The organism is Guyparkeria halopsychrophila (genome assembly GCF_044582135.1).
Classification (GTDB): Bacteria; Pseudomonadota; Gammaproteobacteria; order Halothiobacillales; family Halothiobacillaceae; genus Guyparkeria.
The window spans coordinates 55,858-111,321 of the sequence record NZ_JBDODP010000001.1 but is presented as its reverse complement, the minus strand read 5'-3'; the positions used below and the strand labels follow the sequence as shown (position 1 = coordinate 111,321).

Here is a 55,464-nt window from a genome sequence, read left to right as displayed (position 1 = left end):
GCAGGATGCCCTCGACCAGATGGTCGAGATTGCCCACGCCGCCCGAGGCGATCACCGGGATCGGCACCGCGTCGCTGATCGTGCGGGTCAGTTCCAGGTCGAAGCCCTGCTGCATGCCGTCGCGGTCCATGCTGGTGACCAGCAGTTCGCCGGCACCCAGTTCGGCCATGTATCGCGCCCATTTGACGGCATCGAGGCCGGTGGGGTTGCGCCCGCCGTGGGTGAAGATTTCCCAGCGGGGCGGCTCGTCCTCGCCGGAGACGCGCCGGGCGTCGATGGCGACCACGATGCATTGCGAGCCGACCGCATCACTCATCTCCTTGATGCGCTCGGGGTGATGGACCGCCGCGGTGTTGATCGAGACCTTGTCGGCGCCGGCGTGCAGCAGCCGACGCACATCGGCAAGCGTGCGGATGCCGCCGCCGACCGTCAGCGGGATGAACACCTCGGCTGCCACCGCCTCGACCACGTGCTGCATGGTCTCGCGCCCCTCGTGGGAGGCGGAGATGTCGAGGAAGGTCAGTTCGTCGGCACCGGCCTGGTTGTAGCGCCGCGCCGCCTCGACCGGGTCGCCGGCATCCCGCAGTCCCTCGAACTGCACGCCCTTGACTACGCGACCCTCGGCCACGTCCAGGCAGGGGATGATGCGTTTCGCCAGTCCCACGGCCTACTCGGTGAACGGCGGGATGCCCGCACGGTCGTCGATGCGTTTCTGGGCTTCGCGCAGGTCGATGCTGCCCTCGTAGAGCGCCCGGCCGATGATCGCGCCGGACACGCCGTCATCGGCGGCGTCGATCAAAAGATCGATGTCGCTCATGTCGGTCACGCCGCCCGAGGCGATGATGGGGATGCGCACCGATTTGGCCAGGTCGCGCGTGGCCTCGATGTTTGCCCCCTGCATCATGCCGTCGCGGGAAATGTCGGTGAACACGATCGCGGCGACGCCGTCGGACTCGAAGCGCTGCGCCATGTCGTGGATGTCGTGGTGCGACAGCTTCGACCAGCCATCGATGGCCACCTTGCCGTCCCGGGCGTCCAGACCGATGATGATGTGCCCGGGGAAGGCCAGGCAGACGTCCTCGACGAAATGTGGCTCGGAGACGGCCTTGGTGCCGATGATCACGTAGTCCACACCCAGTTCGAGATACTGCTCGATGGTGGCCTCGTCGCGGATGCCGCCGCCGACCTGGATCGGGAGGTCCGGGTAGGCCTCGCAGATGGCCTGGATGACCTCGCGGTTCTTGGGACTGCCGGCGAAGGCGCCGTCGAGGTCGACCAGGTGCAGGCGGCGGGCGCCGGCCTCGACCCAGCGTCCGGCCACGGCAACTGGGTCGTCGGAGAAGACGGTGTCATCGTCCATGCGGCCCTGGCGCAGGCGCACGCATTTGCCTTCCTTTAGATCGATGGCGGGGATCAGGAGCATGATTGAGGCGTCCTCGATACGCGTGAAGTCGTGTGGCGATGCGGTCAGGACTACGGTCCGGACCAGCGGGTGAAATTGGCAAGGAGCTTGAGGCCGTCGTCGGCACTCTTCTCCGGGTGCGCCTGGATGGCGAAGATGTAGTCATCGGCCAGTGCGGCGCAATAGGTCAGGCCGTAATCGGCCGTCGCGACCGAGTGGGCCGGGTTCGTCGGCTCGCAATAATAGCTGTGCACGAAATAGAAGCGCGCGTCCTGGCGAATACCATCAAACAACGGGTGTTCCTGCGTCCGGTGCAACTGGTTCCAGCCCATCTGCGGCACCTTGAGCCGCTCATCTCCTGGCTGGAAGCGCTTGACCTGGCCCGGGAACCAGCCGAGCAGATCGACGCCGTCGTTCTCCTCGGAGCGATCGAGCAGCACCTGCATGCCCATGCAGATGCCCAGAAACGGCCGGGTCTGCGCCGCCTCGCGCAGGGCGGCCGGCAGATTGCGCTCGCGCAAGGCGGTCATGCACTGGGCCGCCGCCCCTTGCCCGGGGAAGACCACCCGCTCGGATTCGAGAATCACCTCGGGGGCGTCGGTGAGCACCACATGGGCGCCATCCGGGGCGACGTGCTCGATGGCCTTGACCACCGAGCGCAGGTTGCCCATGCCGTAGTCGACGACGGCGATCTGCATTACAAGGCACCTCGTAAAACCGGCTGAGCCACTCCATTGCTGCGTCGCGTGCTCACTCGCTCCTCGCCTATCCTAAAGATATGTCTCGTCGCTCGCTCCGTGGTTCCTTGCACTCGGGCGGTTCGTGACGGTTTTTCGAGGTGCCTCATAGCGAGCCCTTGGTCGACGGGATCGCGTCCGATTGGCGTGCATCACTGCTCAATGCCATCCGCAGCGCCCGGCCGAAGGCCTTGAACATGGTCTCGGCCTGGTGGTGCGCATTGCGCCCACGCAGATTGTCGACGTGCAGTGTGGCACCGGCGTGATTGACAAAACCGCGGAAGAATTCCTCAACCAGTTCGGTCTCGAAGCGGCCGATCAACGAGCGGGTGAAGTCGCAGTGGAACTCGAGCCCCGGACGCCCGGACAGGTCGATGACTACCCGCGAGAGCGCCTCGTCGAGCGGCACGTAGGCGTGGCCGTAGCGCAAGATGCCACGCTTGTCGCCGACCGCCTGCGCCACCGCCTGACCCAGCACGATGCCACAGTCCTCGACCGTGTGGTGATCGTCGATCTCGGTATCGCCATCGCAGGTCAGCGTGATGTCGATCAGCCCGTGGCGGGCGATCTGGTCGAGCATGTGTTCGAAGAACGGCACGCCGGTTTCCAGACGGGCCTTGCCCTCGCCGTCGAGATTGATGTCGAGGGAGATACGGGTCTCGTTGGTCTCGCGGCGGATCTGCGCGGTGCGTGCGGCCATGGTCGGTTCGCGTCTCGGGCGGTTGAGATATGGATGAGCGGGAAACCTTCCCGAGTTGGGAGCATACAATGCCGGCCGCGGCGCGTCAGCCTCTCGGCGGAAAACGATCTGGATGGCTGGTTCCCAGTCCGCCCTTGATCCTGCTTGGGCGGGGTTGACCGCACGTCGATTTTGCCGTTAAATGCGCAGCCTCGTCACCCGTCGACGGCGTCTGATGCGCGCCGCCGGCCGGTAGCGATAGACGGACATGGCCAGATAGCTCAGTTGGTAGAGCAGGGGATTGAAAATCCCCGTGTCGGGGGTTCGATTCCCTCTCTGGCCACCATGATTCCTGAAAAACCCTCGATCCCCGGATCGGGGGTTTTTTCGTTTCCGATGCCGGCCGCCGGACGCGCGGCTTTCTTTCGTGGCGGGGGTGGCTGGTCGCATACTGGCTAGAGTTGTAGGCGGACGCAGGGCACATCGATGCCGAGAGATCTCTATCAGGCCTGTTTCGAGCAGTCGCGGGACGTGCTTTTTTGCATTGCCCGGCGGGCGGATGGTGCGTTTGTCTACCGCGAAGTCAATGCCGCCCTGTTGCGCGACACGGGGCTCTCCCGCGAGCAGATTGTCGACAAGACGCCCGGCGAACTGTTGCCCCCCGAGCAGGCTCGCCAGCTCGAGGTGGTTTACGCCGAGTGTTTTGCCAGCGGCAAGCCGGCGTTGATCGAATCGATTATCGACGTGCCCAGCGGCAGTCGCAGTTGGCAGATCCAGTTGAGCCCCCTGCGCGATGACGAGGGCGCGGTGACCGGGCTGCTGGGTGCGGCGCGGGATGTCACCTGGAGTCGGGATTTCGCCCAGCAGTTGCAGACGGTCTCGCGGCAATTGCCCGGCTTTTTCTACCAGTTGCAGTGGTCGGAGGGGCTGGGCTGGCGATTTCTTTTCGTCGGCCAACGGGTCGAGGAAATGTTCGGCGTGAGCCAGGCCGAGGCGCTGGCCGATGCCGATACCCTGCTGGGGCGCATTCACCCGGAGGATCGCGATCGCGTGCTGGCTGACAGCATCGAGCACGGGGAGCAGTTGAAGCCCTGGCAGGCGGAGTTCCGCATGTGCCATCGCGATGGCCGCGTGCTCTGGGTCGAGGCGAACGACCTGCCGCAGCGGCTCGAGGGCGGCACGATCATCTGGACCGGCTATGTCAACGACATCTCGCGGCGCAAGGCGCTAGAGGCCGAGGTGCGCGTCAGTGAAACCCGTTATCGCCAGTTGGTCGAGAACGCCAACGACATCATCTTTACGGTCACGCCCGACGGGGTGTTCAGCTACGTCTCGCCCAATTGGACCGCAACATTGGGCCACCCGGTCGAGAGGGTGGTCGGTTCGCACATCGGTGATTACCTGCACCCGGACGATCTGCCCCGCTGCCAGGGCTTCCTCGAGGAGGTGCTGACATCCGGGCAGCCGCAGAGTGGGATCGAGTACCGGGTGCGTCATCAAGACGGCGACTGGCGTTGGCACATCACCAATGCCGCGGCGTTGCGCGGTGATAACGGTGAGGTGGTGGCGTTTCTCGGTATTGCCCGCGATATTACTGAGCGACGTGCCATGGAGCAGCGCATCCGGCACCTCGCGCAGCACGATGCCTTGACCGGACTGGCCAATCGGGCGCTGTTGTTCGAGCATCTCGAGCAGGCGCTGCGGCTCGCCGCCCGGCACGGCGAAAAGCTGGCCCTGCTGTTTATCGATCTCGACGAGTTCAAGCCGATCAACGACCGCCTCGGCCACGCCGCAGGCGACGAGGTGCTGTGGACCACCGCCAAGCGGCTGGTGGGTGGCTTGCGCGAGTCCGACCTGGTGGGGCGGCTGGGCGGAGACGAGTTCATTGCCCTCCTCGACGCCCCCGCCGGTGGCGAGGAGGCGCTGGCAGTCGCTCGTACGCTTTGTCGGTCGTTGGCCGAGCCGTTACAAGTCGGGGGGCAAACCGTGTCCGTGTCCGCGAGTATTGGCGTGGCCATTTACTCGGACCATGCGGCCAGTAGTGATGACCTGGTGCGGGCGGCCGATCGGGCGATGTATCGCGCCAAGGCGGCGGGCCGCAACCGGGCCAGGTTGGCCGAGTGAGGCCCGAGGCGGGCATGCGCAAGATCATTCACGTCGACATGGACGCCTTCTACGCCTCGGTCGAGCAGCGTGATCGGCCCGAACTGCGTGGTCGGCCGGTGGTGGTCGGTGGCGACCCGGCTGGGCGAGGCGTGGTCGCCGCGGCGAGCTACGAGGCCCGGCGGTTCGGCATTCATTCGGCGATGCCGGCGGCCCGTGCGGCCCGTGCCTGTCCCGATCTCGTTTTTCTGCGCCCCCGCTTCGATGTCTACCGCGCGGTGTCCCGCCAGATCCATGCGGTATTTCGCCGTTACACCGACTGGATCGAACCCCTGTCCCTGGACGAGGCGTATCTCGATGTCACCGACGGCTCTGCCTGTCGTGGTTCGGCCACCCTGATGGCGCGCGAGATCAAGGCGGCAATCCACGAGACGACCGGGCTGGTCGCCTCGGCCGGGGTTTCCTACAACAAGTTTCTCGCCAAGCTCGCCTCGGATGTGGACAAGCCCGATGGCCTCTACCTGATCGATCCCGAGGCCGCGCCGGCGTTCATCGAGACGCTGCCGGTGGGCGATTTTCACGGTGTGGGGCCGGCCACCGAGCGACGCATGAAGGCGCATGGCATTCACACTGGCGGCGACTTGCGCACTCACGAACTGCATGAACTGGTCGAGTGGTTCGGCAAGGCGGGGCGGCACTACTACCAGATTGCCCGCGGCGTCGACGACCGTCCCGTGCAGAGCCGACGTGAGCGCAAGTCGTTGGGGCATGAAACCACCTACGCAAGCGATCTGACCTCCCGCGACGAGGTCGAGGCGGCCCTGCCGCCGCTGGTCGAGCGGGTCGCACGTGATCTGGCAGCTCGCGAGCTTGCCGCGCGTACGGTCACGCTGAAGCTGAAATACGCGGATTTCGTCCAGATCACACGGCGGCGCACCTTCACGCGGCCGCTGTCGTCGGCCGAGGAATTGCTCGGCGCCTTACCAGGCCTGTTCGATGACACCGAGGCCGGTCGCCGGCCGATCCGGTTGCTGGGCGTGACGTGTTCGGGGCTCCAGGCCCGTCACGGGGTGCCTTTGGGCGAGCTTGACCTCGGCTGGCCGTCGGTGGGCTGAGGCGCCGCATGGTTTTCCTGCTGGTGACGGTCTAGGATCACTATGCATTCGGATATCAGGATATGTTTATGGCTCTCGAAGTCAGCCTGCTGACCGTCTTTATAGCGGCGCTGATCACGGCGCTGACCACCGGGCTGGGTGCCATCCCGCTGGCGTTCGCCCGGCGGGTGGACGACCGCTGGCTTGCCGTGGGTGCCGCCCTGGCGGCGGGTTTGATGCTGGCTGCCAGTCACAGCCTGATCGCTGAGGGTGGCGCAATTGGCGGATGGCGCGTGCTGCTGGGGATCGCCTCCGGGTTGCTGCTGGTCGTGCTCGCCGACCGGTGGATGGATCGGCACAACACCCCTGGTGTCAGCGATTTGCAGGGAGCGGATGCGAAAAAGGCCCTGATGATCGTCGGGGTGATGACCATTCATTCCTTCGCCGAAGGGGTGGGGGTCGGCGTGTCTTTCGGCGGGGGCGAGGAGCTGGGCGTGTTCATCACGGCGGCGATTGCCGTGCACAACATACCGGAGGGGCTGGCCATTGCCCTGGTGCTGGTGCCGCGCGGTGTGCCCGTCTGGCAGGCGGCCGGCTGGGCGATCTTCTCCAGCCTGCCGCAACCGCTGATGGCCATCCCGGCCTACCTGTTCGTGAGCGCCTTCGAGCCTTTTCTGCCGATCGGGCTGGGACTGGCTGCCGGGGCGATGATCTGGATGGTGTTCGCGGAATTGCTGCCGGACGCCAACCAGCGCCTTTCGCCCGGCAACATTGGCCTGGTGGTCGTGTTGTCCTTCATGGCGATGCTCGCCTTCCAGCTGGTCATTGGGCGCTGAAACCGCGTGGCGGGGTAAGCATCACGATGTGCTGATGCTCGGATATGCATTCGGCGTGATGTTTTCCTTCCAAATCAGCCACTCGGGGTGACATCTTGTGATTGTATTTCCTTCGATTCGGGGTCATGCTTGTAAGGAAGGGTCTGCTCCGATTTGTGCAGACCTTTCGTATCCGAATCGGAGCAGAACGAGGGCAGGGATCATGGAACGCAGTAATACATTTGGCGCCGGCCGGTTGGCGCGTGCGCTGGCATTCTCGCTGGCGGCCGGCGGGTTGGCTCTACCGCTGGCGGTCCAGGCGGCCGACGTGCCGGCGGCCGTCGCGCAGGATCTCTACGAGGACGGCGGCGTCGAGCATTGGCTGCCCAAGGCCGAGAAGGGCGATATCTTTGCCCAGTACGTTCTGGGCCATATGTATTCCAACGGCAAGATGGTCGAGAAGGACTACGAGCAAGGCCTGCGCTGGTACCGCGCGGCGGCCGAAGCCGGTTTCGCCCCGAGTCAGCTGGCAGTCGGCACCATGTACTTCGAGGGTCAGGGTGTCGAACGTGATCGTGCCGAGGCGATCGACTGGTTCACGCGGGCCGCCGAGGAGGGTTATGCGCGCGCCCAGAGCAATCTGGCCGCCCTCTACCTGGGTGAAAAGGGTATCGAGCCGAGCTACGAGAAGGCCCTGCACTGGTATGGCGAAGCCGCCGCTCAGGGGCATACCGTGGCCCGCTACAACCTCGGCATGATGTACGCCCACGGTTTGGGTCTGAACAAGCCGGACTACGTCGCGGCCTATGGCCTGCTCAGCCCGCTGGTGGAAAGCGGTCACCGGGCGGCCGACGAGCTGATGAGATCGTTCCTCGGTGAGATGAACGAGAAGGATCTGCTTGCCGCGCGTGAGCTGGCAAAGGAGTTGCGGGCGCAGGACCGAATGCTGGTCGCCCTTGATCAACGGGCGACCGGCCGCTGAGAAACCCGTCAACGGACTGGATTGAACGGCGCCTTCGGGCGCCGTTTTCGTGGGGCGCCTAGAGCAGCGGCGAGGTCAGGCGGGCAAGGTTCTGGGCGAGCATGCGGCCGCGGCCACGTTCGTCCCACTGCTCGCGGGTCAGTAGCGGACAGACGCGTCGATAGGTTTCGATTTGGTCGGCCAGCCGGGCCGCGGTTTCGCTGGAGTAGAACAGCAGGCCGAATTCGGCATTGATCAATGAGGAGCGCACATCCAGGTTGGCGCTGCCGACCAGCGAGAGCCGGCCATCACAGAGCGTGATCTTGCTGTGCAGCAGCCGGGTCGGATGGCGCCGGATGATCACCCCGGCCTCCAGCAGTTCGTCGAAGTAGGATTCCTGCGCCAGTTGCACCAGCGGGTGGTCGAGCGATTCGGGCAGGATCAGTTCGCAATGTACGCCCCGATGAGCGGCGGCCTTGAGCGCGTCCAGCGTCGATTCATCGGGGACGAAATACGGCGTGACGATCTCGACACGTTCGGTGGCGGCATGCAGGAGGCCCAGCAACAGGCGCTGGAGCAGTGGCTCGGGGTATTCGGGACCACTGGGCAGGCCGACGCAGGACTCGTGCCCCGCGGTGATCGGTGCCGGGAAATATTGCTCCGTCTCCAGCAGCAGGCCAGTTTCCAGGTACCAGTCGCCGGCAAAGATAGCCTGCAACTCCAGCACCACCGGCCCCTCGATGCGCAACATCAGGTCCTCGTAGCACTGCCCGCGGCCGAATTCCGGGTGCACCAGATTCATCGAGCCGGCGTAACCGACCTGCCCGTCGATCACCACCAGCTTGCGGTGGTTACGCAGATCGAAACGTGCCGATTTGCGTGGCAGCTTGGAGCGTGGGAAGGCCCGACCGACCGCGATGCCTCGTCGCCCGAGTCGCCGCAGGCCGCGCATGTCTTCCTTGGAGCCGAAGTCGTCGACGATCAGCCGGACGGTCACGCCTCGTGCCGCCGCCCGTTCCATGGCATCGAATATCGGCCGGGTGGCTCGGTCGATTGCGGCAATGTAGAAGGTCAGATGCACATGGTCCCGGGCTGCGTCGATCTCGCGCACCAGTTCGGCGGCGAAGGCGTCCATCGAATCAATCAGGCCGATGCGGTTGCCGTCGAACAGCGGAAACTGGCGCCAGCGACGCACCATCTGGTCGACCGCGGCGAAGCGCGCCGGCAGGTTGCCGCTGCCCTGGGGTTCCGCTTGTGCCAGCCGGTCGGTGATCGGGCGCAGGGTTTGCGTCAAATGAGCGATCTTCTCGGCGCGATCACGGGAAATGCGCGGCCGGCCTACCAGCAGGTACATCACCAGCCCGACGATCGGCAGGAAGAACAGCAACAGCAGCCAGGCGGTGGCGGCGGCCGGTGGTCGGCGCAGCGGCACGATGAACAGCGCGGCCAGGCGGATCGTCCACTCGATCAGGACGTAGAGCTGGGCGATCGGCGAGTCGAGGGCGCTCATCAGCGCTTGCCGCCACCCGAGGCGCGCATCAGCACCCGGTCCATGGCCCGCGTGGTCAGCAGGCGCTTGAGCACGGCGAACAGGTAGGTCGGCACCGTCACCGGGTAGCGCGCCTTCGGCCGGCGCGATTCGATCGCGTGGATCACGCGGCGGACCACGGCCTCCGGCGGTAGGGTGAACGGCGCGGCGGGACCGGCTGTTTTCAGCCGTGCGAGCTGACGTTCGTAGGCCTCGTGGTGGACCGAGTGTTGCCAGTCGATATTGGCCTCGAAGGCCCGTTGCGCGTTGGCGCGAAAACCGGATGTGATCGGGCCGGGCTCGATCAGGGAGACGTCGATGCCGCTGCCGGTCAGTTCCAGGCGCAGGGTGTCGCTGATGCCCTCGAGCGCGAACTTCGAGGCGACGTACGCGCCGCGAAACGCCAGGGCGCTGACCCCCAGCACGGAGCTGTTCTGCACGATCCGACCGAACCCGGCCGCCCGCATCGACGGGATAACCAGGTTGGTCAATTCCACCGTGCCGAGCAGGTTGGTCTCGAGTTGCGCGCGCAGGGTGTCGCGTGTCAGATCCTCGACGGCGCCCGGCTGACCGTAGGCGCCGTTGTTGAACAGCGCCTCGATCGGCCCGCCGGCCGCCTCGACCGCCGCTGTCAGCCCCGCGTGGATTGAGGCCGAGTCATTCAGGTCCAGGGCAACGGCCGGGATATGGGCGTGCGGCCACTCGGCCACGTCGTCGGGATTGCGCAGGCTGGCGACCACGAGATGGCCTCGCTCGGCGAGCATTTCGGCGGCGCGTCGGCCGATACCGGACGAGCAGCCGGTGATCAGGACGCGACGGGGTGGGGTGGCGAGGTCGGACACGAGGGTGCTCCTTGGATTCAGGTCGGTCGGACGATTGCGCCTGAGTTCACAGCGCTTATACTCCGGGGTCAACTCCGAATCACATGAATACCAGAGACGAGGTGAGGTTGCATGGCATTCGAGAATCGGGCCACCGTTCAGACGGGGGTCTCCCAACTCGAGACCTACAAGGTCATTCGCAACACCTACATGATGTTGTCGCTGACGCTGTTGTTCTCGGCGCTGATGGCGACGGTGTCCCTGTTGGCCGGCGTGCCCGGCTGGACATCGCTGCTCACCCTGGGTGGCGCGTTGGCACTGATCTGGTTCGTGCTGCCGCGCACTGCAAACTCCGGCATGGGTCTGGCGGTGGTCTTCGCCATCACCGGCCTGTTGGGTTTCGGGTTGGGCCCGATGCTGAGCCACTACCTGGCCTTGCCCAACGGCGGGCAGATCGTCATGACCGCGCTGGGCGGCACCGGCGCGATCTTCCTTGGCCTGTCGGGCTATGCCTTGGTTTCGCGCCGTGACTTCTCCTTCATGGGGGGGTTCCTGGTCGTCGGCCTGGTGGTGGTAATCGCCGCCATGCTGGGCAACATCTTCCTCGAGATCCCGGCGCTATCCATGGCGATCTCGGCGGCGGTCGTGCTCCTGATGAGCGGGTTTATCCTCTACGACACCGGCCGGATGGTGAACGGTGGCGAGGACAACTACCTGCTTCTGACCGTCAGCCTGTACCTGAATATCTTCAACCTGTTCGTGCACCTGCTCAGTCTCCTGGGGATGAACCAGAACGACTGATGCGAGGGGCGCGGCTGCCCGACCTGCTCGTCAGGCCGGGTGGCGGGCGTCAGCACACCGGACCCCTTGCCTCGTGCAAGGGGTCTTCTTGTATGTGATCACCTGAATGTGGGCCCACTTGTTTGGGCCAAAAGGAGTGACGTGATGGACCTCTGGATGAAGATCGGTATGGCCGTGCTGCTGGGCGCGGTCCTGCTCTTCCTGCTGCCGCGGATCAAGCCGATGATGGCGGCCAGCCGCAAGGGCTCGCGCGAGGAATGGCTGGGAGTGGCATTGATCCTGCTTGCCGTGGCCGGGTTCGTGGCGTTCCTGATGAGCGCGGTCGGCAGCTGACGGGATGTTGGCGCTGGCCAACGCAGCGGGGGCGCGAAAAAGACGTGTGAGGCATCAAGTTTTTGTCGCGCGGGTCGATAACAATGCTTACCCACAATAATCGCGCGGGAATCAGCCCGTCCTGATATAGGAATGAGGGCAGGAGGAGCAGATGCTAGGTTGGTTGAATCGTTTTAGTTTGTCGCAGAAGAACCTGCTCGGGTTCGCGCTGATACTGGCGCTGATGGTCGCGATTGCCGTGCTCACCATGGTGAACATGAGCAAGGTGGCCCACGAAGTCGAGGAAGTGGTCGAGCGCGGTCAGCCCGCGGCCTTTGCCGCCGACACGATCCGCATCCAGGTCGAGCGGGGGGTCGGTGCGCTGGGTTTTTACCTGCAGAGCCAGCGTGACGAGGACCTGGCCCGTTTCCGCGATGCGCTGGAAAAGGTCGAGGCGGCGCGGACCGAGCTGGCACGCTACCGCGACAACGCCGGCGGCAAGCTCGACGAGCAGCTTGACCGATTCACCGCGACTGCCGAAAAGATCATCGCCATTTCCGGCGACGAGGCGGCCAACAACCCGGGCATGCAGTACGCCAACGTGCATGCCAACCCGTTGCAGCGCGAGATCTCGGGCCTGCTCGGCCAACTGCTCAACGCCGAGGAGAACGCCGATGCCAGTCGCTACTCCCGTCGCCGGCTGGTGATGGATCTGGCGCGTCTGCAAAGTGACTGGGGCAATGTGGTAGCCGGCCTGCGCGGCTTTATCTCCTTCCGCTCCCCGGCCCTGCGCGAGAACTTCAACCTCTACGCCAACCAGGCCCTCGAGCGCTCGCAGAAGATCGCCGACGAGTACGACTATCTGCTCACCTTCGAGCAGCTCGACGGCGTCGAGCAGCTCAACGAGAAATTGCCGCAGTTCATCGAGGCGGCCAACCGCGCCTTCGACATCCATGCCTCCGAGAAATGGCGCATGGATGCCTACCTGGTCCGGACCGAATTGACGCCGGTGTTCAAGGAGATCGAGGGAAGCGTCGAGTCGATCGTCGAGCGCGAGCGGGGCGAGATCGCCGAGCGCTCCAAGAGCCTGATGGCGGCGCTGGAGTCGACCAGCAACTGGCAGATCGGCTCGGTGGTCGCGGGGATGCTCGTGGTCGGCCTGCTGGCCTGGTTGTCGGTGCTGACCATTTCCCGGCCGTTGCAGCACATCGCCGGCCGCATGCGCGACATCGCCGAAGGGGATGGTGACCTGACCCAGCGGCTGCCGGCCGAGGGCAACGACGAGATCGCCCAGGTGGGTGCGGCCTTCAATACCTTCGCCGACACCGCGCAGAACCTGGTGCGCGAGGTGGCTCGCTCGTCGTCGGCCATGTCGGATGCCTCCGAAAGCCTCGAGCGTGCCTCGCGGCGCGGTCGGGAAGGGGCCAAGCGCGAAGAGGCGGCCATCGACTCCCTGATGACCGGCATGGGCCAGACCCTGGAGGCGGCCGAAGAGGTGGCCCGCGGTGCCGAGGAGGCCAGTTCGGCCGTCCAGCAGGCCAATCGCCAGCTGCATGACGGTCTGGGGCAGGTCAACGGCAGCGCGCGCAACGCCGAGGAACTCGACGAGGTGCTCACCCGCGCCGAGGGCATCGTCGCCAATCTCTCCGAGCAGTCGCAGTCGATCGGCAAGGTGCTGGATGTCATCGGCTCGATCGCCGAGCAGACCAACCTGCTGGCATTGAACGCGGCCATCGAGGCGGCGCGTGCCGGTGAGCAGGGTCGCGGCTTTGCGGTGGTTGCCGAGGAAGTGCGCTCGCTGGCCAACCGCACCCAGGATTCGACCCGCGAGATCACCGACATCATTGCCCGACTGCGCGAGGGGGCCGGCGAGGCGGTCGAGGCGATGACCAGCGGCCGCGAGGTGAGCAACAAGAGCCTCGAGGCGGTCACCCAGGCCGATCGCATGCTCAACGAGATCGCCTCGGCCTTCGAGCGACTCGAGGACATGAGCACGCGCATCGCGGCGGCGGCCGAAGAGCAGACCGCGGTGTCCGGCGAGATGAAGACCAGCATCGAGCACATGAGCGAGACGACCAGCGACAACGCCCAGGCCGCTCAGGAAACCGCCGATGCGGGCGAATCGGTGGCGCGCTATGCCCATGAACTCTCGCGGCAGGTGAGCAAGTTCAACACCGGCTGATGCCGATCACGCCTGATCGCCAACCATCGCCCGGGTCTTCCCGGGCGATGTCGTTTCTGGACGACTGTCCGGTCTGGATGATTGCTACGGCGAGGCCTTGGCCTAGAATGACATCAGGTTCATCGCGCCGCCCGGCGTAAGCACGGCCCTGGGGGCCAAGGAGATCGGAATGCGTACCACCGCCTACCTGCTCGCGTTTGCTCTGCTGCTGCCGTTCTGGGGGCTCGCGGTGCTGGCGTGGCTGGGCAGCCCCGGCTGGTCGGCCCATGCGCTCGATGCCCTGTCCGCCTACGCGGCGGTCATGCTCGGCTTTCTGGGCGCGATTCACTGGGGCGTGGTCCTGGCGACCACGCCGGCCGAGCGCGCCCTGCTGGTCGGCGACGCGCGTCATCGCTTGGCCTGGGGGGCGCTGCTGGTGCTGGCGGCCTGGGTGGCGGCGATGTTGCCCTGGGCGGTGTTGTCGCTCTCGTTGCTGTTCTTGCTGCTGGTGGTTTCCTGGCAGATCGATCGCCACTGGCTGGATAATCTGCCAGTGGGTTGGTCGTATCAGCGGCTGCGCCAGCTGTTCACATTGCTGGCCGCCCTGGCATTGCTGGCGGCCATCGCCTCGTGGCTGCGACCGTTGCTCCCCGCGGGGGGGGCATGAGCGAGCAACCGCCCATGCCGGAGGACGACAAGCCGGGCAAGGTCAGGCGCTTTGCCACCCTGCGCCGCTGGTTGATCGCCGGCATTCTGGTCTGGGCGCCGCTGGCGGTCACCTTCTGGGTGGTCAACGCCCTGATCTCCTTCATGGACAAGAGCATCGTGCTGCTGCCCCCGGCGTACCGCCCGGAAGCCCTGATCGGCTTCGAGCTTCCGGGGATGGGAGCGTTCTTCGCCGTGGTGATTGTGCTGCTCACCGGGGCGCTGGTGGCCAACATACTGGGGCGCAGCCTGATCCACGCCTGGGAGCGACTGCTCAACCGTATTCCGTTGGTGCGCAACATCTACTCGGCGGTCAAGCAGGTGGTCGAGACCTTCGTCTCGCAGGACTCACGCTCGTTTCGCGAGGTAGTGCTGGTCGAATACCCGCGCCGTAATGCCTGGTCGATCGCATTCGTCTCCGGTGAGCCGATCGGCGAGGTGCAGGATCGTATCGAGGCTCACCTAGTGACGTTGTTCGTGCCTACCGCGCCCAACCCCACCTCCGGGTTCGTGGTCATGGTGCCCCGCTCGGAGTTGGTCGAGCTGAACATGACCGTCGAGGAGGGCTTTCGCATGGTGGTGTCGTTGGGCGTGGTTCTGCCGCCGCGTCGCGATGCCAAGGGGCGTGTGCTCGATACCGCGCCACCTGAACCGTACCTTGGCCGGACGGATTCGCGCGACGAGGGTTGAGCCGGCCGCGAGCGCTCGAAAAATCAACGCGCTCGGGCTACCATAGCGGGCTTTCACCAAGACGGATTTGATGACGATGCCGATGCGGACACATACCTGCGGACAAGTCGACCAGGCGCTACTCGACCAGGAAATCGAGCTGGTCGGCTGGGTCAACCGGCGCCGTGACCACGGCGGCGTGATCTTCGTCGACCTTCGCGACCGGGATGGTCTGGTGCAGGTGGTCTTCGATCCGGACGACCCGGACATGTTCGGCCTCGCCGAGATGTTGCGCAACGAGTTCGTCATCCAGGTGCGCGGCCGGGTACGCAACCGCCCCGAGGGCACCGAAAACGCCAATATCCGCTCGGGCCAGATCGAGGTGCTTGGTCTCACCCTGACCGTGCTCAACCGCGCCGAGCCGCTGCCGTTCCAGCTCGACGACGAGCGGGTTTCCGAGGACGTGCGGCTGCGCTACCGCTACCTCGACCTGCGTCGCCCGGAAATGCTCGATCGCCTGCGCCTGCGTCACCGCGTGACCAGCGCCATGCGCCGTTACCTCGACGAGGCCGGCTTCATTGACGTGGAGACCCCGGTGCTCACCAAGGCTACCCCGGAAGGCGCGCGCGACTACCTGGTGCCCTCGCGTACCCATCCGGGCGAATTCTTCGCCCTGCCGCAGTCGCCGCAGCTGTTCAAGCAGCTACTGATGGTCTCGGGTGTTGAACGCTACTACCAGATCGTCAAATGCTTCCGCGACGAGGATCTGCGTGCCGATCGTCAGCCGGAGTTCACCCAGCTCGACCTGGAGATGAGCTTCGCCGACGAGGATACCGTCATGGACCTGATCGAGGATATGATGCGTCACCTGTTCATCGAGGCGGTTGAGGTGGCCCTGCCGGACCCGCTGCCGCGGCTGACCTGGCACGAGGCCATGCGTCGTTTCGGCTCGGACAAGCCGGACCTGCGCATCCCGCTGGAACTGGTCGACGTGGCCGATCTGGTCAAGGACGTCGACTTCAAGGTCTTCTCCGGCCCGGCCAAAGACCCGCGCGGCCGTGTCGCCGCACTGCACGTGCCTGCTGGCGGCAAGATGCCGCGCAGCCAGATCGACGACTACACCAAGTATGTCTCGATCTTTGGCGCCAAGGGCCTGGCCTACATCAAGGTCAACGACGCGGCCGCCGGGCGCGAGGGTCTGCAGTCTCCGATCCTGAAGTTCCTCACCGACGAGGCGATCGCCGGCATCATGGAGCGCACCGGCGCGGCCGACGGCGACCTGATCTTCTTCGGCGCCGACAAGACCAAGATCGTCAACGAGGCACTGGGCGCGCTGCGGGTGCGCCTCGGCCACGACCTCGAGATGGTCGAGCACGGCTACAAGGCGCTTTGGGTGGTCGACTTCCCGATGTTCGAGTTCGACGAGAAGGACGGCCGCAACTACGCCTTGCACCACCCATTCACCGCACCGCACCCGGACGATATCGACAAGCTCGAGTCCGACCCGGAGAACGTCCGCTCGCGGGCCTACGATTTCGTGCTCAACGGCTACGAGCTGGGCGGCGGCTCGGTGCGTATCCACGACCCGGCGCTGCAGCAGCGGGTGTTCGCGCAGCTCGGCATCGACGAGGCCGAGGCGCAGGACAAGTTCGGCTTCCTGCTCGATGCCCTCAAGTACGGCGCGCCGCCGATGGCCGGCGTGGCCTTCGGTCTCGACCGCATCGTCATGCTGATGAGCGGGGCGACCTCCATCCGCGACGTGATCGCCTTCCCCAAGACCCAGTCGGCGGCCTGCCTGCTGACCGACGCCCCGGGCGAGATCGACCCGGCCGCCCTGCGCGACCTGTCGATTCGCGTGCGTCTGCCGCCCAAGGAAAACAAGGAAGACAAGGGCTGATCCCATCGCGCTTGCAATCGGCGGTGTCGTCCATACTCATGGGCGACACCGCCTTTTTCTTTGGCCGCCGGGTCTCCCCGGTGTGCCGTCCTTCCCGGGAGGCCGTATGACCGCGAATGCCCAATCCGATCGCGCCGCGCGCGAGATACCCGTCGCCCTCGAGCCCGAGATCGCCCGCATCGCGCTAGCCTCCAAGCCGGCAGCAGCAGTGACCGCCGAGGAACGCGAGACCCTGCGTGCCGAGATCAAGGAACTGCTGGCCGAGCAGAACGCCGTGCTGGTGGTCCACTACTACGTCGACGAGGACCTGCAGATCCTGGCCGACGAGACCGGTGGCCGGGTGTCCGACTCGCTCGACATGGCCGCGTTCGGCGCAGAGCACGAGGCGCAGACGCTGGTGGTTTGCGGGGTGCGCTTCATGGGCGAGACGGCCAAGATCCTGAGTCCCGAAAAGCGCGTGCTGATGCCCGAGCTGCACGCCGAGTGCTCGCTGGATCTGGGCTGCCCCCCCGAGGAGTTCACCGCGTTCTGTGATGCGCATCCCGACCGCACGGTGGTGGTCTACGCCAACACCTCGGCCGAGGTGAAGGCGCGTGCCGACTGGGTAGTGACCAGCTCGAACGCCCTGGAGATCGTCACGCACCTGAAAGAGCGTGGCGAGAAGATCCTGTGGGCGCCGGACAAACACCTGGGGCGCTACATCCGCGACAAGACCGGCGCGGACATGCTGTTGTGGGAAGGCTCCTGCGTGGTCCACGACGAATTCCGTGCCGACGCGCTGGCCGAGCTCAAGGAAAAGCACCCGGAGGCCGCCATCCTGGTCCACCCGGAATCGCCCGAGGCGGTGGTCGACATGGCCGATCGGGTCGGTTCGACCTCGCAACTGATCAAGGCGGCGACCGAACTGCCCAACGAGACCCTGATCGTGGCCACCGACCGCGGCATCTTCCACAAGATGGCCGAGGCCGCGCCGGGCAAGACGCTGATCGAGGCGCCCACCGGCGGACGCTCGGCGACCTGCGTCTCCTGCGCGCACTGCCCGTGGATGGCCATGAACGGCCTGGTGAGCGTGCGTGATGCGCTCAAGCACCCGCAGGACCACGAGATCACGGTCGACCCCGCGATTCGGGCCAAGGCGGTCGAATCGATCCAGCGCATGCTGGACTTCTCGCGCAGCCGGGGCATCGTCACTCAGGGCAACAACGACGCCTGAGCCGGCATTCTTCTCCTGTCTCTAAAGGCCCGTCCCGCGACGGGCCTTTTCCTTTCCGGGGCGGGCAGTTTGGATGTGGTGGTCCGTATCTGTCTGTTTTCTTAAGAAACGAGTTGCGAATATTCGCAACTGCTTTGATTCATGGATGTGCTCACGGAATAAAAATATTCGACTTCCGTACTCGGGCATTGCGGGCATACGCTGATCGCGTTGTTTCAAACCCGTTGAGGAGAAAGACTTATGAAGAAACTGTTCGCGATGCTGGCACTGGTCCTCGCCGCCCCGCTGATGCTGCAATCCAATGTGGCCCTGGCGGCCGATACCGAGAAGACCAAGCAAGTGGTCTATCACTTCAACAAGTCCGACATGAACACCATCAAGGCGGGGCTGCGCAACGCGACCAACCACGTCAATTCGCCCTCTGGTCCGGAGACCGCGATCGAGATCGTGGTACATGGTGGCGGCATCAAGATGATGACCGAGGCACGCCAGGATCCGCAGCTCGCCGCGGCCATCGACAACCTCAAGGCCAACGGTGTTGATTTCAAGGTCTGTGCGAACACCCTGCGCGGCAAGGGCCTCGAGGTGAGCGATCTCTACTACACCGACGAATCGGACATCGTGCCGTCAGGCGTTGCCTACCTCGCCGATCAGCAGATGGAAGGTTGGGCCTACATTCATCCGTAAGCCAGCCGCGTCGACCGGGCGTCCCGACCGGGGCGCCACGGATCGATGTCATTGTGATCAACCCGGGGCCGCCCCGGGTTTTTTTGTGCCGGTGCCGGGCGCGCCTACGGGCGGTTGCGAGGATGGCTGGCGGGAAAGGGGGATGTCGGACCGGCGCTCGCGATCACCGACGCCGGATTCGCCGGCGCGGGCGATAACCGTCTATCATGCCCGCTGATCCCCAACGAGCCTCTTGATGCACGACACGATTCTTCTTTCCCTGACCGCCATCGTGGTGCTGGGTATCGCCGCTCAGTGGCTCGCCTGGCGAGTGAAGGTGCCGGCGATCCTGTTCCTGTTGCTGATCGGCATCACGCTCGGACCGGCCTTTGGCCTGCTCAACCCCGACGAGCTGTTCGGTGACCTGCTCTTCCCGATCGTGTCGCTCGCCGTCGGCGTGATCCTGTTCGAAGGCAGCCTGACCCTGCGCTTTCGGGAGATACAGGGGGTCTCGTCGACCATCGTCCGCATGGTCTCGCTGGGGGCGGTAATTTCCTGGGGGGTGGCGGCTACCGCGGCGCACTGGTTTGTCGGACTGGACTGGCCGATCGCCTTCCTGTTCGGGGCGCTGGTGGTCGTGACGGGCCCGACGGTGATCGCGCCCCTGCTGCGCATCGTCCGCCCCACCCCGCGGGTCAGCAAGATCCTGCGCTGGGAGGCGATCATCATCGATCCGATCGGTGCCCTGCTGGCCGTGCTTGTCTACGAGTTCATCGTCACCCAGTCGCAGACTGGGGCGGCGGGGCTCGAGGGCGTGGTGCTGCCGTTCCTCGAGCTGGTCGGGCTGGGTATCGTGCTGGGGGTCGCCGGCGGCTGGTTGCTCGGCCAGGTGCTGGTGCGCCATGCCCTGCCGGACTACCTGATCAACGTGACGGTGCTGGCCGCAGTGCTGGCCGTTTTCACCGCCTCCAACGTACTCGCTGAGGAATCCGGCTTGCTGGCGGTGACCGTGATGGGTATCTGGCTGGCCAACATGCGCGGTGTGCCGCTCGACGACATCCTGCACTTCAAGGAAACCCTGAGCATCCTGTTCATCTCCGGGTTGTTCATCCTGCTCGCGGCCCGTATCGATCCGGCCACCCTGAGCCAGGTGGGCTTCGGGGCGCTGCTGGTGCTCGCGGCGATTGTGTTTGTCGCCCAGCCCTTGAAGGTCTGGTTGTCGGCGATCGGCAGCGGGCTGAACTGGCGCGAGAAAACCATGATTGCCTGGATCGGGCCGCGGGGTATCGTCGCCGCGGCCGTGTCGGGTCTGTTCGCGCTCAAGCTGGTCGAGCAGGGGCTCGAGGGCGCCGAGGTGATCGTGCCACTGACCTTCATCATCATCGTCGGCACCGTGGTGCTGGCCTCGTTGACCGCCCGTCCGCTGGCCAGGGCCCTGGATATCGCGCTACCCGAGGATCATGGCGTGCTGATCGTTGGTGCGAATCGTGTCACTCGCGAGATCGCCAAGGTGCTGAAAAAACATGGGTTTCGGGTGGTGATGGCCGATGGCAACTACAGCGAGATCCGCCAGGCACGCATGGACGGGCTGGAAACCTATTACGGCAACCCCGTCTCCGAGGCGGCCGACCGCAAGCTGGACCTGGTCGGCATCGGTCAGATGTTCGCCATGTCCGCGCAATCGGAGGTCAACAACCTCGCGGCGGTGCGCTATCGCCACGAGTTCGGCCAGTCGAACGTGTTCGTGCTGCAGACCCCGCAGGAGGTGGCCGGTTCGGACAACCAGCGGATCACCACTCAGTTCAACGCCCGTGGCCTGTTCCGCGAGGACGTGTCGCTGGGGCATCTGTTCCGCCTGGTGGAGGCCGGCGCCGAGCTGTTCAGCACCCGCCTGACCGAGAGCTTTGGCTACAGCGAATACCTCGCCCATTACGAGGGGCGCGGCGAGCTGCTGTTCGGCATCACCCCCAACGGCGCCCTGCGTCCGTTGAGTGATGAGCTGAGCCAGCGGCCGGGGCCGGGCTGGATCCTGATCGGCTTGTATGAGCCGTCCGCCGATGCCGATCGGCCCACGGGCCGGGAAGGGGCGGGTACGCCATCCAGCGGTGGGGAGCGCCTGCCGGGTTGATGCAAACCGGTTTCGCCACAAGCACGATGCCGTCGGGGGCGACTTTGTCGACTGATATCAACGAGATGGCTGGTCCGGCGAGTGAGCCGCTGAATTTTTTTCGTCATCCGCGTCCCCAAGGGGTTGCGTCACGAATCCGGGTTTGTATAATGCGCGCTCTAGCAAACGCGGTCGAGCGATCGGTCGCGAGAGATGCGCGGGAATAGCTCAGCTGGTAGAGCACAACCTTGCCAAGGTTGGGGTCGCCGGTTCGAATCCGGTTTCCCGCTCCATCGGGTGGTTAGCTCAGTTGGTAGAGCGGAGCCCTTACAAGGCTTAGGTCGGGAGTTCGAGCCTCTCACCACCCACCATCATCTCTATAAGCAGCGGTAGTTCAGTTGGTTAGAATACCGGCCTGTCACGCCGGGGGTCGCGGGTTCGAGTCCCGTCCGCTGCGCCACATCCCGAAAGGCCCGCCTTCCATGGCGGGCCTTTCTTCGTCTGATCCCCGAGCAAGTGTTGGCCGGGTCATTCCTCTCGTTGCGTTCATGGCAGGCCGCCAGCGGTCGGCTACCGGCGCTGACCGCGGAGCGGTTGCAGCCATTGCCATGCCTGCCCCTGGGCGCGTCGCAGTGGCGGGCTTTCCCGGGTGAGTCGCCGCAAGCCGTTCTCCAGGTCCTCGGGGCACCAGGCATCCCGCCGATAGGTCATCACGGTGTTGAGGCGGTCGGGCACGTGGGCGACCAGCGCATCCGGGTGGAAATGCGCCGAGAGTTGCCGGTGGGCCTCGACCACCGCCGGCATGTGGTTGCGCCACAGGTTGAGGCAGATCATGCCACCGGGGGCCACTGCCTCGGCGAGCCGCGCGACAGTTTCATTCGGCAGGTGGATCATGCCGTCCCGGTCGAACAGGTCGATCAGGACCAGGTCCAGTGCCGCCGGTGGCTCCCAGTCAGGCGCGCTGAGATCGGCGAACTGCAGTTTTAACCGAGGGTGATCGAGGTCGAGTCCGAAATGGCGCGCCGCAACGGGCCCGAGGGCGGGGCGCAGATCGACGGCGTGGATGCTAGACTCGGTATGTTCGAGAAGAAACTTCGCCAGAACGCCGCCGCCAAACCCCAATAGCCCGATTCGGGCGGGGCGCGGGTGCAGTGCGACGGGTAGCATCATGGCCCGGTAATAGGCGAAGCAGAGCTGCTCCGGCTGCTCCGGTCGCCAGGCCGACTGCGCGGTCTGGTTGCCGAAATGCAGTTCGACCTCGCCGCCCTGTTCGGTCACCTCGATGGGGCCATGCTCGTCGATCAGTCGTTCGAGTATCTTGGCCTTCATGCAATGACCCCGGGGTTCGATGCGGGATGAGCTCGGCAAGATGCCGCTGATCTCTCGGTGACCCGGGGCGGCCCTACGCGCTTGGAAAACAGGTATTTCGAGGTAACGATAATGTGGATCTCCCTTTCAGCGGGGCGGACGACTGGTCTGAGCGTGCCCGCCATTATCGGTGGGTGGGTTCGTGAACGAATCACCCAACCGGTCACCCGACACATGGCCCGAGTGGCCCGAGTGGCCCGAGTGGCCCGTGTGGCTGCTGTCACCGTCGGCACGACGCTGTTGCTGTCCGCCAATCTGGTTTCCGCCGCGGGCTTCGAGGTGGGCGAGAAGGTGTTCGTGCCCATGTTCGAACCCAACCCCGAACTCGACGGCTACGCCGAGGGCTTCGTCGAACAGGTGCATGATGACGGCACCCTGACCCTGCGAATCAACAAGGTCCAGACCGGCAAGGGCAAGACGCTGAGCGGTACCTGCCACCCGTCGGGCGGCACGGCCCTGTCCGGCGCCAAAATTGTCTCCGACGACCCGGAGGACCTGGTGGTCGAGCAGCGCCTGCCGGTCGATGAGGTGATGACCTACCGGCGCGGCAGTCAGCTATACCTCAAGCGCGAGAATTTGAGTATCGCCTACCTCAAGTATCTCGGCAGCGGCATGGGCATGACGCCGGATCGTTTCGACGTGGCCATCCGTCGTGCCGAGGAGGTTGGGCTGCCGGGCATGGTGGCCGCCATGGGGATCGGCAAGATGCAGATGGAGTCGACGCAGGGTCGCGGGTTCCCGGTGCCGGCCTCTCGCGCCCTGCAGAAGGCCGCCCCGATGCTCGATGCGGTCGCCGCAAAGCTCGAGGCGCATCCCGAGTCGGTCGAGGCGGCCGCGCGCATGCTGGGCGGCACCACGCCCGAGCACCGGGACGATCCGCTGGCGGCGGTTGTCGTGCGGCTGCACGAGCTCCTCGACGAGCAGCTGGGCGAGCTTGCCCAGCAGAGCAGCGATCCACGCGAGGTCTCCGGGTACAGTGCCGATGAGCTGTTGGCCATCTACACCGGCTGGTTCCGCGTGATCACGGCCAATGACACCCGATCGTTCCAGAACGCCGATGTCGGCTACTACCGCGAGCGCGCGGCCAAGGCGCTGGACAATGGCGAGTGGCCGGCCCTGAAGTAAGCGCGCCGCACGTCGAGTCACCAAAAACGCCCGGACCGTGCTTGGTCCGGGCGTTCTCATTGGGCCCAACCTATTTCTGGTAGCGGGCCTTCCAGTCCTCGTAGGGCATGCCGTAGACGTGTTCGCGCGCCTCGGCCTCCGCCAGGTCGATACCCTGCTTCTCGGCCTCCTCGCGCAGCCAGCGAGACAGGCAGTTGCGGCAAAAGCCGGCGAGATTCATCAGGTCGATGTTCTGCACGTCAGTGCGGTCCTGCAGGTGCGCCACCAGTCGGCGGAAGGCGGCGGCCTCGAGCTGATCGCGGTTGCTGGAATCGATGGCCATGTGAGGTTCCCTCGCGTAATGAATTTATTCACTTGGGGCTGACTCACTTGGGGGAGTCAGTCGGGGCCGGATCAGCTGTCCGGGGTTCGCGTGTCGTAGGTGACGGCATGCAATTCGCCCGACTCAAGTGACGGCTTGAGGATGCGATTGAGGAGTTGGTGCTGCTGCAGCAGGGATTTGCCGACAAAGGCGCTGCTGGTCACGGCGATGCGGAAATTGCAGCCTTCGCCGTCCGGGCGTACGCGGGCGTCGGGTAGTTCGGCCTGGATCAGCTTGATGATCTCGTTATCGGTCATCTGCGGAAGGTCCTCCGGGTCGTGGTTCAGTCGGGTGCCTGCAGGATGGGGGCGAGCAGCGCGTCGCGCCAGCCCTGCGTGAGCCTTGATGGCCGATCCGGATTGGCCAGCTGTTGTCTGAGTTCGGCGCTGGTGGCCAGCCGCGAGGGGCTGATGGCGTGCTCCTCGGCGAGGGCGGCCAGCTGCGCCTGGCGGGATTTTACCAGTTCGCGCTGGGCTGGTGGCAGCGCCGGCGGGCGTGGCAGGTGCGGCCATTGGTTGGGGGCGCCGGCCAGTGCGGTGGCGATCGCCTGGCCGAGTGCATCCTGGGCGGCGGTATCGCGACCCAGCGGGGAACGGGTCCGAGCGATCTGGTCGCTGATGGTTTTCGCATCCGGCGGGGCGTCGGCCTTGGCTGCCTGTCGGGCGATGGCGTGGGCCAGGTCCAGCATCGCCTGATCGCCCCATACCCAGCGGCGAGGTCGGTCCTGTTCGCGTGCCAGTCGTTCGCGCCAGCCCGCAAGGACCTGCAGTACCGCCAATCCGGCGCGGTTGAGGGCCTGGACGCCCCGGATCTTTTGCCAGCGCTGGTCGTCGGGCGGGGTGAAGCGGGTCGGATCACACTGCCGGGTCGTCTCCTCGGCCATCCAGTCGAGGCGCCCGGCCTCGCGCAGGCGTTGTTCGAGTATCGGGAAGAGGGCGTGGAGCTGGGCGACATCCTGCACGGCGTAGTTCAGCTGCGTGTCGCTCAACGGGCGGGCGAGCCAGTCACTGCGCGTCTCGCCCTTGTCCAGGCGGATGCCGAGCAGCGCTTCGGTAAGTGCCGCGTAACTCAGCTGGCCGCCGATGCCGAGCAGTTCGGCGGCGATCTGGGTATCGAATACTTGGGGAGGCAGTCGCCCGGCGGCCGTGAGGATGAGGTCGAGGTCCTGGTCGCCGGCATGCAGAACCACCGGCGTGTCACTCGAGACGAGCGCCTGCCAGAACGGGGTGAGATCTAGCCCGGCGATCGGGTCGACCAGCCAGACGGTGTCCGTGGTCGCGATCTGCAGCAGGGCAAGCTGGGGGAAGTAGGTGCGTTCGCGGACGAACTCGGTGTCCAACGGCAGGTAACTGGCCGCGCCCATGGCCTCGATCAGCGCGGCGAGCTCTTCGGGGCGGGTGACGAAACGAACCTGGGGGCGCTCGTGATTCATGCGCCCGTCGACGTGCTCTGGCGGCGGGATCGAGGGAGCCTTGGCACGCCGATTATTCGGCCGGCTCGACGATGTCCGCCGATTCGATCCGCACGGTCTCGCGGGGCACGTCCTGACGGAACGGGCCGGCCGCACCCGTCGGGATGGCCGCGATCGCCTCGACGTTGTCCAGCCCCTCGATCACCCGGCCGAACACGGCGTAGCCGGGCTTGCCGGCTTGACGATCGAGAAAGTCGTTGTCGGCGAGATTGATGAAGAACTGCGAGGTGGCCGAATGCGGGTCGTTGGTGCGCGCCATCGACAGCGTGCCACGGCGGTTCTTCAGGCCGTTGCCGGCCTCGTTCTCGATCGGGTCGCGTACGGCCTTGCGCTCGAACTCGGCGGTGAAGCCACCAACCTGAACGACGAAACCCGGGATCACCCGATGGAAGATCGTGCCTTCGTAGAAGCCGTCACGGACATAGGTGAGGAAGTTGTCGACCGTGGCGGGGGCCTTCTCGTCGAACAGCTCGACCAGGATGGGGCCGTGACTGGTATTCAGCCGCACCTGGGTGTCGGCGGCCACCGGCGAGGCCGCAAAGGCGAGCATGGCGGCCAAGGCAACCGCCGCGAATCGGCGGCCCGCATCAATCATCGCGCTGGACGCGTTCAAGGCGCTCGTGGCGTTCCTGGGCCTCGATCGTCAGGGTGGCGATCGGACGGGCCTCCAGGCGCTTGAGGCCGATCTCGTCACCGGTCTCCTCGCAAAAGCCGTAATCGCCGTCGTTGATGCGCTTGAGCGCCTTGTCGATCTTGTTGATCAGCTTGCGGTAGCGGTCGCGGGTGCGCAGCTCCAGCGCGGCGTCGGATTCCAGCGTGGCGCGGTCGTTGATATCCGGCTCCTGCCAGTTCTCCTCACGCAAGTGGTTGATGGTCGAGTCCGAATCGGTCATCAGCTGGTCGCGCCAGGTCATGAGCTTCTGCCGGAAGTATTCCAGCTGCATCGGGTTCATGTATTCCTCGTCTTCCGAGGGTTTGTAACCTTTCGGGAGTTCAACTGCCATGTTTATCCACCACCTCTGCCCGAGCAGACGCCAAAATTGAATGTGAAAGCGCCGAATGACGACTCGCGGAACGGGCCCGATTGGGGCCGCCCGGGATGTTGTGCGATCACGCGGATCGCGCCCGGGCCGCTGCCTGCCTCGTCCTCCGGTCCATGGCCGAGAACGGGCGACGGGCAAGTATAGGTGTGGTTTCCGGTGAGCGCAACGCCCGCAGAAAGGGGTTGTCGGTGGCCAATCAAGGGCTTGTTGCTTCGTCGCGCAGGCGCCGGTCACTGGTGAACACCCAGGTGCGCGTGATTACCAGTCGGTCGTACCCGGCGGCCAGATCCTCGGGGAACGCCGGGTAGGGGGCGGCGGCCTGCAGGAGGTTGCGCGCAGCGCTGTCGAGGATCGGGTGGCCCGAGGACTGGCGAATGGCGAGGTTGAGCACATGGCCCCGCTTGCCGATGGTTACCTCGAGTATCACCTGGCCCGAGAGGTTCTGCTGAACCAGGGCATCGGGGTAATGCCGGTTGCCGTAGGCCTCCACCTGGCGCTTCCAGCGAGCGAGATAGCGCCCGGCCGGCCCGCCCTGGGTGCGGCTGGTGGCGTACCCGGTGCGCAGGGCGGCGTTGACCTGTTCGTAGAGTTGGTCGATCTGGTCCTGGGTGGACACGTGTCGCGGCGTGTCGCTTGCCGCCTGGGCGCCTTCCTGCTGCGGGCCCTGACCGTCCTCCTTGAGGGTGTCGGTGGGACTGTCCGGCCCGCGCTGGCCGGCGAGCATCGGGTCGGCCGGTAATTCCCGCTCGAGCGCATCGGCTTCTCGACCGGCATCCAGGGTGCGTTCGGCCTGGGGGGCATCCAGGGTGATTTCGATGACGGGGCGCTTTTCTACTTCCGGGCGGGTGACTTCGAGCAGCAGCAGGCCGACGTGGGCGAGCACCGCCAGCCCGATGGCGATCGGCAACACCCGCGAGGAGCCCCGTGCGGGGCTCGCTGCCGCGTTGTCGGGGCGGTGCTGGTCTCGTGTCGTTCCCTTGGTCGGCATCCCTGCGTTTCCCGGGTCGTTTGGATTAGAACGAGTGCCAGTCGATCGAGCGCCCGGCGGGCGTCGTCGACATGGCCGACTGCATGCCGGCATCGCGCCATGGTCTGCCATTCTCGGTTACCAGCAGGATGCCGTCGAGTCCCACCTGTCCGGCAAAGCGCTTGGCCTCGCTGGGGGAGAGCAGCATCAGTGCGGTGGCGGCCCCGTCGGCGATGACGGGGTCGCGGCCCAGCACCGTGGTGCCGGTGTTGTGGCGCGCCGGGCGGGCGGTCAGCGGATCGATGATGTGACCGAAGCTCTTGCCCCGATAGCGCAGGCGACGCTCGTAGTCGCCCGAACTGCACAGGGCGCGCCGTCCGGACACGCGCACGCCGCCAAGCGCGTCGCGGCCTTGCGGGTCGCGGATGCCCAGTCGCCAGTCCCGCCCACCGGCATGGCCCAGGGTGTAGAGATCGCCGCCGGAGTCGAGCAAGCAGTTGGTGATCCCGACCGCCTCGATGGCGTCGAGCACCTGTTCGGCGGCGAATCCCTCGGCCAGGGCGTTGAAGTCGAATTGGACCCTCGGGTGGGAGGCGATCACACGGTCGCCTTCGATCCGCACGTCGTCGAGCGAGGGCGCATCGGCCAGCCAGGCGTCCAGCGCGGATTCGGCGGGTGGCGTGATCGGTGTATCGCCGGCGTCCCGGTGAAAGCCCCACAGGCCAATCAGTCCGCCGATGCTGGGGTCGAACCGTCCGTCGCTGGCCTCGAACAGGGGGCGGGCAGCCCGGATCAGGGCACGAATATCGGGGCTGGAAACGGCCTCGCCGCGTTCGGCCAGCTGGCGGTTGAGGCGGGTCAGTTCGCTGTCGCGCCAGGGGTGCAGGCGACGATAGAGCGGCTCGACAATGTGCTCCGCGGCACGCACGGCGGCATTGATTTGCTCGGCGGGCGTGTCGGCGAAGCGCAGGGTCCAGATCTGGCCAAACACGCTGAAACCGGCCTCGCGGAAGGTCGGCTCACTCCCGCAGCCGGCCAGGGTGGTCAGGGTGGTCAGGGTGGTCAGGGTGGTCAGCGGCAGGCCGGCGAGCCCGCCCAGTAGCGCGCGCCGGCGCCGGTCGATCATCGCGTGAGGCGTTGGGCGAGGCGGTCGAGCATCCGCCCGGTGACGTCCTGCCCGGTGGCCGCGCTGATCTCGCGGGCGCAAGTGGGGCTGGTGACGTTGATCTCGGTCAGCCGGTCGCCGATCACGTCCAGGCCGACGAACCAGTATCCCCGTTCGGCCAACCACGGGCCGACGATCGCGGCGATTTCCCGGTCGCGCTCGCGCAACGGCACCACCTCGCCGCGACCGCCGGCGGCGAGGTTGGCGCGGAAGCTCTTCTCGGCCGGCACGCGCAACAGGGCGTGGTCGACCGGCTCGCCGTCGATCAGCAGCACGCGGCGGTCACCGGTGTGAATCTCGGGCAGGTAGCGCTGCGCCATCACCAACTCGGTCTGGTCGTGTGTCATCACCTCGAGGATCACCTGCGTGTTCACCTCGTCCTGGTGGATCTTGAATATCGAACTGCCGCCCATGGCATCCAGCGGCTTGACGACGATCTCGCCCTGTTCGGCGATAAAGGCCTTGAGCTGCTCGATCGATCGGCTCACCAGTGTCGGTGGGCACAGGGCGGGGAAATGCTGGGCGAGGAGTTTCTCGTTGGCTGCCCGCACGGCGTCGGGTCGATTGCCGACCACGACACCGGCCTGCTCGGCCAACGACAACAGCCCGGTGATGTAGTGGTAGTTCAGGTCGATCGGCGGGTCCTGGCGCTGCAGGATGATGTCGAAGTCCGCCAGTGCATGTGTCGAACGCTCGCCCAGCGTGTGGAAGTCCGTGTCGCGATCGACCACCGTGATCGGGGCGGCCTGCGCCTGCGGACGGCCGTCGGCGAAGAACAGCCAGTCCGGCTCGATGTACCAGCAGTCCCAGTCGCGGGCCTGGGCGCTCAGGAGGAAGGCGAACGAGGTGTCCTTCCAGGGCTTGATCCGTTCGATCGGATCCATGACGACGGCGATGCGCATGAGGCGGCTCCGCTTGCGGTTCGGATCAGTCGGCGGTCGGGGCGACGGTTGGGCCGCCGATCAGGTCACGCTGCTCGCGCGCGGCGGCGAGCAGGGCCAGTCGGGCGACCACGCCATAGCAGTACAGCCGGTTCTGGTCGCTGTCGGGCGAGGCGTCCGGGGCCGGCGTGACGCAGGACTGGGTGAAGGGCAGCGGCACGAATTCCGCGCCGGGCGAATTGAGGTTCTCGCTCTGGCCCTTCTTGGTGTGTACGCGGTAGAAGCCGCCGACCACGTGGCGATCGATCATGTAGAGCACCGGCTCGGCGACGTGCCCACTCGAGCCCAGTCGCTCGAAGCTGTAAATGCCTTCCTGTATCAGGACCCGGTTGATGCTGCGCCCATCCTTGGAGGCCGCCATGCGCGTGCGCTGCTTGCGGTTCAGCCCGACCACCTCATCGGTGGATTGGGCCATCATCACGCCCATGCCGTAGGTGCCGGCATCCGCCTTGATCACGACGAAGGGCTTTTCCTTGATCTCGAGCTCGTCGTATTTCTTCTGGATCGCGGCAAGCATCTCGCTGACCTTTTCCTGCAGGCAGTTCTCGCCCTCGCGCTTCATGAAGTCGATCTGGCCGCAGTCGAGGATCATCGGTGCGAGATGCCAAGGGTCGAGGTCCATCAGGGCGGCCAGCTCATTAGCCAGTGTCTGGTAGTGGTTGAAGTGATTGAACTTGGAGCGATGCCACCAGCCCAGCGCCGAGGGCGGCACCACGGTCTGCTCGATGTCCTCGAGGATGTCCTCGCGCCCGCCGGACAGGTCGTTGTTGAGCACGATGGTGCAGGGCGAGAAGCCGTCGACCTCGATCCGTCGGCCTTCGCGATGGATCGGGTGCTGGGTCAACGTGCGCCCGGAGGGCAGGTCGAAGTGCGCTGGACCATCGAGCGCATCGAGCGAGCCGATGCGTGTCTCGAAACCGGCCAACTCGAACAGTTCGGCCATGGTGGCCAGCGATTCGAGGTAGAACTGGTTGCGCGTATGGCGCTCCGGGATGATCAGCATGCCGCGCGCATCCGGGCAGGCGTGCTCGACCGCCGACTGGATCGCCTGTACCACCAGTGGATCGAAGCTGTGGTTGAGGTTGTTGAAGCCGGCCGGGAACAGGTTGGTGTCGACCGGGCCGAGCTTGTAGCCGGCGTTGCGCAGATCGACCGAGGAATAGAACGGCGCCGGCGTCTTGCGCCACTGCTCGCGGAACCAGGTCTCGATCTGTCGGCGGTTCTCGATGATGTGCGATTCGATCATCAACAGCGGGCCGCAGTAGCTCGCCTCGAGCTCGGGGGTCGAATCCTGGCTGTCGAGTTGCAGGGCGGAATGGTTGTTTGTCATCGACTTTTCGTCACGGTGTTCGCTTGGGTGGGGCGCGGGGCGGTGCTTGGCCGCGCTTTTCGTGGCCACAGTGTAATAGAAGGTCGGCATGAAATCCGATGCCACTCTGGCTGAGCCAGCCGCTTGCCCGGCCCCAGAGGGCGAGTCTTGAGTGCGGTGTTGCCTTCCTTGGCAAGGGAGAGCGGCTCTTTCTCGGCGGAGGGTCGCCCTGCGTCTGCCCGGCTCAAGACTCGCAGAGCGGTATCGGATGGCGTGTCGACCTTCCCCAGATGACGGCTGGCGCGCTGGTTCGTTCACGCGGGGAGCCGTCAAGGCGTTTGCCAAAGACGGGCGCGTTGGTTACATTCGGCCGACGCAAGGCAAGAATCGGCCAGCAGCAAGGACGAAGACATGGAAGCGACAGAGAATCACGCCGGCCTCGAAGGCCTGAGGGTCATGGTGGTCGACGACAGCAAGACCATCCGACGGACAGCCGACAGCATCCTCAGCAAGGCGGGCTGCGAAGTGGAAAGCGCGATCGACGGATTCGACGCCCTGGCCCGCATTGGCGCGTTCGACCCGGACGTCGTCATCATCGATATCCTCATGCCGCGTCTCGACGGCTACCAGACCACGGCGCTGATCAAGAACAACGATCGCTTCGCCGAGACGCCCATCATCCTGCTGTCCAGCAAGGACAGTATCTTCGACAAGGCCCGTGGCCGCATTGTCGGGGCCTCCGACTACCTCACCAAGCCTTTCAACAGCGACGAGATTCTCGCTGCCGTGGAGCGTTTCGCCGAAGGGCGCCCCGTGGCCGGCGAGGGCGCGATGGCAGACTGAGAAAGGCGTTGGCTCCCGGGGTCCGATTCCGGATGCCGGCAGGATCGTATTGAACCGGATTTTTCTAGAGGAACAGGGTAGTGGCTCATATTGTTGTCATTGATGACTCGCCGACTGAGGTGTATGTACTCCAGCAGATTCTTGAGCGTCACGGCCACCAGGTTTCCGTCGCCAACAGTGGTGAAGAGGGTATCGAGCTGGTGCGCACGGTGCGCCCCGACGCGGTGCTCATGGACGTGGTGATGCCGGGCATGAACGGTTTTCAGGCCACCCGCACCCTCAACAAGGACAGCGAGACGAGCGCTATCCCGGTGGTTATCGTCACCACCAAGGACCAGCAGACCGACCGCATCTGGGGCATGCGTCAGGGTGCCAAGGAGTACCTGGTCAAGCCGGTCAAGGAGGCCGACTTGATCACCGTGCTCAAGAGCGTGCTCGGCTGACGTGATGCAGCGCACAGAGGACGTGTTCGACTATCTCGGCTGGATCAATCGCCAGGTCGAGCAGCATGCCGTCGGCCTGCCGAGCAGCGATGACCATGTCAGGACCTGGCAGGGCATCCTGTTTGCCGTCGACGGTCGACGCATGCTCGTCGCGCTGGACGAGGTGCGGGCCATCGTCGCCCCGCCTCGCATGGTGACGCTTCCTGGTGCGCGCCCCTGGGTGTCGGGTCTGGCGAACCTGCGCGGCGAACTGACCGGGGTGTTCGATCTGGCCCGCTTCTGGTTTGATGTCACCACACCGGCATCCCGCCACAGCGTGGTCTTTCTCGCCAAGCACGCCCAGGCCTCGTCGGCCTTTCTGGTGGAGCGTTCCTACGGAATCCGCCAGATCGCCTACGGCGATGAGCGCCCCTTGAGTGATTCCGAGCATCACCGCGAGCTCGCTTCCCTGCCGGGTTTCCAGCGGGAAGTGCGGCTCAACGAGGAGTGGTTGCCGGTGCTCGAGTTCCGCTCGCTGCTCGATCACGACCAGTTTCTCAATGCCGTCGCATGACGTCGGCTTATAACCAAACAATGACGATGAATTCCATTCAGGAGTAAGTGGCAACTATGAGTCTTGGCGCACGGATGGGCGGCATCAGCCGTAAGATACTGATCCTCGTGGTTCTCGCGGTTCTGGCCCTGGTCGCGACCGTGGTGGTGTTCATTCTCGCGGCCCAACGCGAACAGGAATTCCTCGACCGCCGCCTTGCCGGCGCCGAGTTGGAGCGTTCCTCGCAGGAGCTCACCATCGAGGTGTTGCGAGCCATTCGCGGCAACCCCGGGGCGTTCGACCGGGTTCAGTCGATCCGTGCCGATTTCACCGAGACGCTCAATGCCCTCCAGGGCGAAAACCCCGAGCGGCCCCAGCTCGAGGTGCCGCCGAATCGCGAAGACCTTCTCGCCGCGGTTTCCAATCGCTGGAACGTCTATAACGAATCCCTTAGCAAGGTGCTGGAGGGGCGTGAGGCCATCCTCAGCGTCGGTGAGCAGTCGGCCCAGATCGAGGAAATCCTGCCTGACCTGACGGCCTCGTCGGACGAGGTGGTCCAGACCCTGGTTGCCAATGACGCCCCCAGCCACGTGATCTATCTGGCCACCCGCCAGCTGATGTTCATCGAGCGCATCGGCACCACCCTTGACGAAATCACCGGTGGTGGTGAGCAGGCAGTCAATGCCTCGGAGCGCTTCGGTCGCGACGTGGCGCTGTTCGGTGGCGTGCTCAACGGCCTGCTCAACGGCAATCGCATGGCGCCGCGAGTCAGTGACCCCGAGGTACGTGACGGGCTGCGCGAGGTGGGCGTGCTGTTCGCCACCGTCAACCAGCTGGTATCGGCCGTACTCGAGCAGGCGCCGCAGCTGCTTGCCGCCAACCAGGCCGCGCGTGAAATCGACCGCATGTCGGGCGAGTTTACCGGCGCGACCTCCGAGCTGGCGCGCACGTTGGCCGCCGATCAGAACCAGGCGTCGCAGTTCCTCTACCTAGGTTACGCCAGTGGCACGATCGGCCTGTTGCTGCTTGTCTGGCTGGGCGTGACCCTGGTGCAGGAATCCCGCCGGGCGCTGGCTGAGACCGAGGCGGCCAACCAGCGGAACCAGGCGGCCATCCTGCGTCTGCTCGACGAGATGATGACGCTCGCCGACGGTGATCTGACCGCGCATACCACCGTGACGGAGGACATCACCGGCGCGATCGCCGACTCGGTCAACTACACCATCGATGCACTGCGCGACCTGGTCGGCACCATCAACGACACCTCGGTGCGCGTCGCCGCGGCGGTGCGTGCCTCGCAGGACAGCTCGCGGGCACTCGCCGACAAGTCGCGTGGCCAGGCCCAGCGCATCACCGAGATTTCCGATGCCATCGCGCAGATGTCCGACGAGATCGAGCGGGTTTCGGTCAGTGCGCAGGAATCGGCCCAGATCGCGGAATCCTCGGTCAACGTGGCCCACCGCGGCGGTGATGCGGTGCGCCAGACCATCAAGGGCATGAACCAGACCCGCGAACAGATCCAGGAAACCTCCAAGCGCCTCAAGCGCCTGGGTGAGTCGTCGCAGGAGATCGGCGACATCGTCGGCCTGATCACCGACATTGCCGACCAGACCAACATCCTGGCGCTTAACGCCGCCATTCAGGCCGCCATGGCCGGCGAGGCGGGTCGCGGTTTCGCGGTGGTCGCCGATGAAGTTCAGCGACTGGCCGAGCGTGTCGGTGACGCGACACGTCAGATCGAGCTGCTGGTAAACACCATCCAGACCGACACCTCCGAGGCCATGCTCGCCATGGAACAGACCACCTCGAACGTCGTCGACGGCGCCACGCTCGCCGAGAACGCCGGCAAGGCGCTCTCGGAGATCGAAAGCGTCTCGCTGAAACTTTCCCAGCAGATCAACGACATCACCTCGGTGGCCCAGAAGGAGGCCTCGGTGGCAACCGATTTGCGCGAGGCGGTCAACCGGATTCGTCAGGACACGCAGCAGACGGCAGAAAACGCGACTCAGGCCGCCGACGAGATCGGCGAGCTGGGCTCGCTCTCGCAGGAGCTCAACCGCTCCGTGGCCGGCTTCACGATGCCCGAGCGGGACGACGCCCGGCCATCGAGCTGAGTTCGGCAGGACAGCAGGCGGCCCGGTTGGCCGGCGAGGTAATCGTCGTGACCGGGACACGGATCTTCCAGCAGGCGGGATGCCGAAAGGCGGTGAATTGAGACATGCGGACAGAAAGGAAAGTCGACGCGATCGTATTCGACTGGCTCCGTGAGGGGCTGGAAGAGCGTCTCGCCGAGCTCTTGAGGGCGCTGGAGCAGCTTTCCGAGGGCGAAAACGTCACCGAGCATGTCTTCGACGCCACCCAGGCGTTGCAAACCATCGACCGTGTCTTCTCCATGGTCGACATCCAGCTGGTGCGCGTGCTGGTGCGCACCCAGATGGCCGCCCTCGAGCCGCTCGAAGATCGATCCGACGACCAGACAGCCATTTCCGCCCAGATCGAGTCGGCCGCCTTGTTGCAGGCCCTGCTGGATCGCATGGCGGCCGGGGCTGAGATCACGCCGGCAAGCCTGCTGCCGATGGTCAACCGCCTGCGAGGGACCATCAAGCAGGCCCCGCTCGATGCCCGTGAACTGGCGGCGCGGGCCTTCCTGTTGCAGGCCGAACATGAACTCGGCAAGCGTCCGCATCGCGAAAAGGGCGTGGACGAGGAGGCCGAGCTTCGCCCGCTGTTGCGTCGGATGGAGCGTGAAGTGCTTGCCGTCATGCGGGACGACTGGTCCGTCTTGCCGGGATTGCGCGAGCTTTCCATGCAGATCATCGCGCACGAACCCAGTCGCAGCGCGATCATTGCCATCCGGGTGGTTGGCGAATTGCTTCGCCTGACCGAGTCGGACCCCGATCGTTACGCGCCCGTGCTCAAGCGAGCAGTCGGGCGTGTCCTGCAACTCTTCCGCCTGCAGTTGCAGGGTCGCAGCGAGTCGGTGATCAACCATGCCGGCCTGGACCTCGGCGCCTCGGTGCTGCTTTCCTTGCTGGAACGGGTGGATGATGACGAGCCGATCTGCCGGGATCGGGCCGCCGATTGGCGCGAGCAATTGGATCGCGCCGACTTGCCGGCGCGATTCGTCGGTCTCGATGCCGAGGCGCTCGAGGCGGTGCAGAAGGCCCTTGAGGAAGAGCTGCTTGCCACACAGGATGTGCTCGACCTGTTCGTCCGCGGCAAGCGCGATGACCTCGAACCCCTCGGCCGCATCCTGAACAAGTTCGAACAGATGAGCGGCGTGCTCGCGACGCTTGGCTATGCGGCGGCGGCCAAGGCGCTTGCCGATGGTCGCGAGCACTTGCAAGCGGTGACGCGGGGCGCCGAGCTGCTTGATGACGAGATGCTCATGGATCTCGCGGGCACGGTGATGCTGGTCGAACAGGTTGTTGATGGCATCCCGCGCAGCATGGCCGACGGCGACCGGGCCGAAGCCCTGCACGATCAGACGGTGGCCAGCTCGATTGGTGCGATCGCCAGTGCGGCGTTCGAATCCTTGAGCGAAGCTCGCGAGAAGATCAACGCCGGGCTTGCCGGGCAGGGCGACGGTGAAACACCGTCCGATTCCCCGTTTGTCCAAGCGGCTGATCGGTTGGCCGGCATTGGCGAGGTGCTTCGGCTGTCCGGTCGTGATGCTGCCACCCCGCTGGTCGTGGCGTTGGCCCGCTGGAGCCGCGCACAGTCGTTTGGTGAGCCGGTTGGCGATGAACACACCCTGTCGGCCTTGAGCGAGATCTTCGCCGCGCTGGAGTTCTACCTCGAGAACCTGCGTGATTTCAGCAAGGAGATTGCCCGCTTCCTTGAGGCGCCCAAGCGGCGCATCGATGACCTCTTGGCCGATGTCGATGACGATGACGATGACGGGGCGGAGGCCACGGAGCCGGCCGAGGTCGATTCCAGCGAATCGATGCCGGCCCGTACCGCCACGGCCGAGCCGAAACCGGCCGCCGACGAGGCGCCTCCCGAGCCAATCGACGATAGTCTCGCCACCCCGGACGAATTGATCCAATTTTGGCAAGTCGAGGAGGAAGAGCTCGCCGCCGACGCCCCCGAAACCGATCGGGCGACGTCTTCCGAAGAGATCGAGCCGGTCGACTCCGAAACCCGTGGCGAGGCAAGTGGCGAGGAGCTGGAGGCGGCGCTCGACTTTGCGCTCGACGAGGGCGAGGACGACCAACGCGTTGCCGCCTCGCCGTCCGCGCCGGATGAGCTGCCCGAATTGCCAGACGAGGAGGCGGTCACCCCGCAAGCACCGGCAACTCCGGCCGATCTCGATGCCCTTGGTCTGCCGGAAGACGAGCCGGCCGAGGCGGACGACACGGCGTCCGAATCCGAGATGTCCGAATCCGAGATGTCCGAAGGCGCCTCCGATGAGACGCCATGGCGCCTTGTGCCGCAGGACGACGCACCGACCAACACCGAAGGCGATGGTGAATCGCTGCTGGAACGGGACGACGGATCGAGTGCCTCCTCGGCGGAGGTCGAGGCGGCGGAGACCGCGGATCAGCCAGGCGGCGAGTCGCCAGCGCTGGCATTCACCGATGCATCGGAGGAAAGCTCCCCGGCCTTGGAGTCGGCCCTTGATTTCGGCCTGGCCGATGATCAGGACGAGTCGCGAGTCGACGCGGAGCAGCCGGAGCAGCCCGAGTCGGCTGACGACGAGGGGGTGACCGTCGACCTCCCCGATCAGCCGGTGGTTGCGCCTGAAGAGGCGGGCTTGTCAGCCGATGAGCAGGACTTCACGCTCGCCGAGACCGAGACCGAGACCGAGACCGAACAGGTAACGCCGCCAGAGCAAGAGCCGGAAGAGCAGGCCGAGCCAGCCGCCTTGGACGAAGATCCGATGATGGTTGAGATGCGCGAGGTTTTCGCCGAGGAGATGGCCGAGACGGTGCCCGACATGGGTGAGGCGGCCGAGGCCTGGCGCACGCGGGAGGATGCCGATGCCTTGGTGACGCTGCGCCGCGGCTTTCACACCATCAAGGGCAGTGGGCGGATGGTCGGGCTCGAGACCATCGGTGATTGGGCCTGGGCTTGGGAGCGACTGCTCAATCAGGTGCTCGACGGCAAGGTCGACGGCGGCGACGCCACTCGCCAGGGGGCTCTCGACGCCGTTGCCCTGATGCAGGCTGCCCTGCCCGATCTCGAGGCGGGGCAGGCCACCCCCGACTCCCATTGGGCCGAATCCCGCCGGCTGGCCGAGCGTCTCGAATCCGGCGAATCCATCGAGGCCGAATCCGTTGAGATGGAGTCCGTGTCCGACCAGGCCGCGGTGGACTCCCCGGCGGAGGTCGAGGCCGCCTCACCCGCCCCCCTCGAATCGACAAACGAAACCGACTCGGCATCATCGGACGAGATGGCGACCGATGTCGAAGCGGCGACCCCGGTCATCGATGATCCGGTGCTGCGAGAGATCTTCGATCAGGAAATCGGGGGATACATCGATGAGTTGCATCGCAAGATAGACGCCGCGCGCGAGCATGGCGTCGGTTTGACCTGCGACAACGAGCTGGTGCGTCTGTTGCACACCACGCTCGGCTCGGCCCGTACGGCGGGCGTGGACATCATCGCCTCCTTGGCGCGCTACCTAGAGGATTGGACCCGCGCGCTTGCCGAGCATCAGGAGCGTCTCGGCGGCGAAGAACTGGCCCTGTTCGCCGAGGGGGCCGATGCCATCGAATCGTTGCGCCGCTGGGCGGTCGACCCGAGCCTCGAGCAACCCGATACCACGGATCTGGAGCAGCGCCTGGATATCCAGCTGGAGCAGGTGCTGGCCGACTATGGCGAGGTGTCTGAGAGCGCGGAGGTCCGTGATTCCCGTCAAGCGGAAGACGAGCCCTCGGTGACAGACGAGGACGAGGTGGCCGCGACCCACGAGGTCTCGGCAGTCGATGCGAGCGAGGAGCCGGTCGTTGCCGAGCCGGAGCCCTCGGCGGGCGACTCTTCGCGTGACGAGCTTCCGAGCGATGCCGTTCCGGATAGCGATGCCATCCCGGATGAGGCGTCGCGCAGTGATGAGGCGGCGACCGACGACATCGCGGGTCATCGCGCCGAGGCGGAAGAGCCGCCCGAGGTGTTGCCGGCCGATGACGAAACGCGTGACGAGTACGCCGACGTCGAGCATCGCCCGGATGATGATCCGGCCGAGCAGGACGAGGATATCCTGCAGATCTTCCTCGACGAGGCGGACGAGTTGCTCGAGCAGGCGGACGCCTACCTGGCCCACTGGCGGGTCCACCCGCACGACCTCGAATCCATTCGGCTGCTGCACCGTAACCTGCACACCCTCAAGGGTGGGGCGCGCATGGCCGGCCTGCTCAACCTCGGGGACGTGGCACACCACCTCGAGGGGCGCCTGGAGCTGGCTCGGCGCGAGGAGTCCACCGATAACGAGCCCCTGGTGGCCCTGGTTCAGCACAGTTACGACGTCATCGCCGCGTTGCTCGACCACGTGCGCAATCAGCAACCGATCCCCCAGCAGCGCGAGCTGATCGGTTGGATTCGCGACCCGGACGGCGCCTGCCGATTTGCCGAACGGAGCCAGGGTGGTGACGAGGCCCGTCCGGATGAGGCCGATGGGCAAGATGGGCCATCGCATAAGTCGGTCGAGAATGAACTCGAGCCAGTACGGATATCGCCGCCATCCTCCCCGAGGGAATCGGTGGAAGCGACTGGTTCCGGGCAAGAAGCCGGCGCCGAGCGTCGCGACGAGCAGGTGCGTGTCGCCGCCGGCAGTATTGATGCCATGGTCAATCAGATCGGCGAGTCGGTGTTGCTCCAGTCGCGCATCGATCGTCAGGTCAATGGCTTCGAACGTCAGTTGTTCGAGCTCCAGCAGACCGTCACCCGGCTGCGTAGCCAGCTGCGGCGACTGGAGATCGAGACCGAGACGCAGATCAAGGCCGACCTGATGGAGGAGGCCGGGATTACCGAGGAGCAGTTCGATCCACTCGAATTTGACCGCTTTACCCAGGTTCAAGAGCTTTCGCGCGGCATCATGGAGTCGCTCGGTGATGTCGCCAACATCGAGGAGAGCCTCAGCTCGCTGACCGAGCAGTCGCAGTTGCTGTTGCTGCAGCAGTCCCGTCTGGGACGGAAAATGCAGGACGGCGTGCTGGCGATGCGTCTGGTTCGCTTTAACGATGTCGCCGGGCGACTGCGTCGTATCGTACGCCAGGTGGGAGACGAGGTCGGGCGTCAGGCCGAGCTGGTGATCGAGAATGGCGAGGCCGAGGTCGACCGGGTCACCCTGATGGCCATGCTGCCGTCGCTGGAGCACATGCTGCGCAACTCCATCGCCCATGGCATCGAGTCGCCCGAAGAGCGCCGCGCCGCTCATAAGGCGCCCGTCGGGCGGCTGCTGCTCAACATCGACAGCGGTGGCGGCAATATCACCGTCAGCCTGCGTGATGATGGCCGGGGGCTTGATCTGGATGCCATTCGTCGCAAGGCGGTCGAGCGCAGCCTGATGCCGGCCGACATCGACATCAGTGACGAAGAGGCACGATCGCTGATCTTCCTGCCGGGCTTCTCGACCGCCGGAAACCTGTCCCAGGTCGCCGGTCGTGGGGTGGGCATGGATGTGGTCGCCAGCGCTACGCGTGAGCTGGGTGGCTTCGTCGACGTGGATTCCGAGCAGGGGCGCTACACCGAGATCCGGCTCAACCTGCCGCTGACCCAGGCGATGACCCGCGGCATCCTGATTGCCAGTGGTGACGATCGGTACGCGATTCCCTACAAGGGCGTGGTCGCGGTCACGCGCATGACCGGTGTGACGCTCGCCGAGTACTATCGCGAGGAAAAGCCGCAGATCGAGCACGACGGTGAGCATTACCCGCTCTATTATCTGGGCGAACTTCTGTGGGGACAGCCACCGGCCGAGACGGCGCAGGACGTGGCGGCCATCCGCCCGATCATGCTCTTCAAGCTGGGCGAACGTCGCTTCGCCCTGCACGTCGATCACCAGCTCGGTGGCATCCAGCTGTTCGTCAAGTCGATGGGGCCACAGCTCGGGCGGATTCCGGGGGTGTCGGGGGCCACGATTGCCGACGATGGTGACGTGATCCTGGTGCTGGAATTGTTCGAGCTGGTCCAGCAGTTCCAGCGGCGGGATTATCAGCGCCGCCTAGAGACGCATGCGGTTTTCAAGCCTGCCCGCTCGCGGCCGTCGGTGCTGGTGGTGGACGATTCGCTCACCGTGCGCAAGGTCACCGCCCGCACGCTGGAGCGCAACAACTACGACGTCGTCCTGGCCCGCGACGGGGTCGAGGCGCTGGGTCTCCTGCAGGACAGCCTGCCGGACCTGGTGCTCACCGACATCGAAATGCCCCGCATGGACGGCTTCGAGCTGCTCGGTGCGATCCGCAACGATCGGGCAGCGGCAGAGACGCCCGTGATCATGATCTCGTCACGAACCGGCCAGAAGCACCGCGCACGCGCCGAAGCGCTGGGCGTTTCCGCCTACCTGGGCAAGCCCTACACCGAACTCGATCTGATCGACACCATCGCACGCTTGCTGCCGGTGAGTGCGATGAGCGCTGACGACGAGAGTGCGGGAGACGAGCATGCCGACTGAAGGACATCAAGCCGCCATGGCACAACAGCCAGACGAACTGCAAGCCGGCGAGGCCCCGATCCGCGCCGTGCGACTCCCCACTCAGCTGACCGACATCGAGCTGCTGATCCCCTACGCGCTGATCGCCGAGATCACCGACGTCTCCCTGCCCGAGGGCAGTATTCGTCTGGGGCGCAGCGAGGCGACCATTGTCGATTGGCGCGGCCAGCAAGTGCCTTTGGTGAGCCTCGAGGCGATGAACGGCGAGTCGGTGCCCACGATCGGCCGGCGGGTACGGTGCGCCATACTCTATGGAACCGATCCCGAGCGGGCCTTGCCCTACTACGCCCTGCTCCTGTCCGGCGTGCCGCGCTCCGAGCAGGTCGAGCGTCGCCAGATCGAGACGGCCGGTCCGCAGGACAACCCGCTCTGGCATGCCGTCGTTCGCCTGGACGGACGTCTGACGGCCATCCCGGACATTCGCGTGCTCGAGGAGCGCATCGACCAGATGCGCCTAGGCGAGGAAGAATCGCGCGAATCCCCCGTCAGCGAGTAGTTTGCTGCCGCGGCTTGCGCTCAGGCATCGACGAAAAAACCCGGCACACCGAGGTGTGCCGGGTTTTTTTGTTTTCTCCCGCCGATTCCGGGGCGAGATCTGCGGTTCGGCTAGCCGTGCCGCTGTGCCCGGACTCCGTCGCGAACGACATTCGTTGCGGCCATGCCGGCCAGCGCGATCACGCTGTAGATCGCCGCACTGGTCAGATAGCCACCCAGATATGGAAGCGTGCGCTGGGCGTATTCGAATGCCGCCATGGCCTCGAACTGACCGGAGAAGGCGTAGAACGTGGCGTTCGAGATGCCGAACGCGATCACGCTGCCCGCGAGCAAGGCCCCGGCAGTCCATGCCAGCCCCGTGAACGTGTTTCCTGAGCCATCCGTCAATCGCGTGCCCGCGAGCCGCCCCGCGCCCCAGAGGGCGGTGTAGGCGGCCAGCACGCCAGGGTAGGCCGGTGAAAAGCAACTGGCCATGGCCGCGCCATCGAGCCAGACGCTGCCCAGGTCGATCGCGACGGCGAGCACCAGCAGCCCGCCCAGTATCCGCAGCTGCCGGAACCACAGCCCGGCGAGGAAGAACACCGCCCAGGAGGTGTCCGCCAGGTGCAGCGCCGAGCTGAAGTGGTGATAGCGCGTGGCGAGCATCGAGATCGCCATGACGGCAAGCGCGGCAATGGCGACAACTCGACTGGGCGGCAAAAGTCGTTCCTGGAGCGGATGGGGCATGGTCGGATGACGTCCTGAAAACCGGGTGGGAAGCGCTATGTTACCGGCCGTAGCGCAGGCTCACAAACACGCCGCGAGGTGCTTGATGAAAGCCATCGACGATTTGGTAATCCCGGTCGAACACATTGTCGATGCGGGCCTCGATGCGCCAGTCAGGTGCAAGACGATAGCTGCCGCGCAGATCGGCAACCACGTAGCCCGTGTTGTCGGTTTCCGAACCACTTTGCCCACGCAAGGTGCTCCCGAGCGAAAAGGCGCCCAGCTGACGATCGACGGCCAGTCGACCGCTCCACCGCGGTTGTTTCGGCAGGGGCTCGCCCGTGGCCTCGTTCTCGGTCGACAGGTAGGTGAGGCTCGCGTGAGCCGACCAGGTGTCGTTGCTCCAGCGAGCAACGAGTTCCGCGCCGCGGATGGTCGCCTCGGTGATGTTTTCCGGCACGTAGGTGGGCGGCGGGCTCGCGATCAAATCGTCGGCCGATGAGCGGAAGGCCGTCGTCTCGATGCCCCACTGCCCGCGGTTCCAGGCAACGCCGATGCGCGAGGTGCGCGTGCGCTCCGGTTCGAGGTCGGGGTTCGCCGTCGCGAAGCAAAGGCCCGGCGCGATGCAGTAGGGCGGGTAGTAGAGCAGGTTGAAGGACGGGACGTTGAACGAGGTGCCGTGTCCCGCGCTGAGTGTCCAGGCCTCGTCGAGACGATAGGCAAGATCCAGGGAGCCGGTATTGGCGGTGCCGAATTGCTCGTTGAAATCACGGCGCAGCGCGCCCTGGATATCCAGACGTTCGCCAAGGCGAGTATTGAGCTGGGCAAACAGCCCCTGGTTGCGCCGGCCATCCTCGACGTAGTCGGTCGTGCTCGATAGCTTGTCGTATGTCTGGTCCGCCCCGACCGTCAGGGTAGTGGATGACCCGAGGAAGAAGTCGTTCGCCAGCGAGAGCGTGTCGCGTTGCGTGTCGAAACGTGAATCAAAACGCTGGTCGCGGAAATAGTCCTGGTCGTCGATATGACGCCCTGCCTGGGTGCGCAACTGCCAGAAGCCGATCCGGCCGGTGGAGGCCGACAGTCCGATGGTGCGTTGTTCGATTTCGCTGTTGTTGGTGGGGCCGTCGTACTCGACCTCGGCGGAGGCGGCCAGCACGTGGGCACGCACATGGCCACCCTCTCCGAACCGATATCCGGCCTGCAACTGCAGCGAATCGCGTTCGTAGCCGTCGTCGTCCGGTTCATCGCCGTAACAGGGTGGGGTGAACGGGCCGTTGTTCTCGCAGGCATCGAAGCCATCGGTTTCCTCATGGGCCACGCCCAGCGAGTAGTCGAACGCCCCTTGGCGGCCACCGATATGGGCATCGGCCTCGCGTTGACCGCGTGAGCCCGCGCCAATCCCGCCAGACAGATGAACACCGTCCTCGGTGCCTTCTCGGGTGAAGATCTGGATCACCCCGCCGCCGGCATCCGCACCCCATTGACCGGAGCGCGGGCCGCGCACGATCTCGATCCGCTCGATCTGCTCCAAGGGGATGTGCTCGAGATACGATTGACCGGCGGAGACCGAACCGATGCGCACGCCGTCGAGGAAAACCGCCGTCCGGTTGGCGCTCTGTCCCCAGATCGAGACACTCGACAGCTTGCCGGGTCCGCCTTCGTTGCTGACGATCAGCCCGGCGCGTCCGGCGAGCAGGTCCGTGATCGATTGCGCCTGGCTGCGCTCGATCTCCTCGCGCGTGATGACTGTCTCGGGCATCGCGGGGGCGATCGCCGGGGCCTCGCGGGTGGCGGTGATGTTGATCGGGCCCAGCCGGTCATCGGCCTGTGACGGGGCGAGGGTAAACAGGCAGGTCAGGCCGGTGAGCCCGACGGCGAGCGACGACGGTCGCCATGTAGAAGAAGAGGTCATGGATGCGCTTTCACGTGACCGACCAGCCCACCGCAGGTCGGGAATGCCGATCAGAGGCCGGTCTCCGGGCTCGTGGTCAAGGGGATATCCCCTGTCGGCATCGCCTTCCCAGCCCGGGCGTTGCCTGGGCCAGTGGCCAAATGATGCCGACGTCACCACCTACCGTTGCGGGGGCAGCACGGGCCTTCGACCCGTTTCCCTGTTTCAGTGTCCGCCGCGTTCCGCGGGGGGCACCACCTCTGACGTCGGGGCGCATTGTTTGCAATCGGTTGAGTAAAGGCAAGCCCTGGCGGTGAGTCGTTTTCATGATCAAGATGAATCGAATCTCGTTTTCCGAGTGGTCGGGCAAGGCGGGCTTGTCGGCTACAATGACATCAACTTCTTGCACCACCGTTCCACCCGATCACAGGCCGTGACATGCCCTCGAATGCCCCTCCCACCATCCAGGCGACCCGCACCTTGGCCGAAACCCGCCTGTTTCGGGTGGAAGGCGTGGACTTGCGCTTTGCCAATGGGGCCGAGGTGCAATTCGAGCGCCTCAAGGGCAGCGCCCACGGCGCGGTGATCGTGGCCGCGGTGACCGACAGGGATGAGTTCGTCCTGATTCGCGAATACGCCTGTGGCACCGAGCGTTACGAACTGGGTCTGCCGAAGGGGCGGATCGACGCCGGCGAAACCCCGGTGGAGGCCGCCAATCGCGAGTTGAGGGAAGAGGCCGGTTTCGCCGCCCGCCGCCTGACCCGGCTCAACGAAATGACGATGGCGCCCACCTATTCCGGCCAGCGCACGCAGCTGGTACTGGCCGAATCGCTTTACCCGGCCCGTCTGCCGGGCGACGAGCCCGAGCCAATGGAGGTGACCTTCCTGCCGTTGGCCGATCTCGACCACTTCGCCGCCTCGGGCGATTGCTCCGAGGCAAGATCATTGGCCGCCATGTTCCTGGTGCGGGCGCACCGGCAGCGGCGGGAAAGGGAAGAGAACGCATGACGGATTGTGTAACCCTGACGGGTGATTCACTGGCTGGCCAGCCCCCGGGCGTCGATGCCGCGCTGCTCGCCGAGGTGCGAACCATTGCCGCGGCGGCGGGGCGGGCGATCATGGCCGTCTACCGGCAGGATTTCGCCGTCGAGCGCAAGGCGGATGCCTCGCCGGTGACCGAGGCCGACCTGGTGGCCAATCACCTGATCGCCGACCGTCTGGCGGCCCTGGGTGACGGTTGGCCGATCATCACCGAAGAGGGGCGAGCCCCGACCTGGCGCGAGCGGCGTGAGTGGCCGCGTTACTGGCTGGTCGATCCGCTCGACGGCACGCGCGAGTTCGTCAAGCGCAACGGCGAATTCTCCGTCAATATCGCGCTGATCGATGGCGGTGTCCCGGTGCTGGGTGTGGTGCTCGCCCCGGCGATCGATCTCGAATACGCGGCGATTCGCGGCCAGGGCGCCTGGCGCTACCACGACGAGCCCGGCCCCATCCAGGTGCGCGCCCCCGCCGATCCGCCCACCTTGGCGCTGTCTCGTTCGCATGCCAGCCGGCGGGAAATGCAATTGATCGACACCTTTTCCCGGCCGGGTGCGGAGGCCAGCGTCGTGCGTTGCGGGAGCTCACTGAAGACCTGTCTGGTGGCCGAGGGCAAGGCCGATCTCTACCCGCGTTTGGGGCCGACCTCGGAGTGGGATACCGCCGCCTCGCAATGCGTGCTGGAGGCGGCCGGCGGCCAGCTGACCGATCTCTCGGGCCGCCCGCTGCGCTACAACACCCGCGAGTCGCTGCTCAACCCGATGTTCGTTGCGCACAACGGCCTGAGCCTCGATTTCGACCGCTTGCGCGAGATCGCCGCGCTCTGAGGCAGACGCCGGTCTGAATCAGGCTTTCGTTCGTGCCCGCCATCATCTGGCGGCACCCCTTGATCAGCCTGTCTCGCGCGTGGCGTGCGCCGGTTGTTATTCAGACTGGGGTCTGCCGGCGCGGATGCCGGCCTTGAGGTTGTCCCAGTGGGCCCAGTTCTCGGCGCTCGGCGGCATCTGCAGGTGGAAGCCCAGCTTTTCGATGTGGTCGCGCACGGTGGCCGCATCGCTGCGTGCCAGCGGCCGATCCTCCGACAGGTCAAGCTCCATCACGAACTCGAGCTCACCCAGGCGATCAAGCACCATCGGGTCGAGTTCGTCCATGTCCTGTCCCTCGCGTACGAACAGGTACATGTCGGGGTTCTTGCGACTCTTGAAGATATGCGCCTGCATGACGGGTCTGGCCTTTCTTTTTGGGTGGGCTGCAGATTCTCGCAGAATCGTCTGGCGTGAGGGAAAGAGGGGCTAGGTTTCTTTATGCTTCAGTCGTCATTCGGCGCCGGGCAACCCACCCGGATAACGGCCCGACATGCCCGAATCCCAAAGCGGGTTTCGATCGGCTATGCCTGGCCTCCTGGGCGATTGCTCTCGCTTATTGATATCCCGGCCATCGTGGTGCTTTCTTTCTCTAGGGTCGTGACGTGGCTGGTATGGGGGCTGGGGTTGCCAACCGTGCCGCCCGCTGCCGAACCAGAGCGAGAGACCGTCGTCGTTCAGGTGCATCCCGCCATGCGGAGGATCACGGTAGCGATCGTAGGGTGGCAGATGGCGCTGGCCCCGTGGGTAGTACGGGTAGGAGCGCGGCTGGTCGCGCCACGGGGCGACCACGACCACCTCCGGATTGGACAGGCGGCGCTCGAGCGCGCGCCGTTCGGCCTCTTCGCGTGCCTGCTGCTCGGCTTCGCGGCGTTCATCGTATTCCCGTGCCAGCCGGTTGATGCCTTCGCGGGCCGCCTCGCCACCACGGCCGGCCTCTGGCGCGGTGACGGTTTGTTTCTCCATCTTGCCGGTGCAGGGCGCATCGGAGTAGACGATGCGTCCATCCGAATGGGTGCACTTGTAGACGGTTTCGGACTCCTGCCCCGCGGCCACGCCGGCCATCGCCGACAGCAGGGCGATGCCCCAGACGCGCTTGAACCTCACCTCGAACATCGTCGCTACTCCCGCTAATACATGCTGTATAGACCAGATCCGGCGGGCGCGATTCCCTACCTGGCGAGTTCAGGTCGGTGAGGCCATGTCGGTGAGGCCAGGGCCGATTCGACGGCCTTGGACTTGGGCGCGCCCTTGCCCGCCAGTTCCTGGGTAAAGACGTCCAGCCGATGGCCCTCAAGGAGGTCGAGCAGCGCCTCGCGTCGTTGCCAGTCGACCAGATCCGGGCGGCCCTTCATCAGTCGGTTGCGCACCTGCTCGGCGAGCGGGGCGAACGCCACCCGCAGCATCCGATCGCGCTCCGGCTGACGCTCGGTCTTTTCCAGGCGCTTCTCGGCGCCCTCGAGATAACGCGGCAAGGCGGCAAGCCGCTCCTCGCTCGCCAACCAGATCATGCCGGGGTGGACCAGCAGGTCGATCTGGTCGCCGATTTCCTTGGCCGCCTCGATCACCGACAACGGCAGGCGACCGCTCAGCTGGCGGCGCAGGCGGTGCTGGTGCTCGAGGATGGCCTTGATCCGCTGAGCGAGCGCCATGGCCCGGCGCGGCAGTTCGCCATCGAGGCGGGCAAGGCGTTCACGGAAGGCGTCGGGGTCACGGATTGGTGATTGGTCGGCGACCGCCAGCTCCCAGGCTGAGCGGAAGATCAGCTCCTGGTCGAAGGCGCGATCGGCCCGCTGAGAGGCTCGCATCCCTTCGGCGGGAATCGGTCGCGGGGACTTCAACCGGCTGTAGTGCAGGCGCACCGTGTCCAGCGAGCGGTCGCCGCGCAGGTCAGATTCGGCCTGGCGGACCATCTGGGCGCGGCCCAGCAACATCAACCGGACGACACCGGCCTCGTGGACCCGGCGCGCGCGCTCGGGCTCGTCGATCAGTTCGATCGCGACGTGATCACCGTGGTCCACCAGTGCCGGGTGGGCCTCCACCTGCGCGCCCCCACTCTCGACCGTGAGCTTTTCCGGCAGCTCGTCGAAGTCCCACTCGGTCGCCTGATGGTCTTCCAGGCGGTGCTTGCTGCGCTGGTTGAATGCCTCCTGGGCGCGCTGGGCCTGCCGGCCCCGCAGGGCATTGATGTCGCGGTCGGCGTCGATCGGCTCGCCGTCCTCGTCGACGGCGACAAAGCGCATGCGCAGGTGCACGGGCAGCTTCTGCTCGTCGAACAGGGCCGGGGCGACCTCGTGACCGGTCATGCGACGCAGTTCGTCGGCGACGGCCTGCGAGAGCGAAATGTCGCTATCGGTAATCCGATCCTCGACCGCCTCAGCGAAGCTGGGGGCCGGGACGAAATGGCGGCGCTCGGCCTTGGGCAGTGCCCGGATCATCGCCTCGATCTTCTCCCGGCGCAGGCCCGGCACCAGGTGGGTCGTCGGCGGCGTGTCGATGCGGTTGAGCAGGGCGAGCGGGACGTGCAGGCTCACGCCATCGTCCGGCTCTCCGGGGGCGAAGTGGTAGGCGAGCTTCAATCGGTAGCGCCCGGCCTGCCAGTGATCGGGCAATTCGGACAGCCGCCGGTCATCGGGCTCGGTGGCCAGCAGGTCGTCGCGGGTCAGCTCGAGGCTCGCCGCCGCGGCGCGGTCGTGCTTGATCCAGTGATTGAGCTTGCGCGCATCGGTGACATCGGCCGGGATGCGGGCCTGGTAAAAGTCGTAGAGCACCTGGTCATCGACCAGGAATGCGGGGCGGCGGAGCTTGGCCTCGAGCGTGCGGATCTCCTCGATCAGTTCCTGATTGTGCTGCCAGAACGGCTGGGCCGACTCGAAATCCCCCTCGACCAGCGCCCGGCGGATGAAGACATCGCGGGCGGCGACCGGATCGATCGCCCCGAAGTCGACCCGCCGCTTGGTCACGATCGGCAGGCCGAACAGACGCACGGTCTCGAAGGCCGTCACCCGGCCGGATTTCGCGTCCCAGGTGGGTTCGTTGTGCTCGTGGGTGACCAGGTGGCCGGCCATCGGTTCGAGCCAGCGCGGATTGATGGGGGCGTTCATCCGCGCGAACACCTTGGAGGTCTCGACGATCTCGGCGGCCACCATCCACTTGGGCTGTGCCTTGACGGTCACCGAGCCGGGGAACAGGTAGAAGCGGCGGTTGTGTGCGCCCAGGTACACGGTGGGCGTGCGGCGCTTTTTGCCGCGATGATCGCCGGCGGCCTGCTGGTAGCTCTTGGGCGGGGCGGGATCACGCATGCCGATCTGGTCGAGCAGGCCAGCCAGCGCCGACTGATGCAGTTGGTCGACGCGGCCGGCCAGTTCGGCGGGCAACTTCTGCTTCTCCCCCTCGTCGGGTTTGTCCGGCATGACGATCGGCTCGAATGCCGGCAGGCGGATGCGGAACATCTCGTCGACCGACTGGCGCAGCTGGCCGACCAGATCATGCCACTCGGTCAGGCGGTTGGCGTTGAGGTATCGCTTGATCGCCCACTGGCGGGCTTGGCGGCGACTCTTGTGGCGGCTCACCTCGTGCCAGGCCGACCAGAGCGCCAGGGCGCTGGCGAAGTCGGAATCGGCCAGGGCGAATTCGCGATGGGCGGCATCGGCCGCCCCCCGTGCCTCACTCGGCCGTTCGCGCGGGTCCTGCAGGGCGAGGAAGGCGGCGACCACCAGCATGTCTTCGGTGGCCCGGTCACCGTGCTCCCGGGCCGCCACGATCATCCGCCCCAGGGTCGGGTCGATCGGCAGGCGCGAGAGCCGCCGGCCGATCTCCGTCAGGTGGCCGTGCTCGTCGAGTGCGTGCAACTCGAACAGGTGCTTGCGCGCGGAAGCCAGCTGGCGGGGTTCGGGCGGCTCGATGAAGGGGAAGTCCTCGGCCCGGCCCAGCTTGAGCGAGTCGAGTTGCAGCAGCACCGAGGCGAGGTTGCTGCGCAGGATCTCCGGGTCGGTGAAAGCGGGCCGGCCGTCGAAGTCTTCCTCGTCAAAGAGGCGGATGCACACGCCCGGGGCGATCCGGCCGCAGCGCCCGGCGCGCTGGTTGGCCGAGGCCTGCGAGATCGCCTCGATGCCGAGCTTCTGCAGGCGGGCGCGCGGGTGGTAGCGGCTGATCCGCGCCACGCCCGAGTCGATCACGTAGTGGATGCCTGGCACCGTCAGCGAGGTCTCGGCGACGTTGGTCGACAGCACGACCCGTCGCCCGGCGTGCGCGGCGAACACGCGCTGCTGGTCGGCCGCCGACAGCCGCGCGTATAGCGGCAGGATCTCGGTGTTTCTCAGGCCGTGGCGCGAAAGCTGGCGTTCGGTCTCGCGGATCTCGCGCTCGCCGGGCAGGAACACCAGGATGTCGCCCGGCCCCTCGTGGACCAGTTCGTCGACCGCCTGCATCACGCCGCGGGCGATGGTCGAGCCGAGTTCCTCGTCGCGGTTGGCCTCGGGCGGGCGATAGCGCACCTCCACCGGGTAGCCGCGACCGGTGACCGAGATGATCGGCGGACGCTCGCCGCCGTCCTGGGTGACTTTTTGGGTGCCTTTCTGAGTGAAATGCTCGGCGAAGCGCTCCGGGTCGATGGTCGCCGAGGTGATGATCAGTCGGAACGCCGGCCGGCGCTGGATCAGGCGTTTCATCACCCCGAGCAGGAAATCGATATTGAGGCTGCGCTCGTGGGCCTCGTCGATGATGAGGGCGTCGTAGCGCAGTAGGTCACGATCGTGCTGCAACTCGGCGAGCAGCAGGCCGTCGGTCATCACCGCCACGCGGCTGTTGGGGCGGGTCTGGTCGGAAAAGCGTACCTTGTAGCCGACGGCCGTGCGCCCGTCGCCGCCCCCGTCGTCGCCACGTACGCCCTCGTCGAGTTCCTCGGCCAGCCGGCGAGCGACGTTGCGCGCCGCGATCCGTCGTGGCTGGGTGTGGCCGATCAGGCCGCGACGGCCGTAGCCGAGCTCGAGCAGCATCTTGGGGATCTGGGTGGTCTTACCCGAGCCGGTCTCACCGGCGATGATGGTCACCGGGTGACTCTGGATGGCCCCGATGATCTCCTCGCGCGCCCCGGAGACCGGCAGGCTGTCGGGGTAGGCGATGTCGATGGCCAGGGCATCGCGCGCGGCCACCTCGTCGGCGGCCGCCGTCACCCGGTCGAGCAATCGGTGCAGGGCGTCCTCGTTCGGTTGGCGTTCCTCGAACCGGCGCAGCTGCCGGTCGATCTGTGGCAGATGACGCAGGGCCAGGTGATCGCGATTGGCGTTGATATACGCGAGAATGCTCGCCGGGTCGGCGCTGTCGGGATGGCTCATTCGACCCATTGTACGAGATGCCGTCGACTGAATCGTCACACCGATGGACAGGCGGTTTGGCCGCTCGATGGCTCGCGGCCAAACACTAAATCACGCAGAGGTTTCCACATGCCGGAAAACGTCAGTTTCTTTGCCGCCATGGCCGTCGGTTTCTTCGGCGGCGTGCACTGCGTGGGCATGTGCGGCGGGATCGTCGGGGCACTGACCTTCGGCCTGCCCGCGGAGAAGCGAGAGCGTGCCTCGCGGCTGTTCCCGTACCTGCTCGCCTACAACCTCGCCCGGATCACCTCCTACACCGTCGCCGGTGCGATTGCCGGCACGATCGGATTGCTGGGGTTGTCGCTGGTGCCGATGCAGCAGGCCCAGCTGGTGCTGCTGGGCATTGCCGGCCTGTTCATGGTGATGATGGGGCTGTACGTGGGCGGCTGGTGGTTCGGGCTGACGCGGGTCGAGCGGTTCGGCTCGCGGCTGTGGCGCTTTATCGAGCCGGTCGGTCGCCGCCTGATGCCGGTAAAAACGCCCACGCAGGCGTTCGGTCTGGGGCTGGTGTGGGGTTGGCTGCCCTGCGGGTTGGTCTACAGCGTGCTGATCTGGGCGCTTTCCGCCGGCGGGCCGCTGGCCGGGGCGTTGCTGATGCTCGGCTTCGGCCTGGGCACGTTGCCGAATTTGCTCGCCATGGGCGCGTTCGCCGGGCAACTGTCGGCGTTCGTGCGCCGCCCCTGGGTGCGTCGGGTCGCCGGGGGCATGGTGATTGCCTTCGGCGTCTACCAGTTGCTGGTGGCCGGGGCGCGGCTGGCCGGTGGTTAAGCACGAATCGCCTAGCCCGTCATCACGAATCCCTCGAGTCCCTCGGGCGGCTCTTCGCGCACCGCGATGTGCTCGACCCGTGCTTGTGGCGAGCCGTCGCGCAGTTTATTCAGCATCGTCGTCACCGACGCCGGTTCGCCTTCGAGCACCGCCTCGACCCGGCCGTCATCGAGGTTGCGGACCCAGCCGGTCAGGCCAAGCGCCTGCGCCTGTTGCCGGGTGAAATCGCGGAAGAACACGCCCTGCACGCGGCCGCTGACATAAACGTGACGTCGGATGGTCTCTGCCATGGTCGTCTCCCTCTGATTCAGTCGGATTCCGGTGTGTCGGCCGGGCGTGGGCCGGCGCCGGGTTCGGTTTCGGGTGTGGCGAGGGCGGCCTCCGGCACCTCGATCTGCAGCATGGTGCCCGGGCCGGTGCCCTCGCGCACGATATGCAACTGGCTTGCGCCGCGGTCGAAGGCGATGCCTTCCCACTGATCGATGCGCGGTAGCGAGCGCGCCGCGACCGGTCGGCGGATGGCCTTGCTCCAGCGTTCGCCCACGTCGCGGCGAAAGAAGTACAGCGAGGAGTAGGTCAGCACCGCCAATAGGCGGCCATCGGGCGATAGCGCCATGCCGGTGGGCAGGCTGGTCTTGCGGCCGGTCAACGGTGAGAGCAGCCAGTTGATCGGGTCGGTGGGTACCAGGCCGCCCATCCGGCCGAGCAGTTGGGCCTCCTGCACATCGGCACTGGCAAGGCGCTCGCGCGGGGTGCCCTCGTCGGGGAACGGCTGGCGTGCCGACAGTGGCAGGGCGAACAGTCGCGGCGGGTTCTCACGCTTGGTGAGCACCAGGATCTGCCTGCCATGTGGATCGACGACCATGGCCTCGGTATCGGCCGGTCCGTCCGGGTAGCGAAAGCGCAGCAGGTGCGTGGGCGTGGTGGCGCGGGTGGTCGCCGACGAGGGGATCTCATCTGGCTCGTCGATGAACCACAACACGTAGTCTGGCCAGGTGTCGCGGTTGTCTCCCGTGTCGGCCACCACCAGGCCGTGCGAGCCACCGATTCGGACGCTTTCGATCGCCTCCCAGTCGCGCTGGATTACGCCGTTGAGTTCGACGCTAAGGCGCAGCCGTCCCTGATGGTCGATCCCGTGCACGAGCGGGGTGACGCGCTCCATCGAGCCGGGATCGTTGATATTGTCGTTATGCGTCCAGAGCAATTCGGCATGCTGGCCGGACTGTGCCAGCCCGGATGCCTCGTCGAGAGCGCTCGGTAACTCGTGCTCCGCCGGGACGGGCGGGGCGGCCCATAGAGAGGTGCAGCCGGCTCCCAGCAGGAGTAGCAGCCCGAGTGGCCTGCGGTATGGGAAACGTACGATAGGGGCCATGGTCAGCGACGCGGTATGCAGACATGGGAACGCCCCGCCCCACTCGGGCATCCCGGTGGGGCGGGGCGTGCTTCTGGATCGGCCGTCGGCCGGATCGATTCAGGTGGGATCGCCGGATGGAGCCGAGGTTCCCCCGGCGCCGCAACCTGCGGCGGTCAGACCGGGCCGTCTCCGGATTTGTCGGTCCCCGCGCCACGCGAGTCGAACCCGATCATCTTGTAGACCGGGCAGAAATTGATCAGGCCGGTGGCGAGCGGAATGATGCCGATGTAGCCCCACCAGCCGATCACGTCGAACAGCGCCAATGCGATCAGCAAGACGCCGACCACGATGCGCAACCACTTGTCGATCGTTCCCATATTGGCAGTCATTACACTTCCTCCGATTACGCGTGTTGTTAAGTCCGTGTCAGGAGTGTAGTCACTGCGGGGGGAATTTCCCGTGCTCGACGCGGTGCAGCGCGATGCGCTTCTCGAAGAAGATGCTGAAATCGGCATAATCCCAGCGCGTGATCGGTGGCGTCGGGTATTTGCCGGTGGCAGGCACGGGGGCGTGGCGACGTTCCGGCTCACCAAAGCGGGCGATGACCTGTTCCTGAGTCAGGCCGTGGACCGAGGCCGCGCTGTCGCCGCTCTGAGCGAGCGTCGGGCTGGCGGCCAGGATGCCGGCGAGCGCCAGCAGGGCAGCGGCCAGCGGCCGGGCGAGATGCGTCAGCGGGGTCATGTTCGGCTCCTTGTCTTGCATTGATGACTCGTTCCCTGAATGATCGTCTGTCGCGCCCCGGTCGGTCGGGCGGTTCCGATGCCCCGCTTGGGGCGGGCCCGGCGGCCTCTGGGCGCGATTTTGGTTTAGTCTGCGCCAGGCCGCCGTTGCCTGCAAGCGGGATGACGGGCGGACGCGGGACAGGCTCACTGATGGGCGCCCACTATTGGCGATTGGCGGTTTAGACTCTGGTCGCGGGACGTCGGCACGAATCGACGGTTTCGTGGTCGAAAAGGCCCATCGCGAGTCGATTCATGGTGGGCCTTTTCACGATATTCACCCACAGCACAGGCAGGGGTCTGCATGCGCCGGACATTCGAATGGATGATCGGGTTGCGCTACACGCGCGCCAAACGACGCAACCGGTTTGTGTCGTTCATTTCGGCGACCTCGATCATCGGCATCACCCTCGGTGTGACGGCCCTGATCGTGGTGATCTCGGTGATGAACGGTTTCCAGGACGAGTTGCGCGAGCGCATCCTCGGGATGACCGCGCACGTCACCGTCAGCGAACGTGGCGGCTCGCTGGGTGACTGGGAGGCGGTTGCCGACCGCATCACGGAAAACCCGTCCGTGCTGGCGGTCGCGCCCTACGTACAGTCCGAGGGAATGTTGTCGGCCTCCTCGGAGGTCTCCGGGGCGATCATCCGCGGCATCGAGCCGGAGCGGGAATCGCCGGTCACCGACATCGGCGCGCACATGCAGGAAGGGGAACTCGCTGCCCTTGAGCCCGGCGGATTCGGCATCGTGCTGGGCTCGGCCCTGGCCCGCTCGCTGGGGGTGGAGTTGGGCGACCGATTGATGCTGATCAGCGCGGACGTGGCCGTCACCCCGGTAGGCGGCATGCTGCGGCAGCGACGTTTCACGGTGGTGGGGCTGTTCGAGGTCGGCATGTATGAATACGATCGTGGCACCGCGATGATCCACATGGCCGATGCCCAGGCGCTGTTCCGCACCGGCGAGGGCGTCTCGGGGTTGCGCCTGAAGCTCGACGACATCTTCGGCGCGCCGGCCGCGGCGCGCGACCTGAACCAGCGATTGGGCTACCCGTACGTGGCGCAGGACTGGACCCAGTCGAACGCCAACTTCTTCCGTGCCATCCAAATCGAACGCACGGTGATGTTCATCATCCTGTCGCTGATCGTGGCGGTGGCCGCCTTCAATATCGTCTCCACCCTGGTGATGCTGGTCACCGACAAGCAGGGCGATATCGCCATCCTGCGTACGCTCGGCGCCAGCCCGGGGTCGATCATGATGATCTTCATCATCACCGGGGTGTTCATCGGCCTGATCGGCACGGCCG

General features: G+C 65.8%; 49 protein-coding genes, 4 tRNA genes and 1 riboswitch (2 of these 54 cut by a window edge). Of the genes, 28 read left to right on the top strand and 25 right to left on the bottom strand.

All coding sequences use genetic code 11. The annotated features are described in order from the left end of the window. The 4 genes from hisF to hisB all read right to left on the bottom strand — a co-directional run. On the bottom strand, nucleotides 1–664 hold the 5' portion of the coding sequence (gene hisF, locus ABGV18_RS00525; RefSeq protein WP_396584360.1) for an imidazole glycerol phosphate synthase subunit HisF. 110 nt of this gene lie to the left of the window's left edge; only the first 664 of its 774 coding nucleotides appear in the window; the start codon lies at nucleotides 662–664; the stop codon falls past the left edge of the window. Between the two features lie 3 nt (nucleotides 665–667). Beyond that, on the bottom strand, nucleotides 668–1,423 hold the full coding sequence (gene hisA / locus ABGV18_RS00520) for a 1-(5-phosphoribosyl)-5-[(5-phosphoribosylamino)methylideneamino]imidazole-4-carboxamide isomerase (RefSeq protein WP_396584359.1): 756 nt from the start codon (nucleotides 1,421–1,423) through the stop codon (nucleotides 668–670). Nucleotides 1,424–1,473: 50 nt separating this feature from the next. Continuing rightward, nucleotides 1,474–2,100 (bottom strand): imidazole glycerol phosphate synthase subunit HisH, encoded by a 627-nt coding sequence (gene hisH, locus ABGV18_RS00515; protein ID WP_396584358.1) that lies wholly within the window; start codon nucleotides 2,098–2,100, stop codon nucleotides 1,474–1,476. A 145-nt stretch (nucleotides 2,101–2,245) separates the two neighbouring features. Further along, complete coding sequence (hisB, locus tag ABGV18_RS00510) at nucleotides 2,246–2,839, bottom strand: imidazoleglycerol-phosphate dehydratase HisB (protein WP_396584357.1); 594 nt, start codon at nucleotides 2,837–2,839, stop codon at nucleotides 2,246–2,248. Nucleotides 2,840–3,088: 249 nt separating this feature from the next. On the opposite strand from hisB, the gene ABGV18_RS00505 reads away from it, so the two are divergent. The 5 genes from ABGV18_RS00505 (at nucleotide 3,089) to ABGV18_RS00485 (ending at nucleotide 7,812) form a co-directional block, all read left to right on the top strand. Then, a tRNA-Phe gene (locus tag ABGV18_RS00505) sits at nucleotides 3,089–3,164 on the top strand. A 140-nt stretch (nucleotides 3,165–3,304) separates the two neighbouring features. Beyond that, a complete protein-coding gene (locus tag ABGV18_RS00500) occupies nucleotides 3,305–4,942 on the top strand; it encodes a PAS domain S-box protein (RefSeq protein WP_396584356.1) in 1,638 nt (545 codons plus the stop codon). A 14-nt stretch (nucleotides 4,943–4,956) separates the two neighbouring features. Further along, nucleotides 4,957–6,036 carry a DNA polymerase IV gene (gene dinB, locus ABGV18_RS00495; RefSeq protein ID WP_396584355.1) on the top strand — a complete coding sequence of 360 codons (1,080 nt, stop codon included), beginning with the start codon at nucleotides 4,957–4,959 and terminating at the stop codon, nucleotides 6,034–6,036. A 68-nt stretch (nucleotides 6,037–6,104) separates the two neighbouring features. Then, nucleotides 6,105–6,851, top strand: a complete 747-nt coding sequence (locus ABGV18_RS00490) for a ZIP family metal transporter (RefSeq protein WP_396584354.1) — start codon at nucleotides 6,105–6,107, stop codon at nucleotides 6,849–6,851. Between the two features lie 202 nt (nucleotides 6,852–7,053). Then, the gene (locus ABGV18_RS00485) at nucleotides 7,054–7,812 is read left to right on the top strand and encodes a tetratricopeptide repeat protein (protein WP_396584353.1); all 759 of its coding nucleotides are present in this window, start codon (nucleotides 7,054–7,056) and stop codon (nucleotides 7,810–7,812) included. 58 nt (nucleotides 7,813–7,870) lie between these two features. Here the strand turns inward: ABGV18_RS00485 and cls are convergent, their stop codons facing one another. Beyond that, nucleotides 7,871–9,301 (bottom strand): cardiolipin synthase, encoded by a 1,431-nt coding sequence (cls, locus tag ABGV18_RS00480; RefSeq protein ID WP_396584352.1) that lies wholly within the window; start codon nucleotides 9,299–9,301, stop codon nucleotides 7,871–7,873. After that, nucleotides 9,301–10,161, bottom strand: a complete 861-nt coding sequence (locus ABGV18_RS00475; RefSeq protein ID WP_396584351.1) for an SDR family NAD(P)-dependent oxidoreductase — start codon at nucleotides 10,159–10,161, stop codon at nucleotides 9,301–9,303. Before ABGV18_RS00475 ends, cls begins: the two co-directional genes overlap by 1 nt. Before the next feature lie 111 nt (nucleotides 10,162–10,272). Between ABGV18_RS00475 and ABGV18_RS00470 the strand changes: the two genes are divergently transcribed. The 12 genes from ABGV18_RS00470 to ABGV18_RS00415 all read left to right on the top strand — a co-directional run bounded on the left by ABGV18_RS00470 (nucleotide 10,273) and on the right by ABGV18_RS00415 (nucleotide 21,131). Further along, a complete protein-coding gene (locus ABGV18_RS00470; protein WP_396580445.1) occupies nucleotides 10,273–10,941 on the top strand; it encodes a Bax inhibitor-1/YccA family protein in 669 nt (222 codons plus the stop codon). Nucleotides 10,942–11,085: 144 nt separating this feature from the next. Then, nucleotides 11,086–11,274, top strand: coding sequence for a hypothetical protein (locus ABGV18_RS00465; RefSeq protein WP_396580443.1), 189 nt, complete (start codon nucleotides 11,086–11,088; stop codon nucleotides 11,272–11,274). A 151-nt stretch (nucleotides 11,275–11,425) separates the two neighbouring features. Further along, nucleotides 11,426–13,435: a methyl-accepting chemotaxis protein gene (locus ABGV18_RS00460; protein ID WP_396580441.1), complete on the top strand. Its 2,010-nt coding sequence runs from the start codon at nucleotides 11,426–11,428 to the stop codon at nucleotides 13,433–13,435. A 169-nt stretch (nucleotides 13,436–13,604) separates the two neighbouring features. Continuing rightward, nucleotides 13,605–14,081, top strand: a complete 477-nt coding sequence (locus ABGV18_RS00455; protein WP_396580439.1) for a DUF3429 domain-containing protein — start codon at nucleotides 13,605–13,607, stop codon at nucleotides 14,079–14,081. Beyond that, the gene (locus ABGV18_RS00450) at nucleotides 14,078–14,809 is read left to right on the top strand and encodes a DUF502 domain-containing protein (protein WP_396580438.1); all 732 of its coding nucleotides are present in this window, start codon (nucleotides 14,078–14,080) and stop codon (nucleotides 14,807–14,809) included. The genes ABGV18_RS00455 and ABGV18_RS00450 overlap by 4 nt, the downstream gene beginning before the upstream one ends. An 82-nt stretch (nucleotides 14,810–14,891) precedes the next feature. After that, complete coding sequence (aspS, locus tag ABGV18_RS00445) at nucleotides 14,892–16,685, top strand: aspartate--tRNA ligase (protein ID WP_396584436.1); 1,794 nt, start codon at nucleotides 14,892–14,894, stop codon at nucleotides 16,683–16,685. A gap of 106 nt (nucleotides 16,686–16,791) precedes the next feature. Continuing rightward, nucleotides 16,792–17,898, top strand: a complete 1,107-nt coding sequence (gene nadA, locus ABGV18_RS00440) for a quinolinate synthase NadA (protein ID WP_396580436.1) — start codon at nucleotides 16,792–16,794, stop codon at nucleotides 17,896–17,898. A 240-nt stretch (nucleotides 17,899–18,138) separates the two neighbouring features. Next, nucleotides 18,139–18,585: a DsrE family protein gene (locus tag ABGV18_RS00435; RefSeq protein WP_396580434.1), complete on the top strand. Its 447-nt coding sequence runs from the start codon at nucleotides 18,139–18,141 to the stop codon at nucleotides 18,583–18,585. A gap of 235 nt (nucleotides 18,586–18,820) precedes the next feature. Continuing rightward, a complete protein-coding gene (locus tag ABGV18_RS00430; protein ID WP_396580432.1) occupies nucleotides 18,821–20,692 on the top strand; it encodes a cation:proton antiporter in 1,872 nt (623 codons plus the stop codon). 196 nt (nucleotides 20,693–20,888) lie between these two features. Next, nucleotides 20,889–20,964: transfer RNA gene (locus ABGV18_RS00425), tRNA-Gly, on the top strand. Nucleotides 20,965–20,966: 2 nt separating this feature from the next. Then, nucleotides 20,967–21,042, top strand: a tRNA-Val gene (locus ABGV18_RS00420). A 12-nt stretch (nucleotides 21,043–21,054) separates the two neighbouring features. Beyond that, nucleotides 21,055–21,131, top strand: a tRNA-Asp gene (locus ABGV18_RS00415). Between the two features lie 110 nt (nucleotides 21,132–21,241). Here the strand turns inward: ABGV18_RS00415 and ABGV18_RS00410 are convergent. Continuing rightward, complete coding sequence (locus tag ABGV18_RS00410) at nucleotides 21,242–22,000, bottom strand: hypothetical protein (RefSeq protein ID WP_396584350.1); 759 nt, start codon at nucleotides 21,998–22,000, stop codon at nucleotides 21,242–21,244. A gap of 249 nt (nucleotides 22,001–22,249) precedes the next feature. Here ABGV18_RS00410 and ABGV18_RS00405 point away from each other — a divergent pair, with 249 nt between their 5' ends. Continuing rightward, nucleotides 22,250–23,164 (top strand): hypothetical protein, encoded by a 915-nt coding sequence (locus tag ABGV18_RS00405; protein ID WP_396584349.1) that lies wholly within the window; start codon nucleotides 22,250–22,252, stop codon nucleotides 23,162–23,164. A 70-nt stretch (nucleotides 23,165–23,234) separates the two neighbouring features. Here ABGV18_RS00405 and ABGV18_RS00400 read toward each other — a convergent pair whose 3' ends face one another. The 9 genes from ABGV18_RS00400 to gshA all read right to left on the bottom strand — a co-directional run bounded on the left by ABGV18_RS00400 (nucleotide 23,235) and on the right by gshA (nucleotide 30,442). Next, nucleotides 23,235–23,480, bottom strand: coding sequence for a DUF1244 domain-containing protein (locus ABGV18_RS00400; protein ID WP_396584435.1), 246 nt, complete (start codon nucleotides 23,478–23,480; stop codon nucleotides 23,235–23,237). 77 nt (nucleotides 23,481–23,557) lie between these two features. Then, nucleotides 23,558–23,782 (bottom strand): BolA/IbaG family iron-sulfur metabolism protein, encoded by a 225-nt coding sequence (locus tag ABGV18_RS00395; protein WP_396584348.1) that lies wholly within the window; start codon nucleotides 23,780–23,782, stop codon nucleotides 23,558–23,560. 26 nt (nucleotides 23,783–23,808) lie between these two features. Then, on the bottom strand, nucleotides 23,809–24,957 hold the full coding sequence (locus ABGV18_RS00390; RefSeq protein WP_396584347.1) for an HRDC domain-containing protein: 1,149 nt from the start codon (nucleotides 24,955–24,957) through the stop codon (nucleotides 23,809–23,811). A gap of 52 nt (nucleotides 24,958–25,009) precedes the next feature. After that, nucleotides 25,010–25,546, bottom strand: a complete 537-nt coding sequence (locus tag ABGV18_RS00385) for a peptidylprolyl isomerase (RefSeq protein ID WP_396584434.1) — start codon at nucleotides 25,544–25,546, stop codon at nucleotides 25,010–25,012. Nucleotides 25,547–25,583: 37 nt separating this feature from the next. Beyond that, nucleotides 25,584–26,000, bottom strand: a complete 417-nt coding sequence (gene dksA, locus ABGV18_RS00380) for an RNA polymerase-binding protein DksA (RefSeq protein ID WP_396584346.1) — start codon at nucleotides 25,998–26,000, stop codon at nucleotides 25,584–25,586. Between the two features lie 235 nt (nucleotides 26,001–26,235). Further along, nucleotides 26,236–27,027: a TonB family protein gene (locus ABGV18_RS00375; protein ID WP_396584345.1), complete on the bottom strand. Its 792-nt coding sequence runs from the start codon at nucleotides 27,025–27,027 to the stop codon at nucleotides 26,236–26,238. Between the two features lie 25 nt (nucleotides 27,028–27,052). Then, the gene (locus tag ABGV18_RS00370; protein WP_396584344.1) at nucleotides 27,053–28,132 is read right to left on the bottom strand and encodes an FAD:protein FMN transferase; all 1,080 of its coding nucleotides are present in this window, start codon (nucleotides 28,130–28,132) and stop codon (nucleotides 27,053–27,055) included. Next, entirely contained in the window at nucleotides 28,129–29,073 is a 945-nt protein-coding gene (gene gshB / locus ABGV18_RS00365; protein WP_396584343.1) for a glutathione synthase, read from the bottom strand. Before gshB ends, ABGV18_RS00370 begins: the two co-directional genes overlap by 4 nt. A 25-nt stretch (nucleotides 29,074–29,098) precedes the next feature. Further along, on the bottom strand, nucleotides 29,099–30,442 hold the full coding sequence (gene gshA / locus ABGV18_RS00360) for a glutamate--cysteine ligase (RefSeq protein WP_396584342.1): 1,344 nt from the start codon (nucleotides 30,440–30,442) through the stop codon (nucleotides 29,099–29,101). 390 nt (nucleotides 30,443–30,832) lie between these two features. Between gshA and ABGV18_RS00355 the strand changes: the two genes are divergently transcribed. From ABGV18_RS00355 to ABGV18_RS00330, 6 genes are all read left to right on the top strand, one after another. Then, entirely contained in the window at nucleotides 30,833–31,264 is a 432-nt protein-coding gene (locus tag ABGV18_RS00355) for a response regulator (protein WP_396584341.1), read from the top strand. An 80-nt stretch (nucleotides 31,265–31,344) separates the two neighbouring features. Beyond that, nucleotides 31,345–31,707, top strand: coding sequence for a response regulator (locus ABGV18_RS00350; protein ID WP_396580411.1), 363 nt, complete (start codon nucleotides 31,345–31,347; stop codon nucleotides 31,705–31,707). Between the two features lie 4 nt (nucleotides 31,708–31,711). Next, on the top strand, nucleotides 31,712–32,260 hold the full coding sequence (locus ABGV18_RS00345) for a chemotaxis protein CheW (protein ID WP_396584340.1): 549 nt from the start codon (nucleotides 31,712–31,714) through the stop codon (nucleotides 32,258–32,260). Nucleotides 32,261–32,316: 56 nt separating this feature from the next. Then, nucleotides 32,317–34,353, top strand: coding sequence for a methyl-accepting chemotaxis protein (locus ABGV18_RS00340; RefSeq protein WP_396584339.1), 2,037 nt, complete (start codon nucleotides 32,317–32,319; stop codon nucleotides 34,351–34,353). Nucleotides 34,354–34,457: 104 nt separating this feature from the next. After that, on the top strand, nucleotides 34,458–40,853 hold the full coding sequence (locus ABGV18_RS00335; RefSeq protein WP_396584338.1) for an Hpt domain-containing protein: 6,396 nt from the start codon (nucleotides 34,458–34,460) through the stop codon (nucleotides 40,851–40,853). A 16-nt stretch (nucleotides 40,854–40,869) separates the two neighbouring features. After that, nucleotides 40,870–41,388, top strand: a complete 519-nt coding sequence (locus ABGV18_RS00330) for a chemotaxis protein CheW (protein ID WP_396584337.1) — start codon at nucleotides 40,870–40,872, stop codon at nucleotides 41,386–41,388. Between the two features lie 110 nt (nucleotides 41,389–41,498). Here ABGV18_RS00330 and ABGV18_RS00325 read toward each other — a convergent pair whose 3' ends face one another. Then, nucleotides 41,499–42,113: a hypothetical protein gene (locus tag ABGV18_RS00325; protein WP_396584336.1), complete on the bottom strand. Its 615-nt coding sequence runs from the start codon at nucleotides 42,111–42,113 to the stop codon at nucleotides 41,499–41,501. 40 nt (nucleotides 42,114–42,153) lie between these two features. Beyond that, nucleotides 42,154–44,004 (bottom strand): TonB-dependent receptor domain-containing protein, encoded by a 1,851-nt coding sequence (locus ABGV18_RS00320; protein ID WP_396584335.1) that lies wholly within the window; start codon nucleotides 44,002–44,004, stop codon nucleotides 42,154–42,156. 38 nt (nucleotides 44,005–44,042) lie between these two features. Next, nucleotides 44,043–44,260, bottom strand: a riboswitch (cobalamin riboswitch). 161 nt (nucleotides 44,261–44,421) lie between these two features. Here ABGV18_RS00320 and nudE point away from each other — a divergent pair. Together nudE and cysQ are read left to right on the top strand one after the other, a co-directional pair. Next, nucleotides 44,422–44,991 (top strand): ADP compounds hydrolase NudE, encoded by a 570-nt coding sequence (nudE, locus tag ABGV18_RS00315; RefSeq protein WP_396584334.1) that lies wholly within the window; start codon nucleotides 44,422–44,424, stop codon nucleotides 44,989–44,991. Further along, nucleotides 44,988–45,848, top strand: coding sequence for a 3'(2'),5'-bisphosphate nucleotidase CysQ (gene cysQ / locus ABGV18_RS00310; RefSeq protein WP_396584333.1), 861 nt, complete (start codon nucleotides 44,988–44,990; stop codon nucleotides 45,846–45,848). Before nudE ends, cysQ begins: the two co-directional genes overlap by 4 nt. A 96-nt stretch (nucleotides 45,849–45,944) precedes the next feature. On the opposite strand, the gene ABGV18_RS00305 is transcribed toward cysQ, so the two are convergent. The 3 genes from ABGV18_RS00305 to hrpA all read right to left on the bottom strand — a co-directional run bounded on the left by ABGV18_RS00305 (nucleotide 45,945) and on the right by hrpA (nucleotide 51,220). Further along, nucleotides 45,945–46,241, bottom strand: coding sequence for a YcgL domain-containing protein (locus ABGV18_RS00305; RefSeq protein WP_396584332.1), 297 nt, complete (start codon nucleotides 46,239–46,241; stop codon nucleotides 45,945–45,947). Nucleotides 46,242–46,337: 96 nt separating this feature from the next. Then, entirely contained in the window at nucleotides 46,338–47,000 is a 663-nt protein-coding gene (locus ABGV18_RS00300; RefSeq protein WP_396584331.1) for a DUF4124 domain-containing protein, read from the bottom strand. A 56-nt stretch (nucleotides 47,001–47,056) separates the two neighbouring features. After that, nucleotides 47,057–51,220, bottom strand: a complete 4,164-nt coding sequence (gene hrpA, locus ABGV18_RS00295; protein ID WP_396584330.1) for an ATP-dependent RNA helicase HrpA — start codon at nucleotides 51,218–51,220, stop codon at nucleotides 47,057–47,059. Nucleotides 51,221–51,328: 108 nt separating this feature from the next. Here hrpA and ABGV18_RS00290 point away from each other — a divergent pair, with 108 nt between their 5' ends. After that, nucleotides 51,329–52,027 (top strand): urease accessory protein UreH domain-containing protein, encoded by a 699-nt coding sequence (locus tag ABGV18_RS00290; protein ID WP_396584329.1) that lies wholly within the window; start codon nucleotides 51,329–51,331, stop codon nucleotides 52,025–52,027. Between the two features lie 11 nt (nucleotides 52,028–52,038). On the opposite strand, the gene ABGV18_RS00285 is transcribed toward ABGV18_RS00290, so the two are convergent. From ABGV18_RS00285 to ABGV18_RS00270, 4 genes are all read right to left on the bottom strand, one after another. Next, nucleotides 52,039–52,317, bottom strand: coding sequence for an acylphosphatase (locus tag ABGV18_RS00285; protein ID WP_396584328.1), 279 nt, complete (start codon nucleotides 52,315–52,317; stop codon nucleotides 52,039–52,041). Between the two features lie 17 nt (nucleotides 52,318–52,334). Next, complete coding sequence (locus ABGV18_RS00280; protein ID WP_396584327.1) at nucleotides 52,335–53,399, bottom strand: hypothetical protein; 1,065 nt, start codon at nucleotides 53,397–53,399, stop codon at nucleotides 52,335–52,337. A 155-nt stretch (nucleotides 53,400–53,554) separates the two neighbouring features. Then, nucleotides 53,555–53,770 carry a YgaP-like transmembrane domain gene (locus ABGV18_RS00275; protein ID WP_396584326.1) on the bottom strand — a complete coding sequence of 72 codons (216 nt, stop codon included), beginning with the start codon at nucleotides 53,768–53,770 and terminating at the stop codon, nucleotides 53,555–53,557. 49 nt (nucleotides 53,771–53,819) lie between these two features. Then, entirely contained in the window at nucleotides 53,820–54,143 is a 324-nt protein-coding gene (locus tag ABGV18_RS00270; protein WP_396584325.1) for a hypothetical protein, read from the bottom strand. 321 nt (nucleotides 54,144–54,464) lie between these two features. Here ABGV18_RS00270 and ABGV18_RS00265 point away from each other — a divergent pair, with 321 nt between their 5' ends. Beyond that, nucleotides 54,465–55,464: the 5' portion of a lipoprotein-releasing ABC transporter permease subunit gene (locus tag ABGV18_RS00265; RefSeq protein WP_396584324.1), read on the top strand. Its footprint extends 248 nt past the window's final position; 1,000 of the gene's 1,248 nt are visible here — the first part of the coding sequence; it begins with the start codon at nucleotides 54,465–54,467; its stop codon lies beyond the right edge, outside the window.

What these genes read in the sequence shown, in the direction of transcription:
- ABGV18_RS00320 (WP_396584335.1), bottom strand. Translation starts at nt 44,004, where the DNA reads ATGACCTCTTCTTCTACATGGCGACCGTCGTCGCTCGCCGTCGGGCTC.
- gshB (WP_396584343.1), bottom strand. Translation starts at nt 29,073, where the DNA reads ATGCGCATCGCCGTCGTCATGGATCCGATCGAACGGATCAAGCCCTGG.
- ABGV18_RS00390 (WP_396584347.1), bottom strand. Translation starts at nt 24,957, where the DNA reads ATGAATCACGAGCGCCCCCAGGTTCGTTTCGTCACCCGCCCCGAAGAG.
- hrpA (WP_396584330.1), bottom strand. Translation starts at nt 51,220, where the DNA reads ATGAGCCATCCCGACAGCGCCGACCCGGCGAGCATTCTCGCGTATATC.
- ABGV18_RS00280 (WP_396584327.1), bottom strand. Translation starts at nt 53,399, where the DNA reads ATGGCCCCTATCGTACGTTTCCCATACCGCAGGCCACTCGGGCTGCTA.
- cls (WP_396584352.1), bottom strand. Translation starts at nt 9,301, where the DNA reads ATGAGCGCCCTCGACTCGCCGATCGCCCAGCTCTACGTCCTGATCGAG.
- ABGV18_RS00410 (WP_396584350.1), bottom strand. Translation starts at nt 22,000, where the DNA reads ATGAAGGCCAAGATACTCGAACGACTGATCGACGAGCATGGCCCCATC.
- ABGV18_RS00305 (WP_396584332.1), bottom strand. Translation starts at nt 46,241, where the DNA reads ATGCAGGCGCATATCTTCAAGAGTCGCAAGAACCCCGACATGTACCTG.
- ABGV18_RS00300 (WP_396584331.1), bottom strand. Translation starts at nt 47,000, where the DNA reads ATGTTCGAGGTGAGGTTCAAGCGCGTCTGGGGCATCGCCCTGCTGTCG.
- dksA (WP_396584346.1), bottom strand. Translation starts at nt 26,000, where the DNA reads ATGGCAGTTGAACTCCCGAAAGGTTACAAACCCTCGGAAGACGAGGAA.
- ABGV18_RS00430 (WP_396580432.1), top strand. Translation starts at nt 18,821, where the DNA reads ATGCACGACACGATTCTTCTTTCCCTGACCGCCATCGTGGTGCTGGGT.
- hisB (WP_396584357.1), bottom strand. Translation starts at nt 2,839, where the DNA reads ATGGCCGCACGCACCGCGCAGATCCGCCGCGAGACCAACGAGACCCGT.
- ABGV18_RS00285 (WP_396584328.1), bottom strand. Translation starts at nt 52,317, where the DNA reads ATGGCAGAGACCATCCGACGTCACGTTTATGTCAGCGGCCGCGTGCAG.
- ABGV18_RS00345 (WP_396584340.1), top strand. Translation starts at nt 31,712, where the DNA reads ATGCAGCGCACAGAGGACGTGTTCGACTATCTCGGCTGGATCAATCGC.
- ABGV18_RS00455 (WP_396580439.1), top strand. Translation starts at nt 13,605, where the DNA reads ATGCGTACCACCGCCTACCTGCTCGCGTTTGCTCTGCTGCTGCCGTTC.
- ABGV18_RS00485 (WP_396584353.1), top strand. Translation starts at nt 7,054, where the DNA reads ATGGAACGCAGTAATACATTTGGCGCCGGCCGGTTGGCGCGTGCGCTG.
- aspS (WP_396584436.1), top strand. Translation starts at nt 14,892, where the DNA reads ATGCGGACACATACCTGCGGACAAGTCGACCAGGCGCTACTCGACCAG.
- hisA (WP_396584359.1), bottom strand. Translation starts at nt 1,423, where the DNA reads ATGCTCCTGATCCCCGCCATCGATCTAAAGGAAGGCAAATGCGTGCGC.
- ABGV18_RS00290 (WP_396584329.1), top strand. Translation starts at nt 51,329, where the DNA reads ATGCCGGAAAACGTCAGTTTCTTTGCCGCCATGGCCGTCGGTTTCTTC.
- ABGV18_RS00325 (WP_396584336.1), bottom strand. Translation starts at nt 42,113, where the DNA reads ATGCCCCATCCGCTCCAGGAACGACTTTTGCCGCCCAGTCGAGTTGTC.
- nudE (WP_396584334.1), top strand. Translation starts at nt 44,422, where the DNA reads ATGCCCTCGAATGCCCCTCCCACCATCCAGGCGACCCGCACCTTGGCC.
- dinB (WP_396584355.1), top strand. Translation starts at nt 4,957, where the DNA reads ATGCGCAAGATCATTCACGTCGACATGGACGCCTTCTACGCCTCGGTC.
- ABGV18_RS00450 (WP_396580438.1), top strand. Translation starts at nt 14,078, where the DNA reads ATGAGCGAGCAACCGCCCATGCCGGAGGACGACAAGCCGGGCAAGGTC.
- ABGV18_RS00460 (WP_396580441.1), top strand. Translation starts at nt 11,426, where the DNA reads ATGCTAGGTTGGTTGAATCGTTTTAGTTTGTCGCAGAAGAACCTGCTC.
- gshA (WP_396584342.1), bottom strand. Translation starts at nt 30,442, where the DNA reads ATGACAAACAACCATTCCGCCCTGCAACTCGACAGCCAGGATTCGACC.
- ABGV18_RS00335 (WP_396584338.1), top strand. Translation starts at nt 34,458, where the DNA reads ATGCGGACAGAAAGGAAAGTCGACGCGATCGTATTCGACTGGCTCCGT.
- ABGV18_RS00395 (WP_396584348.1), bottom strand. Translation starts at nt 23,782, where the DNA reads ATGACCGATAACGAGATCATCAAGCTGATCCAGGCCGAACTACCCGAC.
- ABGV18_RS00370 (WP_396584344.1), bottom strand. Translation starts at nt 28,132, where the DNA reads ATGATCGACCGGCGCCGGCGCGCGCTACTGGGCGGGCTCGCCGGCCTG.
- ABGV18_RS00275 (WP_396584326.1), bottom strand. Translation starts at nt 53,770, where the DNA reads ATGACTGCCAATATGGGAACGATCGACAAGTGGTTGCGCATCGTGGTC.
- ABGV18_RS00340 (WP_396584339.1), top strand. Translation starts at nt 32,317, where the DNA reads ATGAGTCTTGGCGCACGGATGGGCGGCATCAGCCGTAAGATACTGATC.
- ABGV18_RS00470 (WP_396580445.1), top strand. Translation starts at nt 10,273, where the DNA reads ATGGCATTCGAGAATCGGGCCACCGTTCAGACGGGGGTCTCCCAACTC.
- hisH (WP_396584358.1), bottom strand. Translation starts at nt 2,100, where the DNA reads ATGCAGATCGCCGTCGTCGACTACGGCATGGGCAACCTGCGCTCGGTG.
- cysQ (WP_396584333.1), top strand. Translation starts at nt 44,988, where the DNA reads ATGACGGATTGTGTAACCCTGACGGGTGATTCACTGGCTGGCCAGCCC.
- ABGV18_RS00330 (WP_396584337.1), top strand. Translation starts at nt 40,870, where the DNA reads ATGGCACAACAGCCAGACGAACTGCAAGCCGGCGAGGCCCCGATCCGC.
- ABGV18_RS00375 (WP_396584345.1), bottom strand. Translation starts at nt 27,027, where the DNA reads ATGCCGACCAAGGGAACGACACGAGACCAGCACCGCCCCGACAACGCG.
- ABGV18_RS00355 (WP_396584341.1), top strand. Translation starts at nt 30,833, where the DNA reads ATGGAAGCGACAGAGAATCACGCCGGCCTCGAAGGCCTGAGGGTCATG.
- ABGV18_RS00490 (WP_396584354.1), top strand. Translation starts at nt 6,105, where the DNA reads ATGGCTCTCGAAGTCAGCCTGCTGACCGTCTTTATAGCGGCGCTGATC.
- ABGV18_RS00435 (WP_396580434.1), top strand. Translation starts at nt 18,139, where the DNA reads ATGAAGAAACTGTTCGCGATGCTGGCACTGGTCCTCGCCGCCCCGCTG.
- ABGV18_RS00270 (WP_396584325.1), bottom strand. Translation starts at nt 54,143, where the DNA reads ATGCAAGACAAGGAGCCGAACATGACCCCGCTGACGCATCTCGCCCGG.
- ABGV18_RS00465 (WP_396580443.1), top strand. Translation starts at nt 11,086, where the DNA reads ATGGACCTCTGGATGAAGATCGGTATGGCCGTGCTGCTGGGCGCGGTC.
- ABGV18_RS00500 (WP_396584356.1), top strand. Translation starts at nt 3,305, where the DNA reads ATGCCGAGAGATCTCTATCAGGCCTGTTTCGAGCAGTCGCGGGACGTG.
- nadA (WP_396580436.1), top strand. Translation starts at nt 16,792, where the DNA reads ATGACCGCGAATGCCCAATCCGATCGCGCCGCGCGCGAGATACCCGTC.
- ABGV18_RS00385 (WP_396584434.1), bottom strand. Translation starts at nt 25,546, where the DNA reads ATGCTCGCCTTTGCGGCCTCGCCGGTGGCCGCCGACACCCAGGTGCGG.